The 55,066-nt window shown below is 66.4% G+C and carries 58 protein-coding genes (1 of these 58 cut by a window edge); 25 read left to right on the top strand and 33 right to left on the bottom strand.

Features of this window, described 5'->3' with window-relative positions:
• From C479_RS05095 to C479_RS05070, 6 genes are all read right to left on the bottom strand, one after another.
• Positions 1-860, bottom strand: the start of a protein-coding gene (locus C479_RS05095; protein WP_007698869.1) for a DNA polymerase domain-containing protein. The gene continues 1,543 nt to the left of window position 1, outside the view; 860 of the gene's 2,403 nt are visible here — the first part of the coding sequence; it begins with the start codon at positions 858-860; the stop codon falls past the left edge of the window.
• Positions 857-1,213 (bottom strand): hypothetical protein, encoded by a 357-nt coding sequence (locus C479_RS05090; protein WP_007698866.1) that lies wholly within the window; start codon positions 1,211-1,213, stop codon positions 857-859. Before C479_RS05090 ends, C479_RS05095 begins: the two co-directional genes overlap by 4 nt.
• Complete coding sequence (locus C479_RS05085) at positions 1,213-1,947, bottom strand: hypothetical protein (protein WP_007698863.1); 735 nt, start codon at positions 1,945-1,947, stop codon at positions 1,213-1,215. The genes C479_RS05090 and C479_RS05085 overlap by 1 nt, the downstream gene beginning before the upstream one ends.
• A 78-nt stretch (positions 1,948-2,025) precedes the next feature.
• On the bottom strand, positions 2,026-2,454 hold the full coding sequence (locus tag C479_RS05080) for a DUF7344 domain-containing protein (RefSeq protein ID WP_007698861.1): 429 nt from the start codon (positions 2,452-2,454) through the stop codon (positions 2,026-2,028).
• Positions 2,455-2,650: 196 nt separating this feature from the next.
• A complete protein-coding gene (locus C479_RS05075; RefSeq protein ID WP_049907104.1) occupies positions 2,651-3,673 on the bottom strand; it encodes a Cdc6/Cdc18 family protein in 1,023 nt (340 codons plus the stop codon).
• Positions 3,674-3,996: 323 nt separating this feature from the next.
• The gene (locus C479_RS05070) at positions 3,997-5,232 is read right to left on the bottom strand and encodes a cation:proton antiporter (RefSeq protein ID WP_007698858.1); all 1,236 of its coding nucleotides are present in this window, start codon (positions 5,230-5,232) and stop codon (positions 3,997-3,999) included.
• A 427-nt stretch (positions 5,233-5,659) separates the two neighbouring features.
• Between C479_RS05070 and C479_RS05060 the strand changes: the two genes are divergently transcribed.
• Together C479_RS05060 and C479_RS05055 are read left to right on the top strand one after the other, a co-directional pair.
• Positions 5,660-6,835, top strand: a complete 1,176-nt coding sequence (locus C479_RS05060; protein ID WP_007698852.1) for an MFS transporter — start codon at positions 5,660-5,662, stop codon at positions 6,833-6,835.
• Between the two features lie 71 nt (positions 6,836-6,906).
• Complete coding sequence (locus tag C479_RS05055; RefSeq protein ID WP_007698849.1) at positions 6,907-7,317, top strand: zinc ribbon domain-containing protein; 411 nt, start codon at positions 6,907-6,909, stop codon at positions 7,315-7,317.
• 86 nt (positions 7,318-7,403) lie between these two features.
• On the opposite strand, the gene C479_RS05050 is transcribed toward C479_RS05055, so the two are convergent.
• The gene (locus C479_RS05050; protein WP_049907103.1) at positions 7,404-8,006 is read right to left on the bottom strand and encodes a TetR/AcrR family transcriptional regulator; all 603 of its coding nucleotides are present in this window, start codon (positions 8,004-8,006) and stop codon (positions 7,404-7,406) included.
• A gap of 209 nt (positions 8,007-8,215) precedes the next feature.
• Between C479_RS05050 and C479_RS05045 the strand changes: the two genes are divergently transcribed.
• From C479_RS05045 to C479_RS05035, 3 genes are read left to right on the top strand one after another with little or no spacing between them, the layout of a single operon-like run.
• On the top strand, positions 8,216-8,812 hold the full coding sequence (locus C479_RS05045; protein WP_007698844.1) for a TetR/AcrR family transcriptional regulator: 597 nt from the start codon (positions 8,216-8,218) through the stop codon (positions 8,810-8,812).
• Positions 8,812-10,314, top strand: a complete 1,503-nt coding sequence (locus tag C479_RS05040) for an MATE family efflux transporter (protein ID WP_007698841.1) — start codon at positions 8,812-8,814, stop codon at positions 10,312-10,314. Before C479_RS05045 ends, C479_RS05040 begins: the two co-directional genes overlap by 1 nt.
• A gap of 2 nt (positions 10,315-10,316) precedes the next feature.
• Entirely contained in the window at positions 10,317-11,192 is an 876-nt protein-coding gene (locus C479_RS05035; RefSeq protein WP_007698839.1) for a hypothetical protein, read from the top strand.
• Positions 11,193-11,262: 70 nt separating this feature from the next.
• Here the strand turns inward: C479_RS05035 and C479_RS05030 are convergent, their stop codons facing one another.
• From C479_RS05030 to C479_RS05020, 3 genes are all read right to left on the bottom strand, one after another.
• Positions 11,263-13,293, bottom strand: a complete 2,031-nt coding sequence (locus C479_RS05030; RefSeq protein ID WP_007698838.1) for a hypothetical protein — start codon at positions 13,291-13,293, stop codon at positions 11,263-11,265.
• 179 nt (positions 13,294-13,472) lie between these two features.
• A complete protein-coding gene (locus tag C479_RS05025; RefSeq protein WP_007698837.1) occupies positions 13,473-15,794 on the bottom strand; it encodes a GAF domain-containing sensor histidine kinase in 2,322 nt (773 codons plus the stop codon).
• 105 nt (positions 15,795-15,899) lie between these two features.
• Entirely contained in the window at positions 15,900-16,085 is a 186-nt protein-coding gene (locus tag C479_RS05020; RefSeq protein ID WP_007698836.1) for a DUF1328 family protein, read from the bottom strand.
• A 211-nt stretch (positions 16,086-16,296) separates the two neighbouring features.
• Between C479_RS05020 and C479_RS15775 the strand changes: the two genes are divergently transcribed.
• Positions 16,297-16,491: an HVO_0649 family zinc finger protein gene (locus C479_RS15775; RefSeq protein WP_083893811.1), complete on the top strand. Its 195-nt coding sequence runs from the start codon at positions 16,297-16,299 to the stop codon at positions 16,489-16,491.
• 132 nt (positions 16,492-16,623) lie between these two features.
• The gene (locus C479_RS05015) at positions 16,624-17,742 is read left to right on the top strand and encodes an archaeosine biosynthesis radical SAM protein RaSEA (RefSeq protein ID WP_007698834.1); all 1,119 of its coding nucleotides are present in this window, start codon (positions 16,624-16,626) and stop codon (positions 17,740-17,742) included.
• Positions 17,743-17,794: 52 nt separating this feature from the next.
• Here C479_RS05015 and C479_RS16480 read toward each other — a convergent pair whose 3' ends face one another.
• A complete protein-coding gene (locus C479_RS16480; RefSeq protein WP_007698831.1) occupies positions 17,795-17,959 on the bottom strand; it encodes a hypothetical protein in 165 nt (54 codons plus the stop codon).
• Positions 17,960-18,142: 183 nt separating this feature from the next.
• Here C479_RS16480 and C479_RS05010 point away from each other — a divergent pair, with 183 nt between their 5' ends.
• The 3 genes from C479_RS05010 to C479_RS05000 all read left to right on the top strand — a co-directional run bounded on the left by C479_RS05010 (position 18,143) and on the right by C479_RS05000 (position 20,846).
• On the top strand, positions 18,143-19,042 hold the full coding sequence (locus C479_RS05010; RefSeq protein WP_007698828.1) for a hypothetical protein: 900 nt from the start codon (positions 18,143-18,145) through the stop codon (positions 19,040-19,042).
• An 86-nt stretch (positions 19,043-19,128) separates the two neighbouring features.
• A complete protein-coding gene (locus tag C479_RS05005) occupies positions 19,129-19,917 on the top strand; it encodes a class I fructose-bisphosphate aldolase (RefSeq protein ID WP_007698825.1) in 789 nt (262 codons plus the stop codon).
• On the top strand, positions 19,914-20,846 hold the full coding sequence (locus C479_RS05000) for a class 1 fructose-bisphosphatase (RefSeq protein WP_007698823.1): 933 nt from the start codon (positions 19,914-19,916) through the stop codon (positions 20,844-20,846). The genes C479_RS05005 and C479_RS05000 overlap by 4 nt, the downstream gene beginning before the upstream one ends.
• A gap of 128 nt (positions 20,847-20,974) precedes the next feature.
• Here C479_RS05000 and C479_RS04995 read toward each other — a convergent pair whose 3' ends face one another.
• From C479_RS04995 to C479_RS04985, 3 genes are read right to left on the bottom strand one after another with little or no spacing between them, the layout of a single operon-like run.
• On the bottom strand, positions 20,975-21,418 hold the full coding sequence (locus C479_RS04995; protein ID WP_007698820.1) for a universal stress protein: 444 nt from the start codon (positions 21,416-21,418) through the stop codon (positions 20,975-20,977).
• A gap of 58 nt (positions 21,419-21,476) precedes the next feature.
• Entirely contained in the window at positions 21,477-21,695 is a 219-nt protein-coding gene (locus C479_RS04990) for a hypothetical protein (RefSeq protein WP_007698818.1), read from the bottom strand.
• 4 nt (positions 21,696-21,699) lie between these two features.
• On the bottom strand, positions 21,700-22,968 hold the full coding sequence (locus C479_RS04985) for a hypothetical protein (RefSeq protein WP_007698815.1): 1,269 nt from the start codon (positions 22,966-22,968) through the stop codon (positions 21,700-21,702).
• Positions 22,969-23,134: 166 nt separating this feature from the next.
• On the opposite strand from C479_RS04985, the gene C479_RS04980 reads away from it, so the two are divergent.
• Together C479_RS04980 and C479_RS04975 are read left to right on the top strand one after the other, a co-directional pair.
• Positions 23,135-24,889 carry an acyl-CoA carboxylase subunit beta gene (locus tag C479_RS04980; RefSeq protein ID WP_007698812.1) on the top strand — a complete coding sequence of 585 codons (1,755 nt, stop codon included), beginning with the start codon at positions 23,135-23,137 and terminating at the stop codon, positions 24,887-24,889.
• Positions 24,890-25,222: 333 nt separating this feature from the next.
• Positions 25,223-25,570 carry a DUF5658 family protein gene (locus tag C479_RS04975; protein WP_007698810.1) on the top strand — a complete coding sequence of 116 codons (348 nt, stop codon included), beginning with the start codon at positions 25,223-25,225 and terminating at the stop codon, positions 25,568-25,570.
• Between the two features lie 117 nt (positions 25,571-25,687).
• On the opposite strand, the gene C479_RS04970 is transcribed toward C479_RS04975, so the two are convergent.
• The gene (locus tag C479_RS04970) at positions 25,688-26,413 is read right to left on the bottom strand and encodes a nucleoside phosphorylase (RefSeq protein ID WP_049907101.1); all 726 of its coding nucleotides are present in this window, start codon (positions 26,411-26,413) and stop codon (positions 25,688-25,690) included.
• 152 nt (positions 26,414-26,565) lie between these two features.
• Here C479_RS04970 and C479_RS04965 point away from each other — a divergent pair, with 152 nt between their 5' ends.
• The gene (locus C479_RS04965) at positions 26,566-26,844 is read left to right on the top strand and encodes a ubiquitin-like small modifier protein 1 (RefSeq protein ID WP_007698805.1); all 279 of its coding nucleotides are present in this window, start codon (positions 26,566-26,568) and stop codon (positions 26,842-26,844) included.
• A 299-nt stretch (positions 26,845-27,143) separates the two neighbouring features.
• Here the strand turns inward: C479_RS04965 and C479_RS04960 are convergent, their stop codons facing one another.
• The 3 genes from C479_RS04960 to C479_RS04950 all read right to left on the bottom strand — a co-directional run bounded on the left by C479_RS04960 (position 27,144) and on the right by C479_RS04950 (position 29,725).
• Positions 27,144-28,064: a GNAT family N-acetyltransferase gene (locus C479_RS04960; protein WP_007698803.1), complete on the bottom strand. Its 921-nt coding sequence runs from the start codon at positions 28,062-28,064 to the stop codon at positions 27,144-27,146.
• A 91-nt stretch (positions 28,065-28,155) separates the two neighbouring features.
• Complete coding sequence (gene gatD, locus C479_RS04955; RefSeq protein WP_007698800.1) at positions 28,156-29,460, bottom strand: Glu-tRNA(Gln) amidotransferase subunit GatD; 1,305 nt, start codon at positions 29,458-29,460, stop codon at positions 28,156-28,158.
• A gap of 58 nt (positions 29,461-29,518) precedes the next feature.
• Positions 29,519-29,725: a hypothetical protein gene (locus C479_RS04950; protein ID WP_007698799.1), complete on the bottom strand. Its 207-nt coding sequence runs from the start codon at positions 29,723-29,725 to the stop codon at positions 29,519-29,521.
• A gap of 152 nt (positions 29,726-29,877) precedes the next feature.
• On the opposite strand from C479_RS04950, the gene C479_RS04945 reads away from it, so the two are divergent.
• Complete coding sequence (locus tag C479_RS04945; protein ID WP_007698798.1) at positions 29,878-30,510, top strand: hypothetical protein; 633 nt, start codon at positions 29,878-29,880, stop codon at positions 30,508-30,510.
• A gap of 123 nt (positions 30,511-30,633) precedes the next feature.
• Here C479_RS04945 and C479_RS04940 read toward each other — a convergent pair whose 3' ends face one another.
• Positions 30,634-31,302 (bottom strand): metalloregulator ArsR/SmtB family transcription factor, encoded by a 669-nt coding sequence (locus tag C479_RS04940; RefSeq protein WP_007698797.1) that lies wholly within the window; start codon positions 31,300-31,302, stop codon positions 30,634-30,636.
• 271 nt (positions 31,303-31,573) lie between these two features.
• Entirely contained in the window at positions 31,574-32,134 is a 561-nt protein-coding gene (locus C479_RS04935) for an FxLYD domain-containing protein (protein WP_007698796.1), read from the bottom strand.
• A 156-nt stretch (positions 32,135-32,290) separates the two neighbouring features.
• Here C479_RS04935 and C479_RS04930 point away from each other — a divergent pair, with 156 nt between their 5' ends.
• The 3 genes from C479_RS04930 to C479_RS04920 all read left to right on the top strand — a co-directional run bounded on the left by C479_RS04930 (position 32,291) and on the right by C479_RS04920 (position 35,072).
• Positions 32,291-33,379 carry a hypothetical protein gene (locus C479_RS04930; RefSeq protein ID WP_007698793.1) on the top strand — a complete coding sequence of 363 codons (1,089 nt, stop codon included), beginning with the start codon at positions 32,291-32,293 and terminating at the stop codon, positions 33,377-33,379.
• Positions 33,380-33,433: 54 nt separating this feature from the next.
• On the top strand, positions 33,434-33,958 hold the full coding sequence (locus tag C479_RS04925; protein ID WP_007698791.1) for an HPP family protein: 525 nt from the start codon (positions 33,434-33,436) through the stop codon (positions 33,956-33,958).
• A 115-nt stretch (positions 33,959-34,073) separates the two neighbouring features.
• Positions 34,074-35,072 (top strand): hypothetical protein, encoded by a 999-nt coding sequence (locus tag C479_RS04920; protein ID WP_007698788.1) that lies wholly within the window; start codon positions 34,074-34,076, stop codon positions 35,070-35,072.
• Between the two features lie 15 nt (positions 35,073-35,087).
• Here C479_RS04920 and C479_RS04915 read toward each other — a convergent pair whose 3' ends face one another.
• From C479_RS04915 to C479_RS04895, 5 genes are all read right to left on the bottom strand, one after another.
• Positions 35,088-35,330 carry a hypothetical protein gene (locus tag C479_RS04915; protein WP_007698785.1) on the bottom strand — a complete coding sequence of 81 codons (243 nt, stop codon included), beginning with the start codon at positions 35,328-35,330 and terminating at the stop codon, positions 35,088-35,090.
• A gap of 135 nt (positions 35,331-35,465) precedes the next feature.
• Positions 35,466-36,506, bottom strand: a complete 1,041-nt coding sequence (locus C479_RS04910; protein ID WP_007698782.1) for a dipeptide epimerase — start codon at positions 36,504-36,506, stop codon at positions 35,466-35,468.
• A complete protein-coding gene (locus C479_RS04905) occupies positions 36,503-37,519 on the bottom strand; it encodes a DUF1611 domain-containing protein (RefSeq protein WP_007698779.1) in 1,017 nt (338 codons plus the stop codon). The genes C479_RS04910 and C479_RS04905 overlap by 4 nt, the downstream gene beginning before the upstream one ends.
• A 95-nt stretch (positions 37,520-37,614) precedes the next feature.
• A complete protein-coding gene (locus C479_RS04900; protein ID WP_007698776.1) occupies positions 37,615-38,535 on the bottom strand; it encodes a Vms1/Ankzf1 family peptidyl-tRNA hydrolase in 921 nt (306 codons plus the stop codon).
• Between the two features lie 81 nt (positions 38,536-38,616).
• The gene (locus tag C479_RS04895) at positions 38,617-39,012 is read right to left on the bottom strand and encodes a DUF5802 family protein (protein WP_007698772.1); all 396 of its coding nucleotides are present in this window, start codon (positions 39,010-39,012) and stop codon (positions 38,617-38,619) included.
• A 266-nt stretch (positions 39,013-39,278) separates the two neighbouring features.
• Between C479_RS04895 and C479_RS04890 the strand changes: the two genes are divergently transcribed.
• Positions 39,279-40,148, top strand: a complete 870-nt coding sequence (locus tag C479_RS04890) for a hypothetical protein (RefSeq protein WP_007698769.1) — start codon at positions 39,279-39,281, stop codon at positions 40,146-40,148.
• A 169-nt stretch (positions 40,149-40,317) separates the two neighbouring features.
• Here the strand turns inward: C479_RS04890 and C479_RS04885 are convergent, their stop codons facing one another.
• Positions 40,318-41,511: a threonine synthase gene (locus C479_RS04885; protein WP_007698761.1), complete on the bottom strand. Its 1,194-nt coding sequence runs from the start codon at positions 41,509-41,511 to the stop codon at positions 40,318-40,320.
• Positions 41,512-41,685: 174 nt separating this feature from the next.
• Here C479_RS04885 and C479_RS04880 point away from each other — a divergent pair, with 174 nt between their 5' ends.
• The 3 genes from C479_RS04880 (at position 41,686) to C479_RS04870 (ending at position 44,709) form a co-directional block, all read left to right on the top strand.
• Complete coding sequence (locus tag C479_RS04880) at positions 41,686-42,885, top strand: thiolase family protein (RefSeq protein ID WP_007698759.1); 1,200 nt, start codon at positions 41,686-41,688, stop codon at positions 42,883-42,885.
• Positions 42,882-43,292: a Zn-ribbon domain-containing OB-fold protein gene (locus C479_RS04875; protein WP_007698758.1), complete on the top strand. Its 411-nt coding sequence runs from the start codon at positions 42,882-42,884 to the stop codon at positions 43,290-43,292. Before C479_RS04880 ends, C479_RS04875 begins: the two co-directional genes overlap by 4 nt.
• 97 nt (positions 43,293-43,389) lie before the next feature.
• Positions 43,390-44,709: an NAD(P)/FAD-dependent oxidoreductase gene (locus C479_RS04870; RefSeq protein ID WP_007698757.1), complete on the top strand. Its 1,320-nt coding sequence runs from the start codon at positions 43,390-43,392 to the stop codon at positions 44,707-44,709.
• A gap of 19 nt (positions 44,710-44,728) precedes the next feature.
• Here C479_RS04870 and C479_RS04865 read toward each other — a convergent pair whose 3' ends face one another.
• The gene (locus C479_RS04865) at positions 44,729-45,469 is read right to left on the bottom strand and encodes a metallophosphoesterase (RefSeq protein ID WP_007698745.1); all 741 of its coding nucleotides are present in this window, start codon (positions 45,467-45,469) and stop codon (positions 44,729-44,731) included.
• 9 nt (positions 45,470-45,478) lie between these two features.
• Positions 45,479-46,483, bottom strand: a complete 1,005-nt coding sequence (gene artA, locus C479_RS04860) for an archaeosortase A (RefSeq protein WP_049907090.1) — start codon at positions 46,481-46,483, stop codon at positions 45,479-45,481.
• 133 nt (positions 46,484-46,616) lie between these two features.
• Here artA and C479_RS04855 point away from each other — a divergent pair, with 133 nt between their 5' ends.
• Both C479_RS04855 and C479_RS04850 read left to right on the top strand, forming a co-directional pair.
• Positions 46,617-47,225 (top strand): GNAT family N-acetyltransferase, encoded by a 609-nt coding sequence (locus tag C479_RS04855; protein ID WP_152415811.1) that lies wholly within the window; start codon positions 46,617-46,619, stop codon positions 47,223-47,225.
• A gap of 63 nt (positions 47,226-47,288) precedes the next feature.
• Positions 47,289-47,915 (top strand): GNAT family N-acetyltransferase, encoded by a 627-nt coding sequence (locus C479_RS04850; RefSeq protein ID WP_007698728.1) that lies wholly within the window; start codon positions 47,289-47,291, stop codon positions 47,913-47,915.
• Positions 47,916-47,933: 18 nt separating this feature from the next.
• Here C479_RS04850 and C479_RS04845 read toward each other — a convergent pair whose 3' ends face one another.
• The 4 genes from C479_RS04845 to C479_RS04835 form a co-directional block, all read right to left on the bottom strand.
• A complete protein-coding gene (locus C479_RS04845) occupies positions 47,934-48,941 on the bottom strand; it encodes a TIGR04024 family LLM class F420-dependent oxidoreductase (protein WP_007698725.1) in 1,008 nt (335 codons plus the stop codon).
• Positions 48,942-49,028: 87 nt separating this feature from the next.
• Positions 49,029-49,154 (bottom strand): hypothetical protein, encoded by a 126-nt coding sequence (locus C479_RS16885; protein WP_275039658.1) that lies wholly within the window; start codon positions 49,152-49,154, stop codon positions 49,029-49,031.
• A 141-nt stretch (positions 49,155-49,295) separates the two neighbouring features.
• On the bottom strand, positions 49,296-49,901 hold the full coding sequence (locus C479_RS04840; RefSeq protein WP_007698722.1) for a DUF7524 family protein: 606 nt from the start codon (positions 49,899-49,901) through the stop codon (positions 49,296-49,298).
• Between the two features lie 12 nt (positions 49,902-49,913).
• Entirely contained in the window at positions 49,914-50,105 is a 192-nt protein-coding gene (locus tag C479_RS04835; RefSeq protein WP_007698719.1) for a methytransferase partner Trm112, read from the bottom strand.
• 183 nt (positions 50,106-50,288) lie between these two features.
• Here C479_RS04835 and C479_RS04830 point away from each other — a divergent pair, with 183 nt between their 5' ends.
• Both C479_RS04830 and C479_RS04825 read left to right on the top strand, forming a co-directional pair.
• Positions 50,289-52,085 (top strand): sensor histidine kinase, encoded by a 1,797-nt coding sequence (locus C479_RS04830; protein ID WP_007698716.1) that lies wholly within the window; start codon positions 50,289-50,291, stop codon positions 52,083-52,085.
• Positions 52,082-54,157 carry a hypothetical protein gene (locus C479_RS04825; protein WP_007698714.1) on the top strand — a complete coding sequence of 692 codons (2,076 nt, stop codon included), beginning with the start codon at positions 52,082-52,084 and terminating at the stop codon, positions 54,155-54,157. Before C479_RS04830 ends, C479_RS04825 begins: the two co-directional genes overlap by 4 nt.
• A gap of 147 nt (positions 54,158-54,304) precedes the next feature.
• Here the strand turns inward: C479_RS04825 and C479_RS04820 are convergent.
• On the bottom strand, positions 54,305-55,066 hold a 762-nt coding region (locus C479_RS04820; RefSeq protein ID WP_007698711.1), incomplete at its 5' end, for an adenylosuccinate synthetase.

Raw genomic sequence — 55,066 nt, 5'->3', positions numbered from 1 at the left:
TGTCCGATCTGCCCGTAACTGGCGTACGCGTTCTCGCCTGCGATACGCGTCCAGCCCGGCAGCCGGCCCAGTTGGAAGTCGGCGACCCCTTCGTCGGCTGCCGTCTCGCAGAGCAGCGGGACCAGTTCGGCGTGGCTCAGCACCAGTACGTCGGGATCCACCCGATCCAGCCGGTCCGACAGTGCCCGCAGGACCGCAGCTGGCTGCCCGTCGAGGCGCTCGTACTCGATCGACCCGTCGGCGGCTGTCCCACTCCCGACTCGCAGGGACGAGACATCGCCGTCCACGAGCGCTCGTTCGTCGACGGCGATGTGGAATCGTCGAAGCGGCCGGCCGGGTGCCGACGACGCCGGCGATTCGCCCCGATCCAGACAGTACCGAAACCCCGGCGCGAGATCCACGTCGAACAGGCGTAACGTCCCGGGAGCGAACTGTAGCTCACGATCGTGCTGCCCTCGATCCTGGGGGGCGGTCGATCGATCGCCACTCTCGGCCAATCGAGCCGATACTGACTTCTCGTACTGGCCGACTGGACCCTCGTACCGGTAGATGAGTTCCCGTGCGAGCGTCCGAACCTCCTCCATCCGGTCGAGCGAGACCGAAAGCATGGGTTCGGTCGCCAACTCCCGTTTCGTATCGCGTAATGTAGTATATTTCTCGACGAGCCGGGTATCCGCCACCTTCGGATCCGTCGCGAGATCGTCCCGAACCGCCGCTAACGCGTCAGGCGGCCCGTGGAGATACGTGGTCGGTGTGTACGACTCGTCGACGACTGCCTCCGCGCCGGTTTCGGTCAGGTACCAGGCGCGGACCTCGTCGTCCTCGAACTCGACGGTGAACGGCTCGGTCTCGCTCGTCACTCCGCACCCACCCCTGTATCGGTGTCGTGAGTGCTGTCCCGGGTCGCTCCGGCGTCCGCTTCCATCGACGTCTCCGCCTCGGAGGCGCCGGATTGGCGCGACCGTTCGAGTTCGTCGAGCCGGTCGTGGAGGCAACGAATCTCGGCTTCGTGGGCGAGCAAGAGCGAGAGGACGAGTGCGCGCTCGGGATCCGGCTGGTTGGCGTAGCCCGCTGCATCGGCGTACCCGCGCGCCCGATCGAACAGCCGGTCGAAGTCGTGCTGGTACTCGCGGCGGAGCGCGCGTCGCATCGGTTTCCACTCTGCTTCGAGTTGTGCGAGGGCGTCGCGATAGGTCGGGTTGGTCCGCCCCATCAGGCCTCACCACCGTCGATGGTTGGCGTCGAGCGCGTCAGTGGACCGCTCTCTCGATCCGTCGTCGGTGGTTCCCACTTCCGGGTGAGGTCGGGTGCCAGCAGGCCCCGGTCGTGGACTGCGGTCGCGGGATCGAGCGCGTCGGTGGTCCCGTAGCGGTCCGCCCAGTAGGGGATCGTCGTCTGCCAGCCGTGGTGGTCCCAGTAGCCGACCGATTCGACGCCGTCACCGTTCAGGCGCGTGCCCACGCGCGTGGTGACGGATTCAAGCGTGTGATCGGCGTACTCGTCGACCCGCGGCGAAACAGTGTCACCAGTGGTCGTCGCGAGCACCGGGACGTCGAGCGAGTGGCCGAGTTCCCGGAGCGTCGAAAGCGACGCCGCGAGTAACCGCTCTCGCTCCCACTCGTCGAGATCGTCGTCGTGGTACAGCGAGTCGACGTTCGGCGCCACGAGCATCGACGAGCGCGCAGAGGCCTGGCGTGCCAGCGCCTGGATCAGCGAGTGGTGCTGATATGCGGTGAACGCTCTGGCGATGCGGAGCGGGGCCAGCGTCGTCGCGCTCGGCGCCCGGTCGTACAGGACGTGCGTACTCGCAGTGTTTCTCGCGTCGACCCAGTGGATCGGACCCGATTCGTCGACCAGTCTGGTACAGACGAGATCGGGGACGACCGTCGACCGCGGCGACGTCACCCGGAGCACCGTCAGGCCGGTGTCGAACTCGACGTGATGCATACCGGCACGTCACTGGCCCGGGAGTTAAGGGTCGGAATACCGTTTCCGGAATTTCCGATACCGGCGTTCCTCATCGTGTTATCGGCGCGTATCGGACTCCGTGGGTGTCCACCCGGTCGTGGTGGTGTCGGTGTACCAGGCGACGTCGGTGGCCGCTGCCTCGCGGACGCACGCGAGGTACGGTTCGAGCCGGTCGCCGCGATCGGCGAGCGTCACCGCGTCCGTTTCGCGGTCGTACGTGACGAGTCCAGTATCGGCAAGTGTCGGAAGGATGGCGTGGCGGAGTCGCTTTTGGGCGTGTCTGTTGGTGGGTGCGCCGGCGTCGCCCTGTTCTCCCGCGGTGAGCTCGTCGGCGAGTTCGTCGACCGGGACGGTTCCCCCACGATCGTACAGCGTCGTCAGCAGTCGTCGCCCACCGTCGCTCGCGAGCAGTGCGAAGACGTGCGCCGGTGAGTGACCGCTCTCGCCCCGCACCACTGGCTCGTCGCCCTCGCCAGATGCGCCCATACCCGTCAGTCACTCCCTGTCACGAAAACCCTCCGGCGTGCACGTCCCACCACCTTTAGTCAGTCGTCCGGCCGGCGTCGCTCCACGTGTCCATTCGATCGTTCGATAGTACTCGTTCGCTCGCGCGATATCGCTCAGTTGTGCCGAAAATCGGATGGCTCGTCCGATAGGGCTGCGGTGTACCGACGCGACTCCGCTAACGGGTGTCCACGATGGTCGACTCGACGATTCGGTACGTCCGCCCGCGGTTCTCTCCGGTGGCCTCGACGAGGTCGTAGTGGGCCATCTTCGTGAGGTAGTTGCGGACGGTCCGGCGCGTCTTCGGCTCGTCGGCGCGGTCCTCGTAGGCTTCGTAGAGGTCGCTGGGTTCGATCTCGCCGTGTTCGTCGATCACGTCGTAGAGCGTCCGCTGGTGGGTGGGGAGGTTCTCGATGGTCTTCTGGCGGATCGCGTTCCGGGCATCCGGAATGGCGTCTTCGAGCAGTGAGTCGGTGAGGCGATCGTCGCCGCGTCCCTGGGCACGCGTCGCGGCCGATCGAAGGATCCCGATCGCGACCCGGGCGTCACCCGCCGCCGCGTCGGCGATCTGGCGAAGCTGCTCGTCGGTCACACTCTCGGGTTCGAGTCCCTGTCGGACCCGTTCTGCGAGGATGGCGACGAGTTCGTCCACGCCGTAGCGGTCCAGCGTGACGCGCGTGCCCGCTCGAAACCGCGACCGAACCCGGTCGTCGAAGCGGGCGAACAGCTCTTCCTCGCGGTTGGCGACGAGGACGACCGAGACGTGCGGCAACCGGTGGACGTCGTAGAGCACCTCGCTCTCCTCTAGCTGGTCGACCTCGTCGAGGATGACCACGATCGGTGCCTCGTCGGCCGATCGGAGCCGACCGTACAACTCGTCCTGGGCGGTCGAGCGGTGGACGTCGTACGCCTGATCGACTGCTTCGAGGAGGCTGTAGAGGACGCGAAACCGGGTGTACTCCTGCCAGCAGTTGACGTACGCGACGCGAATCGAGGGCCGCCGCTCGGCCAGTTGATCCAGGGTGTACCGGGCGATACACGTCTTCCCGACGCCCGTGGGCCCGAAGAGGAACGCGGGATCGGCTCGTCCGCCAGAGAGCAGCGGCTCGACGGCTTCGGAGAGGCGTGAGATCTCCTCGTGCCGGTGAACCACTTCGCTCGGAACGAACGCTTCGGTCAGCACCCGATCGTCGACGATCACGGTCGTCTGTTCACGTTGGAGAATCTTAAGCGACGGTGACCGTCTTCCGATTTTCCGATTTCGACGTCGAACGGGAGCGATCACGCCGGGAGCCGTCACACCCGCCATCCATTTATATAGTAAATTATATAGTGCGATACGAAATTCTGCCGACGGAGTGCCTCCGGTCGATAGCGACATCTGTCGAAATAGCTGTATAGAGGGCCTGAATAGGATATTTGCTCCAATATTAGATATGGTGTATCTATTCAGGAGAGAAAAATTCGCTGGGAGATATCGGAGTGCGACGGTGGGCGGGCCGATGTGCCTGTCGAATGCGGAGATCAGTGACCGCTCCCAGCTCGTTCCACGTACACCAGTTCGTCGGCCCGTTCTAGCATCCGGACGCCCCAGGTGACCGTCACGGGGACGAGCGCGGTCGTGAAGATGGCGATGAAGACCAGAATCGAGAACAGCTCGGTGTCGATGACGCCGGCCGACAGCGCGACCGAGGCGATGATGATCTCGACGGTGCCGCGGCCGTTCATGCCGAAACCGATGACGAGGCCCTCACGCGACGTCAGCGAGGTTGGCAGGGCGAACAGCCACGAGCCGAGGATCTTGCCGAGGAAGGCGATCGCGACGAGGACGACCAGAATGCCGAACGAGTCGGCGAAGACGTCGAACGTGATGTCGAACCCGACGGTGACGAAGAAGACGGGAGCGAACACGCCCATCGCGAGGGTGTATATCACCGTGTGGATGTGTTCGTGCAGGCCCGGTTCGACGTCCGACTGGCGGAGGAACATCCCGGCGACGAAGCCGCCGATAATCATGTGCAAGTCGGCGAGCGTCGCGAGCTGAGCGAACAGGAGCGAGACCAGCAGGGCGAACGTCAACCCGGTCGTCTGGTCGACGAAGCCGTATCGCTCGCGTAACGTCTCGATGAGCGCCCACGCCCGCGGCAGGAAGAGGTAGCCGAGCAGGAGTGTGACGACGAAGAAGCCGAGTGCCTTCCCGAGGATCGCCACGACCTCGACGGGGTCGAGCGTCCCGGCCGTGACGTAGCTGTCGACGCCGGCGAAGACGACCAGTACGCCGACGTCGGAGGCGAGCGCGCCGCCGAGGAGGACGTTCGCGATTCGAGTGTCGAGCAGGTCGAGATCGGCGAGGATACGCGACTTCGTCGCCAGCGAGGTCGCCGCCATCGCGAGCCCGAGAAAGAGCGCCGCGCCGGTCGACACGCCCAGCCAGACGCCGGCCCCGTACCCGAGTCCGAAGGGGACGACGAACGCGCCGAAGGCGATCAACAGCGACGGCGGGCCGAGTTTGAACAGCTCCCGGAGGTCGACCTCCATACCGACGTAGACCATCAGGAGGAAGACGCCGAACTCCGCGAACACGGAGAGCAGGGTCGACGGTTCGAGCAGGCCCAGCAGCGGCGGGCCGAAGGCGATGCCGGCGAACAGCTCGCCCATCATCGTCGGGTAACCGAACCGCTCGGCGACCGCCCCGAAGACCCACGCGACGGTGAGGACCAGCAGGAGACTGAGAATGTCGATGCTGACGGTTTCGACCATTGTCGAGGGCCTCGATCGTTCGGCCGGGGACTGTCCACCCGTACGCGCTGACCAGAACCGTCCGAACCCGGTGACCGTCCGAACCCGTGCCGTCTCGCCGTCGATTCACTCGTAGCGCGTCGGTACCCGAGCGGGTACGTTCCGGCGGCTGGTCTTCCTGTACCCGTCGTATGCAGGTGCCGACGGTGGGCCCTCGTACACGGTATCGAAGCGAAAGACGGAGGACTGACTAATTGGATAGTTAGTTTATGCAGGATCGCGTCGATCACGCTCGGTCGAGCTGGGTCGCGACGGCGGGACACTCGACGGTGCGACTCGAAACGGCACGGCTCGCTACGAGCGAACGTCCGGGTCGGTGTGTGGTCCGCGGCGCCGACCGCGATCGAACCACGTACATGCGTTCGGCCCCCAGCTGGGGCCGAGACCGATGACCGATCGATCGCGCCTCGCGCTCGTCGTCTGGAGCGTCCTCGTCTCGCAAGTGTTCCTCTATCCGGGGCTCTCGGAGACGGTCGTCGCGCTCGGCGGCGGCGACGACATCCTCGCCGGCACGTGGTTCCTCGTCGCGGAGTTCGGTGCGTTCGTCGGCTGTGCCGTGCTGTGGGGGGTGGCGAGCGACGCGCTCGGCCGGCGGACGCCGCTGGTCGTGCTCGGCGCCGTCGGCGGCGCGGCGAGCTATCTCGCGGTCGCGCTGTCACCGACGCTGGGCCTGGGATTCGGTGTCGTGCTGGCGCTTCGTGTTGTCGGCGGGGCGTTCACGATCGGCGCCTTCTCGCTGGCGATCACCATGCTGATGGACCTCTCGGGCGGCCACGGCCGTAACATGGGTGCGGCGGGGACGGCGATCGGCCTCGGAGCAGCGCTCGGCTCGGTCGTCGGCGGGCAGTTCGCCACGGTCGATCCCCTGGCCCCGCTGTACGCCGGCGCCGCGCTGCTCGCCGGTGCTGCGGCCCTCGCGGCGACCGTCCCCGACCGCGGACCCGGGGACGGCCTCCCCGTCGGGACGCTCGTCGCGCGCGTTCGCGACCGACCGACGCTCCTCGTCCCCTACGCGTTCGGCTACGTCGACCGGTTGACGGCCGGGTTCTTCGCGCTGACCGGCGTCGCGTACTTCCGGGACGCGTTCGGTATCGACGCGGGGCAGGCGGGACTGACGCTGGCGCTCTTCTTCGTCCCGTTCGCCGTCCTGCAGTACCCGGTCGGCTCGATCTCGGATCGCGTGGGCCGATTCCTCCCGGTCGTCGTCGGCTCGATGCTCTACGGCGTGGCGATCGTCGCGGTCGGCCTCGCCCCGACCTACCTCCTCGCTGCTGGGCTGATGGTCGTCGTCGGGATCTGCGGCGCACTCGTCTCGCCGACGACGATGGCGCTGGTCACCGACATCGTCCCGTCGTCGGGCCGCGGTGCGGCGATGGGTGGGTTCAACGTCTTCGGCAGTCTCGGGATGTTCTCCGGCTTCCTCGTCGGTGGACTCGTCACGGACGCGTACGGCTACCTGGCAGCGTTCCTCGTCGCGGGCGGGCTCGAAATCGCGATCGCCACCGTCGCGTCGGGAGCCGTCAGACGAATCACGTGGGAGTCGACGACGGTGACGGGAAGCTAGCGGGCTCGTGACCGTCCGCGCCACGTGACCGGTGTGAAAGGCTTATTGCTTACTATCCGGTAAGTTCTCGTATGGGCCACTCGATTTCGCGAAAACGGCCGTGGCTCGCCGCGGTGCTCGCGACGCTCGTGACCGGGCTCGGCCACCTGTATCTCAGGCGATGGCGACGTGCACTCGGCTGGCTGTTCGTCGTCTTCGTGACCGGTGCGCTGTTCGTCCCGCCGGAAGCGATGGAGGCACTCGTCAACGAGGGCGCGATCGACCCCGTCGCCCTCGCCCCGTCGCTGCTCGTCGGAGCGTTTAGCGTCGTCGACGCCTACCTCGTCGCACGCGCGCTCAACATGCGCAACCAGGCGGCTGCGGCGGTAGTGAACGAAGACGAGTCGACGGTCAGCACCTGCCCGAACTGTGGGAAGGAGCTCGATCCGGACCTCGACTTCTGTCAGTGGTGTACGACGTCGATCGACGACGCCGAACGGTGACACGCACGTCAATCGGTGGCACGCACGTCGGTGTGTTCGCGCGCGAAAATTATCCTCTCTATCGTCCCAGTTCCATCGCCAGACGATCACGCCGGTCGGTGATCGAGCGTCGCCGCGAGGTACTCGGCGGCTGCCCGCCTCGCGGTCGCTAACGCCGTCTCCTCTTCGAGCACGACCGCCCGGGTGTGCGCCCCGTCGACGATGGTCATGAGCGCCCGGGCGACGTGTTCGGCGTCCGCGTCGGCGAAGACGTCCGCGTCGATCCCCTGGTCGATCACGGTCTCGAGCAGGTACCGGACGTAGGCATCGTTCTGTCGAAATCGCTCGGCGAACGGCTCGTTGTACGGTGCCTGACTTCGCATCTCGAGCATCGCGATCAGGAGATCGCTGTGGTCGCCCGCGCTCACCAGCAACTGATCGAGCAGTAACTCCAGGCGCTCCTCCGGGTCGGTCGTCTCGACCTCGTGGACGGCGTCCTTGAATCGCCCGAGGACGTAGTCGAGAAACGCCGCGAGCAGGTCGTCTTTCGTGTCGTAATGGTAGTGGATCGCCGCCGTTGACTTGCCGTACTCCGCGGCGATCCGTTTCATCGTGAGATCCGCGTACCCGTGCGTAGAAAGCGCGCGATAGGTCGCACGCATAATCGCCTCGTCAGGGTCCGCGCTCGATCGATCCGGATCGTCGGCCATCGAATACAGCATACACCGTCGGGGGGATAACGGTTTTGTACGCCAGCTATCGCCGTTCTCTCGATCGTGAGGGACCTGTCGAGTTTCGGGCCCGGCTGGGATTCGCCGTCGAAATCGGTCGCGGATCCGGCTGGCCGCCCGGCTCGGCGACACACACGGCCGCGTTCCCAAGACTTTTGACTAACTGGTTAGTAAGTACCTTATCCGCAATGGACGAACCGGAACGAACGATTCTCGATGCGACCTATCGCGCTCTCTGCGAACACGGCTACGCGGACCTGACGATGCAGCGGATCGCGGACGAGTCGACGCTGAGCAAGGCGGCGATCCACTACCATTACGACAGTAAAGAGCACCTCTTCGAGCAGTTTCTCGAGTACCTCTACGACCGGTACACCGATCGGCTCGACGGGGCAACTGGCGCGAGCGCGCGCGACCGACTCGACGCGTTGCTCACCGTCCAGCTCGCGGACGAGGCGGCCGACCCTGGCATCGACTTTCAGACCGCGATGCTCGAAGTCCGGGCGCAGGCGCCGTACGACGAGGCCATTCAGGAGACGCTCTCCGCGTTCGACGAGGCGCTGGTCGCTCGCCTCCGCGAGACGATCGCTGACGGCGTCGACGCCGGCGAGTTCGACGAGCGCGTCGATCCCGACCTTGCCGCCGACCTCCTGACGACGGCGATCAAGGGCGCACACACCCGGCAGGTCGCCGTCCGCCACCCGCTCGACCGCTCCTACGAGGCCGCACGCACGTACGTCGACGCGTATCTCGTCGGAGAGGACGCCGCGGAGGTGAGCGCCTGATGGGGCTGCGGGAGTCCGTCGACTCGCTGCTCAGAGGGCCCGAGGGAATGGACCTCACGTCGGGCGGCATCGGCTGGCCGCTCTTTTACCTCTCGTTGCCGATCATCGTCCAGAATCTCTTTCAGGTGCTGTACAACCTGGCCGACACCTTCTGGCTCGGCCGCCACAGCACCGAGGCGCTGTCGGCGATCACGTTCGCGTTTCCGATCGTCTTCCTGATGATCTCGCTCGCGCTTGGCGTCTCGGTCGCGGGGAGCGTCCTCGTCGCCCAGCACATTGGGGCCGGCAACGAGGGCCGCGCCGCATACGCCGCCTCGCAGACGATGGCCTACGCGGCCGTCATCTCCATCGTGCTGGGGGTCCTGGGCTACGTCTTCGTCGACGACGTCACCGCGCTCATGGGCGTGAACGCTTCCGTCGAGCCCCTCGTCGTTGAGTACATGCAGGTCTACGCGATCGGCCTGTTCGCGGTCTTCGGCTTCGCGGTCTTCATGGCGCTCATGCGCGGCTACGGCGACACCGTGACGCCGATGTACGTCATGGCCGGTTCCGTGGTACTCAACATCGTCCTCGACCCGATCCTCATCTTCGGCTTCGAGGCGAACCCGCTGTTCGGGGCGTTCGGACTCGACGGCCTCGAAGCCGCGGCGCTCGCCGCGACGGGCTTTACTGGCTGGGGAATCGGCGGCGCCGCCATCGCGACGGTCGGCTCCCGGGCGCTCGCACTCGTCGTCGGGCTCGTGATCATGTTCCGCGGGAATCACGGCGTACAGATCCGCCTCTCGGAGATGCTGCCCGACCGCTCGTTCGGGCGGACCATCGTCGAGATCGGCTTGCCGGCCTCCGTGGAGGGGGCGGCTCGGTCGCTCTCGATCACGCTCTTGCTGGCCGTCGTGGCGACCTTCCCGAACGCCGTCAGCGGGGCGTACGGCATCGGCACGCGGGTGTTCTCGGTGATATTCCTGCCGGCGCTCGCCGTCTCGCAGGGGATCGAGACGATGACCGGCCAGAACATCGGCGCCGAATCGGTGGAACGCGCCGCCGAGACGAATCACTTCGGCGCACGCGCCATGCTCGTGCTGCTCACGGTGGGCGGCGGTCTCATCATGCTCGCTGCGGGACCGATCGCCAGCATCTTCTCACCCGATCCTGCGGTGGTCGACCACGCAACGACCTTCCTCCGCGTGACCGGGCTCACCTTCGGATTCATCGGCGTCATGCGCGCCTACACCGGTGGGTTCCGCGGTGCCGGGCACACGATGGTCGCGGCCGTCATCTCGCTCGTGACGCTCGGCTTCGTCCGCCTTCCGGTCGCCTGGATCGCGTCGGGCCCGCTCGACGTGATGGGCCTGTGGATCGCGTTCCCCATCTCGAATATCGTCGGCGGCGTCGTCGCGTACCTCTGGTTCAAACGCGGGACCTGGCGCGACGGTAACCTGACGGAGAGCGACCCGACGTCCGACGTGCCGGCACCCGACGCCCAACCGACAGACGACGACTGACGATGATGCACCTCACCGACCACACGGACCGACGCGCAGCCATCGACCAGTCCATCGAACACGCACTCCCGTCCGACCCGACCGGCTGTCTGGCGCCTGCCGACGCGCAGATGGACGCGTTCGAGGACCGGTGGTACGGCCGGCTCGTTTTCGTATCAGCCGCGGCGGGACAGGCCGGTGACGTGTCAGCAGGCGATGTACCCGACTCGACGACCAGGGCGGCGTTCGGTGACGAAACAGCGTCCACGGTTGGCGCCGCGGCTGCCATCGAGTTACTCCGTGGCTACTGTTCGCTCCGGTACGCGTTGCTTCTGCGCGATGGCGACGACCGCTCACTCGAGTCGGTGACGCCGGAACTCCTCTCGAGTGACTATCTCTTCGCCGCGGCGTTCGAGCGTCTGGGGGATTCCGTGGCGAGCGACGACGATACCGCCCGACTCGAGTCGTGCTTCGAGACCCTCGCCGGGACCGCCGAGCGGAGTATCGAGGCGATGGCCACCGACGAACGCCAGCCGCCATCTCCTGACGCCTACGCGGATGTGATCGAGGAGACGGCGGGTGCGCTCGGCTGGTGGGCGGCACGAACCGGGGCGGTGCTGGCCGGTGTCCCCCCTGTCCACCGCCAGACGATCGCGTCGATCGGCCGTGCAGCGAGTGTTCACCGGCAACTTCGCCACGTCCTCGATCCGTCGGCCGTTCCCGGGCCCGTGACGCCGTTTCTCGGCGTCGAGTGCGACGGTTCGGCGCCCGGAGACGACGATCTCCGTCGCCGGGCGGAAAAGCGGCGTGACGAGGTGCTAACGGCGATCGAATCCTTGCCGGCGCCCATCGACGCGACTGCACTGCGCTCACTCGTCCGGGCCGGCTCTCGGAGATAGCCGCTGATTTGGAATCGATCCGGGTGAGCCGCCGATCGGGTCCAGCCGTTCGGTACTCGATCGCGTCGACTCAGAGATATGGGTAGAACAGCGGCTCGGTGTCGTCCCAGTGGGCGATCCCGTCGACGATGGGGACGATGTTCTGGGTTTCGACGAGCGTTTCGAGTTCCGGCCCGGTCGCCGAAAAGCGGACCGACCGGTTGCAAAACTCCGCTGGAACGTCGTGCAGCTCCGGTCGCCAGATGAACCCGGCGAGCGGGATATAGACGTGGGCGTCGACCGCGAACCGGTCGGTCCTGACGGGGTCGATCGTCGCGGGGGTGGCGTAGAGCTTCATCGACTGGGTCAACTGGAGGAACGCATCGCCGACCGCCATGAAGGAAGCAGCCGCCCCCGGCGCAGTCGCGTAGCGAACGGCCTGGTCGAGCGTGAAGCCGCGGGTGAGGAGTCCGACGAGTCGCTCGCGCGTTTCCGCATCGAGCGGGCGGTCGTGGCCGTCTCGAACGATGCCGGCGGCGCTGCCGCGGCGAACGCACTCGAGGCCGGTGTCACGACCGCTGGGACCGTCGAGTAGACACAGTCTGACGTTCGACCGATCGAGTTCGGCGGGCGCGAGCGTTCCGTCCGTACACGCGAACCCGTTCGCGACGTTGCCGACGAAGTGAACGAAGTCGGCACCGGTTTCGAATATCGCCGCGAGTTCGTCCCGGGTGACCGCCTCGTGAACCTCGACCGAGACCGTCGCGGCCGTGTGGGTGTCGTACTGCGAGCGCAGCGCCGCCAGGATCGCCGCGTCGGTCTCCGCGCCACCCACGACGACCACAGATTCGTCCGCATCCGTCCTGTCGATGAATCGAGACGCGTGCTCGTACACGTCCGGATCCGGACGGAACATCGTCTCGGCGGGCGGCGGATCGTCACACAGCCAGGCGATCGAACTCCCGTGCCGGCCACCCTCGACGACGCGCCCGGGTATCGTCTTCGGAACCCGTCGATAGGGGGCGTGATCGGCAGCTCGGTCGCGACCGGGTCGCGCCGCATCCGGGAGGTAGATCGCTGACACGTTGCGGATCAGGTAGGGGAGCGCTCGAACGTTTTCGAACGTCGGCTCGACGAAACTCGCGAAGTGCCACTCCGGCAACCCGTTGCTGATTCGATCGAAATCGAGTGCGAGGAGCGCTTCTAGGCGCTCCGGATCCGTGCGTTCTCGAATCACGTCGGTGTCGGCGTCCAGCGCCGACAGCAGGTCGAGGTCGGCCGGATTCGCGCTCGAGTACTGGTCGTACCGAACCAGCATGTCCAGGAGAAACACGCGGCGCAGGAGTCCAGCGACGGCGTACTGGTAGCCAGGCTGTGTGCCGAACTCGGTCAGTACCGAGCCCGTTCGTGTCGCGAGGGCGGGTTCGGCTTCGTCGTCGAGTTCGATTCGCGCACCCAGATAGTATGCGAGGGGCGCCGCCGGAAACAGGTATTCGAGCTGGGAGGGCAGCCTGAGAACGAGTCCCGTCTCGGGGACGTGATCACCGACGGCGTGGGGGACGTCGAGTTCGTCGCCGAAGGCGAGTCGCGGCGGGTGGCGCAGGTTCATGTTGGCCGTCCGGCGGGCATCTCGTTCCTGGACGGCCGCGGCGAAGTGCGAGAGGCCGGTCGCGACCCCCTCGGGCGTTCGTGGGACGGTGATCGTGTGACGGGGGTAGGAAACGCGGCTCACGAATCCGATCGTCACTGCCTTCGGCTGCTCGAACGACAGACGCACCACGTCGTTCTCGGTGAAGGTAACGGTGGCCGCCCCGTCGAATCGAAAATGCGTGATGAGCGGCCCCTCCGCGTGAACCATGTGGGAGCCGTCGTCGAGGACGACCGACGTGCCGGCGTCGATCTGGCGGGAGGCGGTTCGTTCACCCGCTTCGATTTCGGACACTTCGGGAAAGGCGGCGTCCGTCGAGAGGGCCGCCGCACGCCCGCTCACCGCCGCATCGAGCTGCATCGGGATCGGCAGCGACGGAGCTGGTTCGTCCCAGCCGACCGTCTGGATCGTACTTACGTTGGCCACCCGGTCGGTCGCCCGGATGGTCGTATCGATCAGCTCGACCGAAACCATACCTCCACATGTGAATACCGGGGCATACGTGTACCGGCCCGTGGTCGGGGCCCCGTCACGGTACAGAATGTCGCACTGTACAGGATGTCGATCGGCTGTACAGTTGCGAAGTCGATCGGGATGGCGTTCCTCCCGTGTGGTCGACCGGCACACGACGGATCACTCGCAAGGTGTGGCCGCTACCGCACCGCACCGGTCGGTGCGCCGGCTTGACTGTCCTCGTCGGGCTGCAGCCGAAGTTCGAATCGGGCGCCACCGGACGTGCTATCCTCGACGGTGACCGTCCAGCCGTGGGCGGACGCGATCTGTGTGACGATCGCGAGGCCGAAGCCGGTACCCCCGTCTCCCTTCGCGGTCGAGACGCCCGCGTCGAGGATCTCGTCTTTCAGATCGTCGGGGACGCCGGGACCGTCGTCGGCGACGTAGATCCCCTCGTCGAAGGTATCGACGTCGACCGCGACGTCGTCTCCGCCGTGGAGGGCGGCGTTGCGAAACAGGTTCTCGAAGAGTTGCCGCAGCCGGTCCGGGTCGCCCTCGACGGTCGGGAGGCTGCCGATGGTGAGGCTCCCGTCGGCGGTGTCGACGCCACCCCAGGCCGCTTCGACGACCGTCGCCAGTTCGACCGGCTCCAACGCACCGATTGCCTCACCGTCTCGTGCGAGCGTGAGGAGGTCCTCGATCATGCGACGCATTCGATCGAGTTCCTCGTCGACGATCGTCAGGTTGTCGACGTCACCGGACTCGATGGCCGTCTGGAGATAGCCTTCGGCGATCGAGAGGGGATTCCTGAGGTCGTGACTGACGATCGAGGCGAACGCGTCGAGGCGCTCGTTCTGGCGCTCGAGTTCTTGCTCGCGCTGGACGAGCGTGGAGATGTCGGTGTAGATGAAGTAGCCGTGCTGGTCGTCCCCGTCGGCTGGGATGGGCACACTTCGGAGCAAGAACGGGGCAACGCCGTCGTCGGTGAGCCGGTCGACCTCCGCGTCCACACGGTTGCCTTCGAGCACCTCGTCGTAGAGGCGTCGTGCGTCGTCCCGTTCGTCCGCGGGAACCACCGTCTCGACCACCGACGACCCCACCGCTACGTCGGGTTCGAAGCCGAACAGCCGGACGAACGCGGAGTTGACGGACTCGATGGTCGGCTCGCCGTCGACGACCTCGTACTGGATCGCGGCGTCCGGGATGTTCTGAAAGAGCGCGGCGAAGCGATCCCGTTCGCGAGTGAGGGCGCGCTCGAACCGAACCCGAGCGACCGCGTGGGTGGCGTAAGCCACGAGCAGCTCACAGAGGACTCGATCGACGGGTGCGAAGGCATCCACCTCGGTCGAGAACAGTTGGAAGACGCCGTCCGGCCCCATCGGAATCGACAGCACGGATCGATAGGGCGTGGTGCCGGCGTCGAATTCGTCCGCTCTCCTGAGATCGAGTTCGTCACCGTCCTCGCTATCGAGCTCGTCCCCGTTTTCGGGACCGAACTCGTCGGTGACGTCGGCGACGGCGATCGTCTCCTGGCGCTCGATGGTTCGACCCGCCAGTCCATCGCCGGCTTCGAGGCGCCCGTCGAACTGGTACGGGCGTTCGGCGGTTGCGGCGACGGAGGCGAGCACCCCCTCGTCCAGTTCGGCGATGCCGCAGGCGTCGGCGGCGAAGAGTTCGACCGCCCGTTCGACGACGAACTCGCAGACCGCGTCGACCTCGGATCGATCGTCGAGCGCGGCGACGGTCTCGTGGAGCCGGTCGACCCTCGCACGCGTCGTCTCGTCGTCCGCGCCGAACGCTTCGGCGGTGGCTGCAGGCGCGTACGTCGCCAGTCCGAACCCCGCCTCGGCCGGGCCGATCGGCTCCGTCTCGACCGTGAACAGTTGGCCGTCGAGTTGTACCGTTCGCGATCGGGTCTCGCCGTCACAGGCGGCGTGGTAGTTCGCTCGAAGCTGGGTGGAAACGGCCGGATCGAGTCCGACGGCGTCGAGGGTGGTGCCGTCGAATCGGCCGGGGTCGAGCCCAGCTTCGTCGTCGGTGCCCCCGGCGACGATGTGGTGACGTCGATTCTCGTCGAAGAGACAGATCAGTCCGTCTCGCTCGGCGGCGAGTCGATCGATCACGGCCCGGGAGAGGCTCTCTGGAACTGTCGAGTGGGCGGCGTCGAGCCGTCGAGTGAGGAGCGGATACCACTCGTCCGTCGGGCCAGCCGCGCAGACGGCGTCAACTGCACCGGCGTCGAGGACAGCCGTCGCCGTCACGTCGGTCTCTGGGTCGACGAGCGCGACGACTGGTGTCGTGGGTGCGACACGCGTGACGGTCTCGATCCCCGCGATTACGTCGCCGTCGTCGGGTGTCCCGCAGCAGACGAGGTCGACGGCTCGTTCGTCGAGTGCAGTCGCGGCCGCATCCAGCGTCGCGACGTGAGATGATTCCCATCCCGACTCGGTGAGTTGCGTCGCGAGGTCGGTGCCGTGGCCGGAGCCGTCGAGAACGAGGACTGCAGCCTGGTGACGGCGCATTTCGACCGTACTCGGTCCAGAATCCCCAAAACCGTTCCGGCCCGACCGAAACCTCGGCTGGCTGTCGGCACAACCGTTCGTTCGATGAGTCCAGACTGCCTCTCCTCAGAGCAAGAGTGCGACGATGGCGAGGACGATGAACAGCAGCACGAAGATCCGAGCGATCTCCATCGAGATACCGGCGACACCGCGAGCGCCGACCGCGGCGGCGACGAGCGCCAGTACGAAGAAGATGACCGCCCAGTACAGGAACCCGCCGTTGCCGAACTGGAGTGAGACGGTGTCGACCATGGACTGGGCTGCAACGAAACCGACCTTAAGTGCTGAACACTGTTCGCTTCACAAATCCGTCAACTGACACGAGTAATGAGTGCGTACTTGCCGCATTCGACGATCTGGCCGATATTCCTCCCGTTTTTTATCTGTACGCGGTGTGTCATCACGACAGTATTCGAGGCGTGCCGGCGGTAGCGTTATCTCTTTGCATGTGGTATGGTAGCTTATGACTGTGTTTGCCGCCGTCAGCCCGTTCGATCGGTTGCGTCGAACGTACGAGGCCGACACTCGATGTACGTCCTGCGGGAGTGAGGACGCGAGCGGGTGGACCGTCCGTGCCAGCGGTCGCTCGGTCCGGTACGAGCGCGAGTGTCTCAGTTGTGGGGCTCGTGAGCGTCGGGAAATTCGCCTTCCGGCGTAGCAAAGCGGGCGGTGGTGAGCGGGTAGGGGTAGGAGGACGGGGTGCGATTAAATAGCAATGTCGCCCGGCGTGCGACGAGGGCTCTCCCGGTGAGACGAAGCGGCTATACGCGTCGGGGCGCTTTGCCCGGCAATGAGTACTCCCACGCCCGAGGTCTACGAGCAGGGCAAGGGTATGGACGCCCACAACCAGGTGATGCGGGAGATCCGCTCGCGCAAGGAGGCGAGCTACGACCCCCACGAGCCGACGCGCGTCTGGCTGGACGAGGACAACACGCCCGACGGCGTCAAACGGAGTCTGACGATCATCCTCAACACGGGCGGCTGTCGCTGGGCCCGCGCCGGCGGCTGTACGATGTGTGGGTACGTCGCCGAGAGCGTCGACGGCGGCTCCGTCTCCCACGACGCGCTGATGGACCAGATCGACGTCTGTCTGGCACACGAGGCAGATAACGCAGACGAGCCGGCCACACTCATCAAGATCTACACTTCCGGCTCCTTCTTGGACGAGCGCGAGGTCGGCGCCGAGACTCGCCGGGCCATCGCCGAGACGTTCGCCGACCGCGAGCGCATCGTCGTCGAATCGCTCCCCGATTTCGTCGACCGAGAGAAGATCGCCGACTTCACCCAGTACGGCATCGACACGGACGTCGCCATCGGCCTGGAGACGGCCACGGACCGCGTCCGTCACGACTGCGTGAACAAGTACTTCGACTTCGCCGACTTCGAGGATGCCTGCGCAGAGGCCGCCGCGGCGGACGCGGAAGCAGATGCCGAACCGGACGTCGACCGCGGGGCCTCGGCCGGGATCAAGGCCTACCTCCTGATGAAACCGCCGTTCCTCGCGGAATCGGAGGCCGTCGAGGACATGATCTCTTCGATCGAACGCTGTGCCGACGTCGAGGGCTGTCACACCGTCTCGATGAACCCGTGTAACGTCCAGCGCTACACGATGGTCGACGACCTCTACTTCAACGACGGCTACCGCCCGCCATGGCTCTGGTCGGTCGCCCACGTCCTCGAGGAGACTGCCGAGGTCGACGCCATCGTCGTCTCCGACCCGGTCGGCCACGGCTCCGACCGCGGCCCGCACAACTGCAAGGAGTGTGACGATCTCGTCCAGAAGGCGATCAAGGACTTCGACCTTCGGCAAGACCCCTCCGTCTTCGAGCAGGTCTCCTGTGAGTGCGAGACGACCTGGGAGACGGTGATGGAACTGGAGACGAGTTACAACATGCCGCTGGTTCGATAATTGGGCGACTGACGGAGTCGCTATGGCGGACGTAGCGACGAACTGGCACGAGTCAGGACGGATGCTGGTGCTTGAGGCGCTCGCCGATCTTTCCCGGGACTGGCGTCTGACAGTCTTTGCACTTCCAGGTGGGATAGACACCGCTCTCGTCTTTCTCCAGGTCCTGCCGAAAGCGGAGTTCGGCACCACAGACACAGCGGTAGGTCGTCGATGCCATGGTCTGATTTCGACGTGCGAGGGGATAACCGCCACGGCGAGCCGAACACGATGAGACGACCGTATTGGACGAATGGTCGCAACGAAACACCAGCTGCGACGGTCCACCGGTTGCGTGGACACCTGCGCGCGATCTGTTGTCGAACGGAGAAAGTACTTATGTGTGACACGAAACCGTCGAGTGATGCCCTCCCGACGTCGTGTTCTCGGAACCGTGGCAGCCGGTCTCTGCGCCACGCTCGCGGGCTGTATCGACGCTGCCGGTGTCCTGCAGATGGACGAGGCCACGACGGACGAGATTCTCGATCCGACGACGGTCGAGGTCGGTCGGACCGGCGAGGAGCGCAACATCGTCGTCGACGTTCTCGACACCGGTTCGGCGATCGTCTCCGGTGAGCGACCGCCGCTCGGGGTCGATCAGCCGGTTACCTACGACGGAACCGTCTACGAGCTGGCTCGTACCGAGACGGGCGACCAAACTCGCACCGACTACCGGGTCGTTCTCGAGGCCGATCCCGGGGCGGCCGACACTGCCGAACGTCGGTTCGACGCGCTCCCGAGCGTGGACGCCGAGAAACTCGACTCACTCCTCGCCTCGCGTGCGTCGGGCGACGATGCCGTCGGCGCCGACCTGTCCTACACCGAATCGGAGCGGGCGGAATCCGCCATCGTCCCCGAACCAGCGTTCGACGTCCTCGTGGTCGACGGCGAGCGGATGGGCGTCGAGATCGAGCCGATCGAGACGACGGTGACGACCTACGAGTACACGCTGGTCGACGAACTGGGGAGTGAGGGGCGCTACGCCGACGAGCTGGCGGCCGACCATCGATTTTCCCTCGCGGGCCTCTCCGACGCTGAACGCGATGTCGTCGAGGAGGCCATCGACGAGGGTGGCTACTACGCCGACTCGACCGACGACGAAGCGTTCGAAGGCGTCGCGCGAACGTTCTTCGACCACGGCCCCTTCGCGAGCGACGACGATCGGGCCTACTGGATCGCGACCTACGAGGAGACGACGTACGTCGCGATGGTGGACCCGATCCGGTGGCCTGCCCTCCGGCACGACGTGCCGACAGCCGACTGATGGTGCCGGCCTGACCTGGCTCGAACGACCCGCCTCCGGCCCGGACCATCAGAGATAAATACGCGTCTGTAGCACCACTCAAACAGATGATTCCGATCGACGACTCCCCGATCGTCCGCGACGGAAAGGTACTGATTCTCGCGATGGACCACGGCCTGGAGCACGGCCCCGTCGACTTCGAGAACGTCCCGGCAAAGCTCGATCCGTCGACGGTCTTCGAGACGGCGACGCACGACGCCGTTACCGCGATGGCCGTCCAGAAGGGTATCGCCGAGGGCTACTACCCCAGCTACGAGGACGACGTCAACCTCCTGTTGAAGATCAACGGGACCTCCAACCTCTGGATGGGCGAACCCGACTCGGCGGTCAACTGCTCGGTCGACTACGCCGCGGAGATCGGTGCCGACGCGCTCGGTTTCACCGTCTACGGCGGCTCGAACAACGAGATCGAGATGGTCGAGGAGTTCCGCGACGTGCAGGAGGCCGGACGCGAACACGATCTCCCGACCGTCATGTGGTCGTACCCGCGCGGGCAGGGACTCAAGAACGATACCAAGCCGTCGACGATCTCCTACGCGACCCGTCTGGCACTCGAACTCGGCGCCGACGTCGCGAAGGTCAAGTATCCCGGCAGCAAGGAGGCGATGGCCCATGCCGTCGACTGCGCTGGTGACATGAAGGTCGTCATGTCCGGCGGCTCGAAGACCTCCGACTACGAGTTCCTCTCGACCGTCGAGGCCGTCATGGACGCCGGCGCGAAAGGCCTGGCCGTCGGCCGCAACGTCTGGCAGCGTGAGGATCCGACGCACCTGCTCGACGCCCTCGAGAAGGTCATCTACGAGGGCGAGACCGCCGACGCCGCGCTCGACGAATGAGCGAGCGCGACGGCGGCGGAACGGACGCCGACGGAACCGGTGGCGAGCGTGCTGACACCGGTCGCGCCGCGACGATCGATGCGATCGTCGACGTCGTCGCGGACTCGGCCGAGGACATCCGGAGCGGCCTCGTCGGTCGGCGCGGCAAGTCCGATCGGGAGAATCCGAGCGGCGACGTGCAGGCCGAGGCGGACGTCTACGCCGACGACCTGCTCGAGGCGCGTCTGTCGGCGATCGACGGCGTCGCCGAGTATGCGAGCGAGGAGCGCGCCGACGTCGTCGACTGCGGCGAGGAGGCGACCGCAGCCGATACGGTCGCCGTCGCCGTCGATCCGCTCGACGGTTCCTCGAACCTCGAACCGAACAACACGATGGGGACGGTCTTCGCCGTCTACGACGAGCCGCTTCCCGCACCCGGAACGTCGATCGTGGCCTCGGGCTGGGTGCTGTACGGTCCGATCACGACGATGGCCGTCGCTCGCGGCGGCACCGTCACGAAGTTCGAACTCTCGGGCGAGGAACCGACCGTCGTCGAGGAGGATGTCACTATCCCCGACGATCCGCTCGTCTACGGCTTCGGCGGTCGCGTCCCTGACTGGCCCGACGACTTCGCGGAGTTCGCCCGGGCGGTCGAATCCGATCCCTCGCACAAACTCCGCTACGGCGGCGCGATGATCGGCGACGTTAACCAGGTCCTCACCTACGGCGGCATCTTCGCCTACCCGGCGCTCGCGGACAATCCCCGCGGTAAACTCCGCCTCCAGTTCGAGGGCAACCCCATCGGGCACCTGATCGAGACGGCCGGCGGTCGCTCGTCCGACGGCTCCCGGTCACTGCTCTCTGTCGAGCCGAACGAACTGCACGACCGGGTCCCCCTCCACGTGGGTACCGCCGTGTTGATCGACCGCCTCGAAGCCACCCTCGAATAGTGGACCAAAACCGCGTCTCGTTTTCCGAGTGCAGGATTGCTCGGCTGTGGCCGCTCCAATCGCTCCGCTGTGATCGGCCCGATCGTTCCGCTGTACCCGCCAGTTCGATCCGCTGTGATCGACAGGCGTCAGCGGACGACGGTTACCGGAACCGTCGCCCGTTCGACGACCGCCTTCGCGACGCTGCCGAGCATGGCCTCGGCGCGACGTGACCGTCCCTGGTGGCCGACGAAGATGGCGTCGAACCCCTGTTCGTCGGCGAAGTCGGTGATCGCCACGTCGGGATCGCCGTAGAGGAGTTCCCCCTCGGCGTCGACCGAGTCGACGGTTTCGAGCGCGGAGTCGAGGATGGCCTGCCCTCTGGTCTCCGTGTCCGCGATGTTCTCGACGATCAGTCGCTGGTCGGCGTCGGAGCGCGACGAGATCGGTTCGCTGCCGCCGAGGTCGTAGACGGCCGGGTCGACCGTGTGGACGACGGTGAGCGAGGCGTCCATCGCTGCGGTAATCTCGGCGGCGTACGACAGGGCGCGGTCGGCGGGATCGGAGTCGTCGATTGCCACGAGGTGCCTCATAGCGCACGATACACTGCCTGTGCCGATAAAGCGCTACCTGCCTCGAAATCCGGGTTGGTCAGCTGTCGGCGGGTCCGGCAACACTTCCCGTCGCCGCCCCGAGAATCGCGAAGGTGATGGTCCCGCCGATCACCGCGACGTAGAACGCCCAGCGGGGCCAGCCGGTCGAGACGAAAAGCAGCGTGAGCCCGACCACCCAGCCGGTCACCGTCAGTGCGAGCCACGCGAGTCGCCACAGCGCGGCGCCGACTTGCTGGAGTGACAGGGTGTCGTACATTGTCTCAGAAGTGATAGCCGTGGGCGCTGGTGAGTGCGTGGGCTGCGATCCCCCAGCAGTGATTCTGTCCCGGCCACCAGGTTCGGGCGCTGTTGACCGAGGCGACGAGCGCGCCGTCGACGCCTGCCGGATCCGGATCGACGGTGACGGAGCCGCTGTCGCCGTTTCCGAGGGTCGATTCGTTCCCCCAGGTCACCTGTCCCAGTCGGCAGCCGTCGGCCGTCACGCAGGTGGCGGCGTCGATGCCGTGAATCGGGCCGCTCGTGTAACCGGTCGAACCGCCGACTTTTGCGAGGGTGACGCCACGGGCGACGCGATCTGCCAGCCCCCAGCGCGTGAGTTGCCCGCGGATCGTCAGTTGGCCTCGATTTCCCAGCACGCTTCCCGGCGTGTGGCCGTTCGTGGGTGTCCCGATCGCGACGTCACTGTCTGTGAGTGCCGTCGACGCGAGGCCGACGGTCTCCGGCTCAGAACGCCCGTCGATCGGCACCGTGATCGCCGTCCCGTGAAATTGCTCCGTGTCTCGAAAGGCGTGGAGTGCTGTCCCGAAGGTCGGGTTTCCGTCCACATCGTACAGCGCCGGCGTGAGTGTCGCCGCGTGGCCCCCGGTCTGGCAGCGGACGCCGCCGGGGACCGGATCTATCGACCAGCCGAGCGCGAGGTGGTCCTCGCGTTCGACGTCGGCGTCTCGAATGTCGTCGATCACCTCCGTCCGCGTGACTCGCACCCCGATTCCCTCGAAGATCCCGTGCCACTCGATGTCAAGCGTCGACACCAGCTCACCGATCGTCCGGGGGATCGCGCCGAGTTCGTCTGGGCTGGCGTGGATCGAGATTCGAGCGGTTCCGTCCTCGTAGGAACCGGGGACGACGGCACTGTTCAGGTAGCCGGGAAGGCGCGTCGCGAGCAGCCGTTCGTGGAGGTCGAAGGCGGCCTCGACTCGCGCTCGCCAGTCGGCGGGCACCGTCCGGGTCCGGGACTGGATCGTCGACGGGTCGATCCCGCCGTCGCCGGGGCCCGGGTGGACGAGAGCGGTCTCGACCGAGACGGTTCCCTCCGGCGGATCGAGGACTCGGTCCACGCCGAGGACGCGCGTCAGGCCGAGCGCACCGGCGACGCTCCCCACGGACGCGAGGACCGAGCGCCGGGAGGCGAACCGACCTGCGGCGCGTGCCGTCGACTCACTCGACGGATCGCCGTCGTGATCGGTCACGGTGGTCGGTTCGTCGGGTGACTGATGGTCCCGTTCGTCGGGTGGTTCTCGGTCGGTCATCGATCCCAGCCCGGGTTATCGGGTCGGCGGAGAGAGGATGGCCGACTCGGTGGCAGTTGTGCTTGCGAGGTGCGTGTCGCCGACCTAACGGGCCGGTGACGAATCCCTCCGCCCGTGACCAACACGAATGGAAAACGGTTTGGCGTCGACCGCCGCAGATGGCGACATGAAAGTACGCATCGGGGCGGACGCGTCGGCCGACGAGGCCGAAGCAATCGCATCGGCGATGGCCGAACACGTCGGTGGTGAGGTTTCGGTCTACGTCGGTGACGACGCCGAGCCGGCCGCAGTCGAGGACGTCGCTGGTGACACCAACTCACCACCTGGGACAGGCGGGACGACCGGTACGGTCACGCCGGCGGCGGACGATCTGGGACCGACCGACCGCGAAGCGACGCTTCGTGCGGAGATCGCCGAGATCCTAGACGGCGGCCCGGAGAAGTACAAGGAGCAACTCCCCGAGGAGGACAAACTCTTCGTCCGCGATCGGATCGATCTCTGGTTTTCCGGGGACGGGAACGACTTTCTCTTCGAGGACGGCCGGTTCGCGGAGTTCGACGCCGACGACCAGCTCCCTGCCGACGGCCTCATCACCGGCGCCGCGACGTTCGAGGACCGGGACGTCCACTTCATGGCCAACGACTACACGGTCAAGCGCGGGTCGATGGCCGCCAAGGGTGTCGAGAAGTTCCTCCGAATGCAACAGCGCGCGCTGAAGACCGGCCAACCCGTCCTCTATCTGATGGACTCCTCCGGCGGCCGAATCGACCAGCAGACGGGCTTTTTCGCCAATCGGGAGGGCATCGGCAAGTACTATTACAACCACTCGATGCTCTCCGGGCGTGTCCCGCAGATCTGTGTGCTCTACGGTCCCTGTATCGCCGGCGCCGCGTACACGCCGGTCTTCGCCGACTTCACGATCATGGTCGAGGGGATGTCCGCGATGGCGATCGCCTCGCCGCGGATGGTCCAGATGGTCACCGGCGAGGAGATCAGCATGCAGGAACTGGGCGGCGCGTCGATGCACGCCCGCCAGTCGGGCAGCGCCGACCTCGTGGCCCGCGACGAGGAACACGCCCGCGAACTCGTCTCCCAGCTGATCACGTATCTGCCGAACAACGCCGACGAACAGCCGCCCAAGACGCCCGGTCGGCAGCCGGTCGCGTCGCCGGCGGGGATCGACTCGATCGTCCCGCAGGAGCCGAATCGCGGTTACGATATGGTCGACCTGATCGACCGCGTCGTCGACCAGGGATCGTACTTCGAGCTCAGCCCGGACTACGGCAAGGAGATCATCACGGCCTACGCCCGGATCGATGGCCGGCCGGTCGGTATCGTGGCCAACCAGCCGAACCACCGCGCGGGCGCGATCTTCCCCGACGCCGCCGAGAAGGCCGCCGAGTTCATCTGGAAGTCGGACGCGTTCAACGTCCCGATCCTCTATCTCTGTGATACGCCCGGCTTCATGGCTGGCTCGCAAGTCGAGAAGGACGCGATCCTGGAGAAGGGCAAGAAGTTCATCTACGCCACCTCCTCGGCGACGGTGCCCCAGCAGACGGTTGTCGTGCGCAAGGCCTACGGCGCCGGGATCTACGCGATGGGCGGGCCCGCCTACGAACCCGAGAGCGTCATCGGACTCCCCTCCGGCGAGATCGCGATCATGGGTCCCGAAGCCGCCATCAACGCCGTCTACGCCCGCAAGCTGTCCGAGATCGACGACGAGGACGAACGCGCCGAGATGGAGGCCGAACTTCGTGAGGAGTACCGCGAGGACATCGACATCCACCGGATGGCCAGCGAGGTCGTCATCGACGAGATCGTCCCGCCGAGCGAGCTTCGAACCGAACTCGCCAACCGCTTCGCCTTCTACGAAGGTGTCGAGAAGGAGCTTCCGAGCAAGAAACACGGGACGGTCCTGTAGCCGGCAGCCCACTCCGTCCGACTCGCTCACTGTCCCGTCCCAATCTCATCGCGAGGGGTCGATCACGTCTTTCTGCGGCGATTCCGTAGCGGGTGACTCCTTTCCCGGTTGTACGACGGGTAACTCCCTCCTACCGAGCCTCGAAGCACGGCACTCTCCCCGTAAGCACCGACTAGCGCCCCCGCTGTGTCCGTATCCCTGGGATAACTATTCGTCGAGCGGTGGCCCGCTCGGACGAGTCACTTCGGGGTAGCGGTGGACCCGGTTCGGGTTTCGTGGCATGTGTGGTCTCGTGGACCCGGCGATCGGTTCGAGTCCGGCGAAGTGGCCTCCATGAGCAGCCGTACGCAGCACGCCCTCGACTGGTCGCCGGTGCCGACCCCGTCCGACACCGAACGTGTCCTGTGGGGCCTGGTCACTATCGTGTTGATCGGCGACGTCGTGACGACGATCGTCGGCCTCCACCTCGGTCTCTCCGAGTCGAATCCCATCGCCAGATCGGCCATCGACGGCTGGGGCGTCGTCGGCATGCTGGCGCTGAAAGCCGGGGCGGTCGCCATCGCCGTCGCCTGTCGGGGGCTCGTTGCGCCGACGTATCGATCGATCGTGCCCGCCGCGCTCGCGATTCCGTGGGGCGCGGCGGCCATCGTCAATCTCTACATGCTGTCGCTGGTCGTCTAGGCTCTCTCGCGTCTACCGGCGGATCCTGTCCCGAAGCTCAATTCGTTCACTAAAATCGTGTGAGAAGATCTGAACGCGAACGACTGAGAAGCCGACTCGATAGATCGAACGCGACCGTTAGAGTCGCGTCGCCGCGTCAAGACTGATATCGATCGCGCGGGCGACGTTGTTCTTCGCCTTCTCCGGGAGCTCTTCGTCGTCGGTGTCCGTGCCCTTCTGGGTTCCCTCGACGAGGTTACCGTCGACGGTGCAGATGGCGCCGGCGCGCAGGCCCTTCCGGCGTGCGAGCGTGAAGATGGCCGCCGCTTCCATCTCGACGGCGAGCATGCCCGCCTCTTCCCAGGCGGTGACGTACGCGTCCGTCTCGGCGTAGAACGCGTCGTCGGTCGCGACGGGACCGACGTGGACGTCCGTGGATTCGGCCTCGGCGGCGTCGACGAGCGCCGAGAGTACCTCGTAGTCGGGAACGGCCGGGATCGTCTTCGCTTCGTAGCGCTTGGTCGTTCCCTCGTCCTTCGCCGCGCCGTTCGCGACGATCATGTCGCCGATCTCGAGGTCCGTCTGGAGGGCGCCCGTCGTCCCCACGCGAACGACCGTCTCGACGCCGACGGCGGCGAGTTCTTCGATGGCGATCGCGGCCGACGGCGAGCCGATCCCCGTCGAACAGATGGTGAGCTCTCGACCCTCGTATGTCGCATTGACCACGCGATACTCTCGATTCTCCGCGACCGTCTCGGCCTCGTCACAGTGGCTCGCGATACGGTCGACCCGTCCCGGATCGCCGGGAACGAGCGCGAGATCGTGGACGTCTCCCTCCTCGACCAGCAGGTGCGGCTGTGTCATATCGGCGATTTCGTCGCCGCTGACAAAAAGGCGCTCGTCTCGCGTCGCCACCTCGTCGTGGTCGAAATGGGACTCCGGTCGGTGACCGGTTGAGAGAGAAATCGCCACCCGAGAGCGGTAAGTACTTTTCTTCCCGGCCGGAACGGCGCGGTATGGAGTGGAAGCTGTTCGCCGACCTGGCCGAACGCGCCGGCGACAGACACCTGACCGTCGACGTCGAACCCGGGGAGAGGGTCGAGGACGCGTTACACGCGCTTCTCGACGATCACGACGACCTCCGCGAGCGCGTCCTCGACGAGGATGGCCAGCTCAGCGACGGCATCAACGTCCTCCGCAACGGCAGCGAGATCCACACCCAACAGGAGGGGCTGGAGACGACGCTCGAAGCCGGCGACGAACTCGCGATGTTTCCGCCGGTCAGCGGCGGGTAGTTCGGTCGGCGGACGGGTTCTGAATCGATTGAGCCGTGATCCGCTGGATGCTTAGTCTCGAATGGCCGCGAGCCCGCGATGCATCTAGTTTCTGTGCGCGGTAGATCATTTGTTCCGCGAGCGAACGCAGTGAGCGAGCGGGCCGACGACTGATGTGGAGTGCGCGGCGCGAAGCGCCGCGTTTATGCGAACGGCGTAGCCGTGAGCAGGCCGCGAAGCGGCCCGAAACGGAAGGAGGAGTGCTTTTCATCGAAGTTTTTCCGAGGGCCGGCTCCGCCGGCCCGCAGGGAAAAAGTTCGTTAGTAGTTCGTCAGATCGATCCCGAGGACGAAGTCGGGTTCGTCGGAGAGGTCGGCGCCGGCGTAGGAGGCGTCGCTGACGGCGGTGACGGTTTCGGGGATCAGGACGCGCGTCTCGTCGGCCCCGAGCTCGGCGGCGTCACGGGCGATGGCGGCGAAGAGGGATTTCGCGGCGGGCACGTCGGCCCAGGCGCCGACGCCGTACTCGGCCCAGTGGACCGTTTCGCCGTCGTCGTTTTCACGCTCGTAGTCGCGGCTTCGGTAGGCCATTCCCGAGACGCCGGTGTCGCCGTCGACGGCGAAGACGGCGGTGTCGTCGGCGAGGGTGGCGAGGTCGTCGCGGGTGAGGTCGCGCATGGCCCAGGACTCGTCGGCGTCGAGTGTGAGTCCGCGGAGGTGGGTACGGGCGTTACTCGTCGTCCAGAAGCGCCAGGCCGCGTCGGGGTCGGTCGAGACGGTGTGGGGGCCGTCGGCGTCGTGATCCGGGTCGGGCTGGGCGAAGCGGAACTCGGTTTCGGGAGCGAAGCCGCCGGCGCGGGCGGCGCCGAGGGCGGCGACGTTCCAGGAGAACGTCATCAGGCGTCCGACGGTCGCGCCCTGTTCGATCGCCCACTCAAAGCCGGCTTCGTTGAGCCGCCGGCTGACGCCCTGTCGGCGGTACGCGGGGTTGACACGCATACCCTGGAACCAGGCTTCGTCGGGCGAGAGCATGACCGCCTGGACGATCCCCGCCACGTCGTCGCCGACGGTCGCGAGGAACGTTCGTTTGTGGTCGTCGTCCTCGTCTTCCAGCCAGTCGTGGTAGACGTGGTGGAGGTAGTCGCCGCCGTGGTCGTCCCAGAGGTCGCGGGTGAAAGCGGCGACGCCCTCGTAGTCGTCGTGCGTTGCGCGTCGGATCTCGATGTCGGTCGCGTGTGTCATTGGGTCAGTTGTAATCGGGTGTGGGTGGGCTCGCGTGTCCCAGCTGGTGACTAGTCCGTTCGGCACCCGTAGTGCGCGAATTGTCGCCGGTTCAGGTCCACGGTACGGACCGTTCCTGCAGTTCGCCGGCGATCGAGCGACTCATAATCTCGTCGACGGTCTCACCGTCGGCGTTTTCGAGCGCCCACATGAGTTTCACGAGGGCGGTTTCCGGGAGGGTGTCGCCGGCTTCGACCACGCCGGCGTCCAACAGGTCGCGGCCGGTGTCGTAGACGCGATCGCAGACGCGCCCTTCGAGACACTGACTGGTCATGACGACGGTGGTTCCGTCCTCGATGAGTGCTTCGATGCGTGGAATGAAGTCGGTGTGGACGTGCCCGAGGCCGGTCCCCTCGACGACGAGTCCCTCTTTCCCCTCGACCACGTCGAGGAACGCTGGGTCCATCCCGGGCGTGAATTTGACGAGTTCGACGTCTGCTTCGAGGTCGTCGGCGAGGGTGAGCTCGGCCCCACCGCGCTCGCGATAGTCGCCGTGGAACGTGACGGCGTCCGTCTCGGTGGACTCGATCGCCTGGCCGTCCCCGTCCCGCCGGAGTTCGGCGGCCCGGTAGTCGACGGTGCCGAGCGGCTCGGCGCCGACGGTCTCGAAAGCGTCCCGTCGCGAGGTGTGGTTCTTCCGGACGCGGGTGCCCCGGTGGAGCGCACAGGTGTCGTCCGACTCGTTCCCGTGCATACAGACGAGGACCTCGGCGCAGTCGGCCTTGGCCGCTTCGACCGCGCAGACGGCGTTCATGACGTTGTCCGAGGAGGGTCGGTCGGCCGAGCGCTGCGAGCCGGTGAAGACGATCGGAACCGGCGTCTCGAGCATGAACGAGAGCGCGGCGGCGGTGAACTGCATGGTGTCGGTGCCGTGCATGACGACGACGCCGTCGGCGCCGGCGTCGATCTCCTCGTGGACGGCCCGAGCGAGATCCTGCCAGATCGCCGGTTCCATATTCTCTGAGAGGATGTTCGAGACGACGCGCCCGCGGTAGTTCGCCCGCCCGGCGAGTTCGGGGACGGCGCGAAGCACGTCTTCGGCGTCGAACTGGGCGGTCACGGCACCCGTCCGGTAGTCGACGGTCGAGGCGATGGTGCCACCGGTCGAGAGCAGTGCGATCGTCGGGAGCGAGTCGTCGAACGCGATCTCGGACGTCGCGTCGTCGGCTCCGTCACCGGCACCGACGTCGTGAACGCCCGGCTCGAGGACTTCGACGCTGGCGTCGTCGCGTTCGATGCCGACGTTGTAGCCGCCATCGAGCTTGACGACGAGGTGGTCCGGCGTACTCGAGGGAAGACAGACCCCTTCGACGGTTCGATCCGCCCGTTCGACGCGGATCCGGTCGCCTGGATTCATACCTGGCGATTGTCCGCGCGGCGACTTGAACCCACCTTTTCGACAGTGAGTGGGCGCTTCACACGAGGGCGAGCAACCCGTGACCGACGAGGAGCGTGGCGAAGACCAGCGCGAGCCCGGCGATGACGAGACCGACCACTCGGACGGCGCCGAACAGCGGCCCCACGGTTTCGGGCTGGCGTTCCATGGTCAGTGCGAGCCCGCCGGCGATCCCGGCGGCCGCGTAGCCGCCGATTCCCATCACGATCGCCAGCAGCCACTCCATGGCCTCGATTCGGACGCGCAGTCTCCTATACGCTGGGGCCATCAGTATGCCCGAGCCCGACGGCGACGGGAGCCGTCACCCACCCCGACGGGGCGACACTGGCTCTTCGCGTGGTGGGAAAAACCCATCCCGGTCGACGCCGAAGGAGCGGTATGGCCGGCGAGTCAGAGGAAACCGTCTCGGAGGCACGTTCGACGGAAGAGATTCTGGCAGAGACCGAGCAGCTGCTCTCGGAGACGGGCGGCGACTCCGGTGACGGCTCACTCGACTCGTCAGGAGCGGATCGTGCAACACCAGCCAGCTCCGAAACGAACGGAGCCGCCGACACTGGGCTGGGTGGGGCGTTCCCTCCCGAGACTGAGGCCGATCGGTCGGACGAGCGCACTGACGCGGGCCGCTCGTGGCGTGCTCGGCTCACGCCGTCGCTGCCGTCGCCCAGCCTGTCGTCGCTCTTCTCGGTTCGGGCGTTTCTCGGACTCGTCGCCGCGCTCGGGATCGGGTACGTCGGCGGTGGCATGACGATCCCCATCGCTGGCTCGCTGATCGGGCTGTTCGTCGTCGCGTTCCTGATCGGCGCGATGACGTCGAAACGACGCTACACGGAGATGGTCGCTGCTGGAAGCGCCGTCGGCGGCGTGACGGCGCTGTTCGATTACTTCGTCGTGATCGTCGGCGGGTTCAGCAGCCGGCTCGTACTGGTCGGGCTCGCGACTGGTCTGCTCGCCTGTCTTTTCGGCTATTACTTCGGCCGAGACCTTCGTGCTGGGCTGACGCGGGAACCGTAACACGACGACAATTGCGGGCTCCAATCTGTCGGTTGCAGCGAGGAGTTGCAACACGGCAACTGTGAAAAGTACGACCCGATCGCCAGATCGGGCTGTCTGTCTCCCGTCCGTTCGACGATCGCGTTACGCCACCGTCGATTGCTGGGTGAGTTCCCAGCCGCGCTCAGTCCGGCGGACGATCCCCCGATCGGCCATCGCCTCCAGCAGTTCTGCGACGACCTCGCGCGGGGCGTCTAGGTCTGCGCTGATGGCGCTGACGCTCTTTGGTTCGCGGCGGATACTCGCGAGGAGGTCCGCGTAGACCCGACTGTCACCGTTCGAGCCGACCGACTCTGAGATTTCGTCGAGTACCTCACAGAGCTGGCCCTGTACCCACCGCTGGGCCAGCGAGAGCTCGTTCTCGAGGCGTTCGAGGCGTTCGAGTTGGCCGAGGAGCCCCGAGAGCGCGTCGTCGTCTTCGCGGCCGACGTCTAAGCTGAGGTGGCGACAGCTCGTGATGTCGACGTTCGTCCCTTCGGGGTAGGCGCTCTTACTGGCGAAGCCGTACGGCGAGAGGTTCACCTCGAGGCGGACGTTACGGGCGATGTGGAAGTACTTTCGTCGCTGGTCGTCGGTTCGACTCTCGACGAGGCCGGCTTCTTCTAGCTTCCGGAGGTGTTCGATGACGGCCTTAGGGCTCACGCCCAGGTACTCGGAAATCTCGGTCACGTAGCAGGGCTTCCGCGAGAGCAGCCGGAGAATCCGCCGGCGATTCTCGTTCCCGAGCAGGTTGAGCAGAGCCGCGGAATCCATCTGCCCTCGGGTAAGCGATGGACGCTGAAAAGCGTGTCTGCTCGACGGCCGCGGCGTGTCGTCGTTCGCCGAGTCGCCGGAGCCGTCCGATTAATTCATCTCGTCGATACGTTCTCGAACAGTACTAGACCGACTGCGGCAATTGATTGCGTAACGGCACGGCAGCAGCAACTGATCGAAATCGGCTACCGCCCAACTGCCCTCGCCTGTGAGCCCCGACGTGCTGTTCGCTATCCTGGCGACGCTTACTCCTGCGTTCCCTCGGGCTCGCTCACCCGGGAACCCCGAGGACGGTGATCTCGTAGCGGTCGAGCACTGCTGGATTCTCGAGGATGATAACGGTGAACGCCCAGCTGTCGCCACCGGCGAGGTCACCGGTTCTGGCCATGTATTGCCCGAGCTGGGCTCCAGATTCGTCGTACACTCTGGTGCGGACCTCGACGAGTTGCGCCTGGCTGGCTCCAGTGTTCTTGACGGTCCCCTGAACCGTCGATCCCTGATAGCCGCCCTCGTAGACGAACGAGTGCTCGACGAGCGAGAGCGACTCCACCGGTGAGACGCCGCTTGCGGTACTCGTGGTTGCGCTTGCAGTTGCCGCGACCTGTTGCTGGGCGGTTCGATTACTCCCGTTGACTGCCGGGATCGATCCGGATTCGTACGATGGTCCACCACCCCCGAGGCAGCCGACGAATGTGGCTCCGACGATGCTGGCGCCGACGACGGACAGCCAGCGACGCCGCCCGGGTCGTGGTGATTCCCCCGCGGACATCGACGGCTCCCCGTCGGGTATCGACGACTCCGCCACGGATATCGACGACTCCCCGTTGGGCATACCTCATCGACACCGCGATTCCATTTCAGTCTACAGCCTGCCCCCGCCGGATTACCCGACGTACGGGCTGATCCCGATCGGCCGGGAGATGGTACGCAGTGCATACGAGCGTCGCAACGCCGAGCCTTTTGCGGCCGTCCAGTGAACCTTCCGCCGATGGCCGGAGACGCCGACGACCGCGGGACGCCCGGTCGGACCGGCGCGAACTCGACGATCGACGACACGTCCCCGTTCGGTCGGGCGCTGGAGTGGCTCCTGCTCGAGGGCGACCGCCTCGTGGTCGCGACGCTGCTCGTCCTCGTCGTCTTGCTGGCGACGCTCGTTCTCGAGGCGGTCGGGGCGATATCGTTCACCAACCCGAACTCGATGACGCGGGTGGCGAGCGGCTTGATCGCCGGCACGTTCTCCCTGGTGACGGTCGTCGTCTCGATCAACCAGTTGATCCTCTCGAGTGAGTTCGTCGCCGCGGGGACGGCCGAAGATCGCCTCGAGGGCGTCGAGTCCGTCCGCGACGATATCGCCGACCTCGCCGGCGTCCCCGCGGCCCCGGCGGCACCAGCGGCATTGCTCGAGCTGCTGGCCGAGACGGTCAACCGGCGAGCGGGGGCGCTCGAATCGGCCGTCGAGCCGACGGACGCTCGCGAATCGATCTCCGACTCGGCGGGCGCGTCGAACGGGCTGTCCGTGCAGCGCTACGCCGCCGAGTTGCGCCGCGACACGGATCGAATCGACGACGCGCTGGATTCGACCTCGTTCGACGCGTTCGACACGCTGTCGCTCACCGCCCGGTTCGACGACGGCTGGTACCGGTACGCCGGTGAGCATCTGCGGGCCGCACGTGAGGACTCCCTCAATCCCGAGGCGACGGACGCCTTCGACGACATCAGCTCCGGGTTGCGGTTGTTCGCCGTCGCCAGGGAACACTTCAAGACGACCTATCTCCAGCGAGAACTGACGCGATTCTCCCAGTTGACGATCGGCTTCGGCGTCCCGTCGATCCTCGCCGCCGTGTTACTCGGCGTCACCTACGCCGACGCGGCGGGGCCGACACTCTCCTACACCGCGCTGCCCGCGGTCGTGAGCGTCATCGTAACGATCGCCATCGCGCCAGTGGCCCTGCTTGCCGCCTACATCCTGCGGACGGCGACGATCACGCGTCGAACCGCTTCGACCGGGCCAATGTTGCCAGCGAAGGCGGCGGACGAGGGCCCGTTCGACGTGACTGAAGCGGACGATGGGACCTGAACGCGGTGCGTACCGACTCCCTACTTATCCAGTCGCGAGTCGTCGAACCGCCGGATGAGTGTCAGAGACGACGTCAGCGCGGGGATAAACGTCGCCCTGCACTTTTCGTTACTCGGCGGACTCGCCTGGGCGACCGGCCAGCCGATCCTCTTTCCGAGCCTGGGCCCCTCGGCGTACCTGCTCGCGACAGGCGAGAACCCGCGTGCGGAGGGGGCCTACCACGTCATCGGCGGCCACGCCATCGCAGCCGTCGCCGGATTCGCCACCTACGTCGTCTTCGCGGACGGCCTCGTCGCCGTCGAGACGTTCAGGGTGGAAGCGCCGTTCTCGCCGGCCGTGGGACGGCTGGTCCTCTCGGGGCTCGTCGCGATGGTCCTGACGACGGTCGGTATGCTCTGGTCGAACACGAACCACCCGGCCGCCTGCGCGACGACGCTCATCGTCGCCCTGGGGCTCATGTCGACGCCACTCCAGGTCGCCATTATCGTCGTCTCTGTCGCACTCCTCGTCGCCTTCCACGGGATCGTCGTCGAACGAGTACAGGACTTCTACGGCGTCGAACCGACGGATCCACGATAGGTGTGTCTCACGAAGCGCGGTGAGTACGGTGCCCAGTTCGTCGGGCGAGGTATTTTGCCGACGGCGGTCGTATCTGGGGACAGACCGGCCGGCGCGCCGGGCATTCGAACTGACAATGGTCTCGACTGCCGACGACCGGAACGGCGGCCGCCTGCGCGCGCTCAGAGAGTACCTGTTGCTTCGGATGGATCGCTGGCTCCTCTCCGCCGGTATTCTGCTCGTCGTCTACGCGGCGCTCGTCCTGACGAGCCGCCTCGGCCTCACGCCGCTCCGGCAGATAAACGAGGCCCAGGGTGGGATGGGCTACTTCTTCACCGCGTTCATCGGGGCGATCATCACCGGCACGTCGATCGTCGTCACGATCAATCAACTGGTCCTCTCGCAGGAACTCGGTGCGGTCGGCGACCAGCGCGACCGGATGGATTCGGCGATGACGTTTCAGCGGGATGTCGAGGAGGCGATCGATATCGACATCACCGAGCCGGAGCCGTCGATCTTCGTCAGGGAACTGCTCGTCGGGATCCGCGACCAGGCCGGGACGATTCGGGAGGTGGGGTCTAACACGGACGCTGACGCTCGCGACGATATCGACGCCTACGCCACAGAGCTAGGTGACGTAGCCGACCAGGTACACGAGATGCTCGCGTCCGCACAGTTCGGCACCTTCGACGTCATCTGGGCGATGATGCACTTCGAGTACTCGCGGCTGATCCACCAGGGGCGGTCGCTCCGTGATGAACACGACCTGCCCGACGACGTTGACGCCGAGATCGATACCGCCGTCGACCTGTTGACGTTCTTCGGGCCGACTCGCGAGCACTTCAAGACGCTTTACTTCCAGTGGGAGTTGATCAACCTCTCGCGCGCGCTGTTGTACGCCTCGATCCCGGCACTCACGGTGATGGCGATGTTCATCATGTACGTCGACGCGGGCACGTTCGTCGGGTCGACGCTGGGCGTTTCCCACCTGGTCTGGGTCGTCAGCGCCGGGGTTGTCGTCGGGCTCTCGCCGTTCGTCATCTTCATCACGTTCATCGTTCGCATCGTCACGGTGGCCAAGCGAACCCTCGCGATGGGGCCGTTCATCCTCCGCGAGACGGAACAGACCAACTGATCGGCGGACGACGCCCTACCGGTCCCGGAACGAGACGACCGTCGACACGCCGTCCTGGCCGTCGACGGCCTCCGTGGCGACGTCGACGCCGAATCGGGGTTCCTCGTCGAGCGTCTCCGTGACGATCGACCGAACCGCCTCGGCGCCCGCGTCCTCGGCGAGGACGATCCTGACGAGGTCGCGGTTCGTCGTTACGTCGCTGACGTCGTAGCCGGCGGCTTCGTATGCAGATTGCAGGTCGGCTGTGAGATCACTCATCAGCGACCAGGTTCCGCCCGTGTCGGCATAAAATGCGGTGTCGCGCTACGGTGTCGGTCAGCGTTGTCGTACTGTGATGTCTTTCTGTGGTGTCGCACTGGAGGGTCGCATTGGAATGTCGGCTCCGAAACTGGCCTACTGCGTCCCGACGCCGGTTCCCGGTCGATCCATCGCTTCGAGATCGATCCGGCCACCGGGTAGCGGGACGCCGTCGTATGGATCGTCGTCGAGCAGGAGCGAGCCGTCCAGGTCGGCGTAGTCGAGCAGCGGTGCGAGGTGACAGGCCGCGGCGATCGAGGCGTTGGACTCCGACATGCAGCCGCACATCACCTGGAGCCCGTGGGCGCGGGCGGCGTGGACGATCCGTTTCGCCTCCCGGAGGCCGCCGCACTTCATCAGCTTCAGGTTCGCGACGTCGCAACGATCGGCGACCCGGGGGACGTCGTCGACCGTGATGAGCGACTCGTCGGCCGCGATCGGGAGCGGGCTGTGTTCGGAGACGTATCGAAGCCCCTCCGGGTTCTCGGCGGGAACGGGTTGTTCGACGAACTCCAGGTCGTAGGCGGCGAGCCGTTCGATCGTACGGACGGCCTCCTTCGGCGTCCAGGCCTCGTTCGCGTCGACGTAGAGACGGACGTCGGGCGCGATGTCTCGGATGGTCTCGACGATCTCGACGTCTCTGTCGGTCCCGAGTTTGACCTTCAGCGTGTCGTGGCCACGATCGAGCGCGATCTCAGTCTTCTCGCGCATCCGCTCGGTATCGTCGATGCCGATGGTGTATGATGAGGTGACGGTCTCGGTCGGATCGAGTCCCCAGTAGCGATACAGCGGGACGTCGAGGTGCTTGCAGACGAGGTCGTGCAGGGCGATGCTCACCGCACAGCGTGCGGCCGGGTTGTCCGCGATTTCCGCGCGCATCCGGCGTTCGATCCGGCCGAGCTGGTGGGGGTCGCCGACGGTTTCGACGACTTCGAGCAGCGAGGGAAGCACCGCCTCGACGGTCGCCGCCGTCTCGCCGTAGTGTGGCGACGGTGCGGCGCCGCCGATCCCGACGCGCCCCTCGTCGTCCTCGACCCGGACGATCACGTTCTCGGCCGCCGTCTGCGTCCCTCGCGCGATGGTAAAGGGGAACTCGAGGGGCAGCGAAACGCGCTCGAAATCCGTCTCGAGGCTCATCGGATCGCCTCCAGGACCTCGGCCGCGTCGAAGCGGATGGGGTCGGTCGCGGGCCCACCCAGTTCGTCGGCGAAGGCGTCGACCGCCTCCCGTGCCGCGTCGTCGCCGTCGACGTTCCGCGTGTTCAACATCCCCGCGACCACCTCGGACTCGTTCACCGGCGCGGCGAGCGACTCGTAGAGGTCGACGTACGTCGGGATCGGCTGGAGGGCGAAGGATTCGTAGCCGTGGATCCGCTCGCGGCCGGCCTCGTGACAGAGGACGAGCCGGTCGGCCATCGCGCCGTGGAGGATGCCGCAGGTGACCGCGGAGTACGCCGGGTGGACGATGCTGCCCTGTCCCTCGACCACGAGCAGGTCGTGCTCGTCGCCCTTCTCGACGATCATCTGCTCGACGGCGCCCGCGGTGAAGTCGCTGATCACGCGATCGACGGGGTTACCCCAGCCTTCGACCACGATACCGGTCTGACCCGTCGGGATGACGGCCGCGTCGTGGCCCGCCTCGCGGGCGGCCTCGACGAGTTCCATGGTGGCCGTCATCTTCCCGACCGAGCAGTCGGTGCCGACCGTGCAGACGACCTCGGCGTCGACGTCGGCGGCGACGCCCTCGCTGACCGTGAGGTCTTCGGGCGGCTTCCTGACGTCCCAGATGTCGCCGCCGTGCTCGTCGGCGAGGGCGGCGAACGCCTCGTCCTCGGCGAGGAAGTAGTGGAGTCCGGAGACGACGTCGCAGCCGCGTTCGAGGGCGGTTCGGACGTCTGGCCGCCAAGACTCCTCGAAGCCGCCGCCGATCGGGGCGATGCCGATCACCAGGGCGTCGATCGACTCGTCCACGTCGTCCATCCCCGCGACGATCGGGGCGTCCTGGACGTCCGGGACGTGCTCGGCGACGCGGTCGCCGGTCGTCTCGCGATCGAGGACGGCGACCACGTCGTAGTCTGCGTACCTGAGGATGCCCTGGGCGGTCTTGGCCCGGTCGGGAAACTGCTCGTGGGCGAGGAGTGCAACGCGCATATCGCCACATTGTCGACCCGGTACTTAGACGTTTGAGATGCGGTGACCTGTGTCATCCGTCGAGAACCACGACGGATCTCCGATCCGCTATCGGTCTAAATAACGAGCAACTCCGTCGACCAGAACGAGCGGTGGGCGTCGTCGAGGGCGCGTTCCGTCTCACCGGTCGCGTCGACCGCCGCGAGGGCGGTGGGGCCCGGATCCAGCTGGTCTGCGAGTTCGTCGAGCACGTTGCGCTGGCCGGCCAGGTAGAGGGGCAGGTCGGCCGCCTCGTCGCGAACGTCTTCGATCGCCGCCCTCGCCTGGGCGACGTGGTCGTCGATCTGTTCCTCTCGAATCCGCTCGAATCGAGCCTGCGAGAAGCCACCCTTCGAGTGGGCGCCCTTGACGTCGCTCTCGAATCCAGCGTACTCGACCCGCTCGGTGCCGTCGTAGCGCCCGATCGCGAACCGGTCTGACCGAACGAGCGCCAGGAAGTGCGGCCCCGCCGGCCGGAAGCGGGACGGGTCGAATTCGATGCGATCGCTCCAGGTCGGTTCCACGTCGACGGGAAGCGGGCCATCGAGGGCGACCGAGACGAGTCCGGCATCGTCGACCACGACGAGGCAGGGCGCGGCGTCGGTCGCGAGGCGGGCTCGATCGCCCAGCGCGGACGCCACCGACTCCGGAACGGCGTCCGGTTCGATCGACGCCGTCAGGACGGATTCCGGCTCCGTGCGGAGCGAATCGAGCCGGGAGAGGATGTCCACGAGTCGGTCGCCCCGGAGCGTCTCGCGGCGGCGATAGGTCAGGTCGTCGCCATCGTCGTCGTGCCGATCGAGCTCTCCCTCGAGCTGTGCGATGCGGTCTTCGAGCCGATTGACCCGCTCTTCGGCGGTTTGACGCTCCCGAACCGCCTCGCGACGCCGGTCGGATTCGGCCTCGTAGCGCTCACGAAGGCGTTCGCACTCGCGCTCTAGCTCGTCGATGCGGTCCCTGAGCGACGCCCGGCCCAACCACTCGTCGAGCTTCGACATCGATCGAATCCGGGCGGCGCTGGTACTTCTAGGTTCCGACGGGCGGCGTGGCGCCGCGCGTCGCGTCAACCTGTGGTGGCCTTACATCCCCGCCGGCGGGGTCCCGTCCGGCTCGTCCCCGCGCACTGGGGTGTCGGGATCCCAGCCAGCGAACTGGAGGAGCTGACGTGCCCGGTCGCGACTGGCGAGAAAGACCGACGAGAGCGCTGGCGGGTTGTCGATCTCCGTCTGTTCGAGGACGGCTGTCGGGACGGCGAGCGTGTTCGCCGGGAGTGATTCGGTTCCGTGGACCGGGAAGTGCTGTGTCTCGAGTTTCATCACCAGCGGCGTATCGAGTCGTTCGACGCCGTCGCCGCTCGCGTACAATTGTTCGTTGACGCGCTCGTGCTGGGTTCGTTCCATGGTGACCCGGTCGGTCTCGGTCGGCGTCACGTAGAGACGACCCAGGTAGTAGTGTTGCGAAAACCGCTCGAACATGCCATGTGGTAACAGGAACCGATCACGGATAACCGTTGTGCGGGAACCTTTACGTCGAAGGGCTTTCAGGCACTTCTTTCGCGTCCGTGAAACGGGTGAACTGCTCGACCGTCGTTCCGAACGGGTGCCATAGATCCCACTCCAAATCACCGAAACCAACAGGCAGCGGGGAACGGAACCGGCGCCAGTAAACGGTGGTTCGAACGGTCTGAACGCTTCGAACGAAGATTTATCCTTTTATGGACGACCAGTAGAATGGACACCTAATGACGACACATCGGATCGCGTTCGTCGCCGCACTCGTCGTTGGCGCGCTTGCGCTCACGTCAGTGGGGGTCGTTGCGGTGGGGAGCGACGCGCCCGCATCGCCGGACGACAACGAGTCGACGATGGGTGACCGTATCGGCGCGTTCATGCAGGCTAGCTCGGCGTCCGCCGACGGGAGTATCGACCGTGGGATGTTCGACCAATCGCTCAACGAATCGGCCGACAAGGAGGCGCTCGTCCGTGAGCGTATCGAAGCGCTCGAGGCCGAATACGAGGAAGCCAGAAACCTGTCGGCGTCGATCGATACGAACTCGTCGGTACCGGCCCCGGCCCGCCGGGCGACGCTAGTTCGCCTGACGATGCAACTCGACTCGCTCAACGCGTCGATCGAGGAAACTGGTGACCACGCTCGGGCCGTCGGGGTGGACACCGAGCGCCTGGAGACATTGCGGGCGAACGCCTCCGAACTGACTGGCCCGGAAGTAGCCGAGATCGCGACCGGGATGGCTGGTGTCAACCCGCCGGGCTTGCAAGACGCCCATCCGGGAAACGGTAATCAGGGGGCTGGAAACGGGAACTCGGAAGCCGGTGGCCCCGGGAATAGTAGCGACCCACCGGGAGAGGGTGGTTCGGGAAACGGTAACTCGGGGGCTGGTGCTCCCGGAAACGGTACCGAGTCCCCGGGAGACGGTGGCCAGGGAAACGGTAACGGGGGAGCTGGCGCTCCCGGGAACGGCAACGACTCGCCAGGAAACGCCGATCCGGGATCAGCCGATTCGACAGCAGCGAGCACGGCTGGCGTGAACTGGGTGGCTGACGCGGGTAGTATTCGTTCGCTCGTCGTGCCGGTTGCCTCCTCCTTCTGGTAACGAGTGCGGTGAGCGCTATCAGGACAGCGTCACGCCGACGTGAAGCAGGGTTTTCGATAGCGTCGAAACCTGCCTCCGATTTCTCTCCTGCGGTCTCGGTTCCACTCGGAGCTACCGTGTCGATTTTTCGTCGAGATGGATGTCGTGGGTCCTGACCGGTACCTCGTCCCTAGACTCCCTGGCCCATCAGGTGACTGCGGAGGACGTCGGCGTTCTTGTTCCCGGCCCCGGTGTTGACGATCGCGACCGTGTCGTCGGGGGCGAACTCACCCCGTTCGGCGAGGGCCCACGCCCCGCTCGCCGCGGCAGCACAGGTTGGCGCCATCTCGAGGCCCTCGTTCTGAGCGACGGCAACCGCGGCGTCTAAGATCTCGTTGTCGTCGGTGGCGACGGCACCGCCTCCGCTCTCGCGAAGGGCGTCTAGAATCCACCGGCTCGCACCCGGATCCGGAATTTCGATACCGCCGCAGATGGTATCCGGATTCTCGATCGGTTCGTGTTCGTCTCGGCCGGCGTCGAACGCCTTGACGATCGGCGCACAGCCCGACGCCTGCGCGGCGTAGAACGCGGGTAGCTCGTCGATCAGGCCGAGTTCGCGCCATTCGCGGGCCGCCTTGTACATACCGACGAGGCCCACGCCGCCACCGGTCGGATAGACGATCGCGTCCGGCACCTGCCAGTCGCGCTGTTCGACCAGCTCGTAGAGCATGGTCTTCTTTCCCTCGTGGCGATAGGGTGTGACGAACGACGACAGCGAATACCAGTCGTCGTGCTCGGCCATCGCGTCCGTCGCTGCGGCGCCGGCGTCACCGATGCGACCGCCACTGACCGTCAGATCTCCGCCGTGGACGTTCACCATCGCCTTCGTCGTGAAACTCGAGCGCGACGGGAGGAAGACGTGTGCGTCCAGGCCCGCGCGAGCGGCGTACGCCGAGGCGGCTTGCCCCGCGTTCCCGGCCGACGGGAGGGCGACGTCGGTCGCCCCGTGGGCCACCGCCGCCGTCACGGCCATCGAGGCGCCCCGATCCTTGAACGTGCCAGTCGGGTTTCGCCCCTCGTCCTTTATCAGTACCTCCCCGACGCCGAGTTCGTCCGCGAGCGTCTCGCACTCGATCGCCGGCGTCGCACCCTCGTCCATCGACACGGCCACGTCACGCTCGAACGGCAGGAGCTCGGCGTAGCGCCACAGTGAGTCGAACGGGCGATCAGCCAACGACTCTCGCGTGACGTCGATCGCGTCGTAGTCGTAGGTCGGATCCAGGATCCCGCCGCAGTCTGCACAGCGGTGCGTTCCCGCCTCCGGAGCGTACAACCGATCACAGTCATGGCACTCGAGTCCGGTGAACGCCTCGGTGGTCTCCATACAGCGGTGTTCGTGTCCGCGGCCAAATTCCTATCCATTGCTGTCGTCGTGAGCGTCCGGCATCGAACACCGCCCGATCGACGGTTCACCCACCTGCGCTTTATTTCATTGGCCGGTGAATCGCTCTCCCGAGAAACGATGGAATACGATCGCAGGAATCGCGGTCGGTGAGCGATGACGTTCGAAGACGTGGCGATCGTCGGCATCGGCGAGACGGCAAAGCGCCGGCCGGACGATCCCGCCGAACTGCGGAGTCTCGAACGGCTGTACGCGGACGCGACCGCGAGCACGCTCGACTCCGCCGGACTCCAGCACGCGGCGATCGACGGCGTCGGCGTCATTCGGTCGGGGGTCCAAACCCCGGCCAATTTCGTCGGCCACCTCGTCGAGACGCTCGGGTTCGAGAACGTGCGGTGGGCGACTACGGCGGATACCGGCGGGTCGAACGCGGTCTCCCTGTTGCTGCAAGGGGCGCTGGCGATCGACGCCGGCATCGTCGAGACGTTCCTGTGTCTCGGCGCCGACGCGCCCGTCGATCCGACGGCCCCTCCGGCGGGACTGTTCGAGCGCGATCCTCGGGGGTACGTGCGAAACTACATGGACCCGTTCGGCACCCAGGGGCCGAACTCCCGACTCGCCCACGTCCAGACCGTCCACGCGAGCGAGTACGGCACGACGCGCGAACAGCTGGGCCACATCGCCGTCGTCCAGCGACGCCACGCGGCGCTGAATCCCCGCGCGTGGTTCGACGACCCGATCGACCTGGCGGCGTACCTGGACGCGACGCCGATCGCCGATCCGATCGGCCTTTTCGACTGCGTGATCCCGGTCAACGGCGGCTTCGGCGTGCTCCTCGCGTCGGCCGAGCGCGCGTCTGAACTCGACGTCGACCCCGTCGAAATCGCCGGCTTCGGCGAGTGCTCGAACTACGGCGACTCGCGATCGCCGGACGTTACGACGACGGGCGTTACCGTCGCCGGTCGAGCGGCCTACGACCGTGCTGGCGTCGGCCCGGACGCGATCGACTGCTGGCAGGTGTACGACGATTACCCGATCGTCGTCGCGATGCAACTGGAGGACCTCGGACTCTGTGACAAAGGCGATGGCGGGCCGTACGTCGCTGGCACCGACCTCGGGTTCGACGGCGACGTCCCCCTGAACACGTCCGGCGGGCAACTCTCGGCCGGCCAGCCGGGGATGGCGGCCGGCTTCGTCCAGCTCGTCGAGGGGATCCGACAGCTCCGCCGCGACGCCGACGACCGACAGGTTCGGGGGGCGACCCGTGGCGTCGTCACCGGGGCTGGCGGCGTGGCGTACGGGAAAAACCTCCGGCACTGCTCCGTGCTCGTGCTCGAGCGAGGTGATCGGTCGTGACCGACTCGCGACCGCTTCCGTCGCTCGCGGAGGCGTCGTACGCGCGCGAATTTTGGGACGCCGCCAACGAGGGGCGACTGGTCGTTCAGCGGTGTGAGGCGTGTACCACGACGCAGTACTTTCCGCGACCGCGGTGTGGGGCGTGCGGGGGATCGGTCGATTGGGTCGAGGCGTCCGGGCTGGGAACGGTGTACAGCCACGCGGTGATCCGTCGACCGGTTTCGAATCCCGCGTTCCGCGACGAGGTTCCCTACGTCACCGCGTACGTCGAACTCGAGGAGGGACCGCGGCTGTTCACGCGGATCGTCGAGTGCGAGCCCGAAACGGTCGAACGGGGGTTACCGGTGTCGGTCACGTTCGAACGGGTGTCCGAGTCAGTGGTGCTGCCGACGTTCGAACCACGATAGCCCGGCGGTCGACGGATTCGCGTCGTCGGACGGATCGATTCTCACCGGATCGGCCGCGTCGGGGAGCCTATGTGACCCGATCACAAATAGCTCCAGTATGACCGATCGCCCGTCGGTGATCGTCGTCGGTGGCGGACTTGCCGGGCTGGTGGCCGCTCGCCACCTCGCCGCGGGCGGCGCTGACGTGCGGCTCCTGGAGCGGACGAGACGCGTCGGCGGGCGCGTCGCAACCCGCGAACGGGACGGCTACCGGTTCGACCGTGGATTCCAGGTGCTGTTCACCGCTTATCCGGCCGTCCGCCGCGAGCTCGACCTGGACGGGCTCGATCTCCGGCGGTTCACGCCGGGAGCCTGCCTCGCGCGCCCGGGCGGCCGCTCGACCCTCGCCGATCCGCTCCGGGAGCCGAGGGCGCTTCCGGCGACGCTGCGCAACATGGACGTCACCTTCGGTGACAAACTCCGCGTTCTGCGACTCCGGTGGGCGCTCGGGCGGAGGGATTTCCAGGACGTCTTCCAGGGACCCGACGCCGATATCGAAACCTACCTCGCCGACCGCGGCTTTTCGGCCCGCTTCAGGAATCGGTTCGCGGCACCATTCCTCGGCGGGATCACGCTCGACCGCTCGCTCTCGACCTCTGCACGGGTGTTTCGGTACGTCTTCAAGGCCCTGGCCGAGGGTCACACGGCTGTCCCCGCAGCTGGGATGGGTGCGATCCCCGCGCAGCTGGCCGAACGGGCGCGGCGCGCGGGCGCAGCGATCGAGACCGGAACCGCTGTCGACCGCTTAGAGACCGCCGCGGATGCGGTCGACTCCGAAGGCGGCGTCGAACTCTCGATCGGTGGCGAGACCCGCTTCGCGGACGCGGCGGTGGTCGCGACCGAGCCGCCCACCGCTCGCGAGCTGACGGCCGTCGACGCCATCCCGACCGACGGACGAGGCTGTGTCACCCAGTACTACGCGCTCCCGGGCGGCGAATTGGACGTCAGCCGTCGGCTGGTGCTGAACGCCGACCTACCCTCGGAGCGTGGGGAGAGCGAAGCGTGGCCCAACCACGTCGTCCCGCACAGCGCCGTGGCGCCCTCGTACGCGCCGGACGGCGCAGCGCTGGTCAGCGCGACGTACCTGGGCGTCCCCGACGCGACCGACGCGGCCCTCGCCGAGCGGAGCCGCCGCGCGCTCGAATCGTGGTTCCCAGCGCGCCGATTCGACGGCCTCGAACGCCTGCACACGGATCGGATCCCGTTCGCCCAGTTCGACCAGCCGCCGGGGATCCACGACCGGTTGCCCGACGTTCGCGCCCCAGACGGCCCCGTCTACCTCGCCGGTGAGTACACGCGCTGGTCGTCGATCCAGGGGGCGATGGCAAGCGGACAGGACGCGGCGGCCGCGCTGCTGGCGGATCTCGGCTCGGAGTGATAGTCGGCGCCCGCGGCGGTCAGAGGGCGTGTCGGCACTCGTCGAGTGGCGGGAACCAGAGCGTCTCCTCACCGTCGACGTCCCTGACGGCCGGTGAGGCCCCACCGACGCCGGTCACCAGTGGCGACTGGAAGTCCCGGGCGCGGCGCGTGTTGATCGTCGTTCCGCGTGCGAGTTGCGAGAACGCCGGGAGAACGAGTAGGTCGCCGCTTACCGTGGTTTCTGCCGATGGAACGGACAGAAAGCAGGGATACTTTCGCCCGTCGATCGAGAGCGCGGGGTGGTCGTGGCCGATCACGTACAGCGACGGTGGCGAGCCGTCGTCGGATACCCACTCGGTGGGCGGTCGTTCGTGACCGTGACAGACGACGGTTTCCTCGTCGTCGAGCTGGTACGCGGCTGCGGTCTCGCCGTCGAACGCTTCGTCGAGGACGCTATCGTGATTGCCCGGCGTACAGACGAGCGACGCCTCGGCGTCGGTGACGACTCGCTCGATCTCGGCGACCGTCTCGCGAACGCCGTCCGGGATCCACGAGAACGAGTGGAGCAGATCGCCGGCGATCACGACCGTCTGCGGGTCGAACCGATCGAGGAGGGACTCCAGACGTCCGACGGGGTCGTCGGCGGCGTCGATCGGCGCGTCGACGGCGGACGTCGCCCCGCGCCCGAGGTGAACGTCTGCGAGGACGAGCGTCTCGGCGGGCTGGACGTAGACGGCGCGTTCGGCGAACGACAGGGGGTGTCCCCCTGCTGGGGTCATCACCAGCCGTCAGTCACCCGCGACCTTGCCCGTTTCGGAGTCGGGGCCGAGCACCTCGCCGAGGTCGTACTCGGTCCCGGTCAGGACGAACAGCACCTCTTCTAACGGCTCGACGACCTCGGGGACGATCCTGACGACGATGTAGGCGATCCCGACGAGGGCGATCACCGCGCCCGGCTGGAAGATGACGTTATGTGAGATCAGGAACGAGGTGCGTTCGGGAACGGCGCCCATCCACTCGGTTGCGAGGTAGACGAAGAAGTCCTGTTGGAACCAGCCGTACGGCGTGGCGAGCGAGATGAAGACGTTGCGGACGAGGTTCAGGAACCAGATGATCCCGACGGCGACGACGAAGCCCGCCGCTTTGCGACGCAGCGGCGCGCGAACGGCGGCGATGAGGCCGCCGAAGATGGCCATGCTCCCGATGCCGGTACACGCGAGCACGATGTAGGTCGTCCGTCCGGTGGGGACGGTGTCGGTGTCGAAGGCGAACCGGCTGTGGTAGCCGTTGCCGCCGGTTTCGAGGCCCGGACTCTCCGCGACGATGTCCATCGCGAGGTGGGTCTGGTACGCGGTCGTCTCGATGAGCCACTGGCGGGCGAGCGGGATCGTCTCGACTGGCAGGTAGATGATCCCCATGACGGCGACGGCCCGGACGAGGATGAGCATCGACTCCCGGCCCTGGAACAGGAGGTACGCGGCGTACAGACACAGCGGGAACGCTGCGAGGGCGAGCATCGTCTCGAGCGGGCTCTGCATCTCCGTCCAGTAGTAGGGGACCATCGCCAGCCAGAAGCTCCCGAAGAGGACGCTGGCGACGGCACCAACGTAGCGGGCGGCGTCGATCTCGTCACGCCACTCCAGGATGATCGCGACGAGGAACGCGCCGATCGAGATCCACGCGAGGTAGTCGACGGGCCCCATCGTCGCGTCCGCAGCCGAAAGCGGGAGTTGCGGGATTGACTCGACCATGCCGGCGACTGCGGTCACGCTGTGTCCGCCGGCCGCGAGCATCGAGTCCGGGTTAGTCACGGGTACTGATGAATCTCTGGGACGGTCGCACTATCAACTTGACGCACTGGACCGGACGGAGCCGGGTTCGTGGCTGGCCGCCTACATTTTTGTGGGTTCGGGCGAACAGTCGCCCGTGACGGTACTGTTCCCGGACCGACTCGAGACCGACCGTCTCCGGCTCGACGTCGTGGACCCGGCGTCGACGGACGCGTCCGAGCACTACGAGGCGTTCGCGGACGATCCAGACCCGGAGACGGTCTACGAGTACGTGCTGGTCTCGGAGCCGACCACACCCGACGAATCCCGCGTCTTCGTCGAAAACGCCGGCTCGAACCGGGACGACGCCGACGCGGTCACCTACGCGATCTACCTGACGGGTGACGAACCGATGGCAGGCACCCTCGCCGGAACGGCGACTCTGTTCGTCGAGTGGGACCGTGAGGCGGCGTCCTCCGCGATCGTCCTGCGAAAACCGTTCTGGGGACGGGGCTACTCCGGCGAGCGGGCAGGTGCACTGCTCGGGCTGGCGTTCGATCGACTCGACCTGGCTCACTTCGGGGTGTCCTGCGTCGCCGGGAACGACCGGTCGAAACGCGCGATCGAGAAATACGTCGGCGCACACGGCGGGCGGTACGACGGCCGATTGCGTCACGCCCACGCGATCGATGGGGAGCCGGTCGATCTCCACTGGTTCTCGATCTCCCGGAGCGAGTACCTGGCTGCAACCGCCGACGTCGACTGACCGACGGTCGACACCAACGTTTATTCTGTCTGTCGAGAAACGACGTTCGCACGTGTTCGACCGATGACCGACCTCTTCCCCGATACGATTCACACCGATCGGCTCCGGCTGAACGTCGTCACGCCGGAGACGGTCGACCTCTTCGAGTTCTACGACCACGCCGGCACCGATCCCGATATCGAGGAAATCACGCGGTATCTTACCTGGGAGCCCCACGAGACGCCGAAGGCGACGCTCGAGTTCGTCGAGCACGTCGGCGAGCAGTATGGGTCCGGTGAGGGAGCGACGTACACGATCCGCCCCCTCGAAAGCGAGGGCGGCGCCGACGAGTTCGCTGGCGTCGCCGGGTTCACCGTCGACTGGGACCGCAAGACGATGACCCTCGGCACCTGGCTCCGGAAGCCGTTCTGGGGCCGGGGCTACTCCGGCGAGCGCGCCGCGGCGATGATGCAACTGGCGTTCGACCGCCTTGATCTCGACATGGTCGCGGTCACCGCCCACGTCGACAACGAGAAATCGAATCGGGCGATCGAGAGATACGTGACGGCCCACGGCGGGCGGAAAGAGGGAACGCTTCGCAACTGGGACACCTTTGGCGACGATCACGTCGACGTCGTTCGATACACCGTTTCGAGCGACGAGTGGGCGGCCAACTGCGACGACGCAGTCGCCGACTTCGACGGCTTCTGAGGCGACCGGTCAGACTCGTTACTCTGCGAGTTCTCCAAGCGCCGAGAGCGTCCGCTCTCTGTCCGCCTCGTCCATTTCGTCGACAAACGTGACCTGGACCGCGTCCACGCCGTCGATGGCCGCGTAATCGGCCACCCACTCGCGAACCTCGTCCGGCGTCCCCGTCGCGGCGAGTTCGTCGAGCAGGTCGTCCGGCAACGCGTTCGCCATCGCGTCGGTGTCCCGCTCTGTCCAGGCGTCTCTGATCGCCTCGACGACGTCCGGATAACCCTGTTCGGCGACGGACTTGCCGTAGAATGGGCCGTACGCGCCGAGCATGAACGCGACGGCGGATCGGGCGAGCGATCGGGCCCGGTCGGGATCGTCGTCGACGACGCACCTGACGATCGGCGCGACGCGGACGTCGTCGATCGTTCGATCACCCAGGTTTGCACCCCGGCGAAGATCCTCGAGGCGGGTCTCCAGGCCGTCGCGGGTGAACAGCTGGGGCAGCCACCCGTCGCCGAATCGTCCCGCGAGCTCCGTCGCCGTTGGTCCCAGCGTGGCCAGGTCGATGGCCGGTGGGCGTTCTGGGAGACCCCGCTCGTAGGAGAGACCGTCGATGTCGATCACGTCACCGTGATAGGCCGAGGTTCCCTCGGTCGAAATCGTCCGGACGAGCTCGACAGTCTCGCGGAGTCGACGCAGCGGGCGGTCGAACGAGCGGCCGTGCCAGCGCTCGGTGATCGCGGGCGAACTTGGCCCGAGGCCGAGTCGGAATCGTCCGTCCGACGTGTCGGCGAGCGTCAGCGCGGTCTGGGCCAGCAGCGCCGGTGACCGTCCGTACGGCGACAGCACCGCCGTCCCGATGTCGATCTCGTCGGTTCGGTCGGCGATCAGCGAGAGCCCCGGGACGACGTTCCAGCCGGTCGTCTCGCCCACCGTGACCGTCCGGTAGCCGAGTTCCTCCGCGCTGGCGGCGCGCTCGGCGACCGCCTGTGGCCGATCGTACTGGGAGACGTCGAGAAACCAGTCCAGCTCGGGCATCGACCGTGAACGGAACGGCGAGGATAATAACGATGGCTGTTCGAACCCCGCGGGCGGCTGGTTGCTACCGACGAGGACTCCGGTCGATCAGAACGGGAGGCTCACGACGAGCAAGAGTCCCGCCAGGACGACGAGGCCGAGCCAGCCGAAGAAGATCGCAACCGCCTGTTTTCCAGTCAGCGCTTCTCCGTCCAGTACTTCCGCGAGTGACATTACGGAATCGGAGGGGCCGACGAAGCGTACTGGTTTCGCTGATTCCCACAGTACGAGAATCGGTGAACCACTTGCAGGGTCCCTTCACGAAGCGATGTCACTGTTCTAGGCTGACGAACGGGTGGGCGGGTAGACTGGACGTTACGAATGTGGATCGTCAGGAGGACTGGCACCGCGGACGAGCAGTGCGACCCCGACCGCGATGCCGGACAGAACCATGCCGATTCCGAGGATGGCGAGCGGCCCCTCGACGACGGCTGCTGTGGCGAGTCCAACGAGTAGCGCGAGGGCGGCGAGCCCACCCAGCGCGATCGTTTCGGGTCCGATCGCGTCACCAACGCGATCGAGCGGGCCGTCGGTCGATCGGTCGTCTGTCGCGGGCGTCGCGAGCTGCTCGTCGACATCGACGCGGTTGTCGTCACCGACGCCACCGGTCAGCGTGACGTCGATCGCCGTCGAGTTGGCGCCGAATCGCGTTTCGACCGAGAGCGACCCGGACAGCGGTCCGTCGTGTCCGTGGACCGAAATCGGCACGGTGACGGTCTCGTCGGCCTCGACGTACGTATTCGGGCGCTGTACAGTGAGTGTGTCGGCGAGTGTCGACCCTGGGCTGACGTAGAGGTGAACCGGGTCGCCGTGGTTTTCGACGGTCAGCTCGAACGCACGGTCGGTCGAGAGTGTCGACTGGCCGACGTCGATCGTCCCGTGTCCGGACCGGTTGAGGTAAACGCTGATCGACTCGGGCACGTGTGTGACACCTCAGGCGGGTGTCTCTTCTCGCATGTCCGGTGGCAGGAGGTTCGGAATCCCGTCCTCGATCGGATACCGTTCGCCGCACTCGGTGCAGACGAGCGTCCCGGATTCGACGTCGTCGTCACCGACTGCGTCCTCGAGTTCGAGGTCGTGTTTGTCGAGCGGACAGCAGAGAACGTCGAGCAGTGACTCCTTCATGGCTGATATCCGGTTGGGGGAGGCCAAAAGGTTTCGGGAACGCCACGTGTCTCCGTTCAGCAATCGAGGCCCAATCACTGGTCGACTCACGAACCGTCGGGATTCAATTCGGTTCTGATGACAGTCCGTTCGTCAACGGACGCGGGTGATATTTATTACACATCCCCGATAATACAGCTTCAGATGGCGGACGGAACTGCGACGGAAGCGATCGAGGGCGTCTCTCACTCCGGGTTGGCCGATCGAGTGACACGACTGCGTACGCTCGCGGACTCGATCGATGCCTGTGAGTCCGCAGACGAACTCTACGAACGGTGTGTCACCCCTGATGGGCACGTCCTCGACTTCGACGCGGCGATCGTCGCAACCGTGGAGGCGGACGTCTTCGTTCCGCGGGCCGCCTACACGACACAGCTCCGGCCAACGGAGCCGCTGGCCGACGATGGGGGTATCGCCGGCGCCACGCTCGCGTCCGGGACGACGACTGTCGTCGACGACGTTCGAACCGAGGCCGCTGCCAACCCGACCGGCCCGTACCGGTCGGCCCTCTCGATCCCGTTCGGCGAGGATGTCCTGCAATTTCACCACCACGAACCCGGCGCGTTCTCCCAGGTCGATCGGGAATTCGGTGAACTCTTCGTCTCGATCGCGACCAGCGCCCTCGATCGGATCAGGTACGAACGAGCGCGCGATCGAGAACGCGACCAGTTCGCGGCACTCTTCGAGAACGTTCCCGACGCGGCGCTGTCCTACCGCGTCGAAGACGGCGTCAAGACGATCCAGGCCGTCAACTCCGCGTTCGTCAGCGTCTTTGGCGTTACCGGTGAAGACGTCGTCGACGAACCCGTCTCGTCGGTCGTTCGCCCGTCGGCGACCGACTCGGTTTCGGAACCGCACTCGACTGGCGAAATCGGTCGTCGGGCCGACGTCGAAGTGACCAGACAGACCGTCGATGGACCGCGTCCGTTTCTGCTCCGTAACGTCCCGATGCGATCGGACGACGAAGTGACCCGCGGCTACCTGATCTACACCGATCTCGAGGCGCTCAAAGCCCGCGAACGAGAACTCGAACGAAAGAACGAGCGCCTCGATCAGTTCGCTAGCATGGTGAGCCACGACCTGCGAAACCCACTCAACGTCGCCGCCGGCTACCTCGACCTCGCACGGGAGGAACACGACTGTGCTGAGCTTCGCTCGATCGAACAGGCACACCGCCGAATGGAGCGACTCATCGAGGACCTGCTGTCGCTCGCGCGGGCCGGTGATACCGTCGACGAGGTCCAGCCCGTCCACCTCGGAACCGTCGCCAGAGAGGCCTGGGACAACGTCTCGACGACCGACGCCCAAATCGAGATCGACGGCGACGCCATCGTCGAGGCCGACCCCGGGCAACTGTTGGGACTTCTCGAGAACCTCTTTCGAAACAGTGTCGAGCACGGCTCGACAAGCAGTCAGGGCGGTTCCCGCCCTGACGACAGTGTGGAACATGGTTCCACGAGCAGTCGGCCAAAGGTCGACGACAGTGTCGAGCACGGCTCGACGTGCCAGTCGACGACCATCGAATCCCCAGCGACGGGCAATCACCCTGCGACGGACGACCACCCGTCGACGGACGATGGGGCGGATACCGCCGTCTCGGTCCGGCTCGGCTCCACACCGGACGGCTTCTTCGTCGCGGACGACGGGCCGGGTATTCCACCCGAAGACCGCGAGCGGATCTTCGAATCCGGCTACACGACGGCCGAGGAGAACACCGGACTCGGCCTTGCGATCGTCGACCAGATACGGGAGGCACACGACTGGGACGCGACCGTCGGCGTCGGGGTCGACGGCGGGGCTCGATTCGACTTCGTCACCGGTGAGCCGTCGTTCGACCTGACCGACACCGAAACGGGCGAATCATCGTCCGATTCGATCGATACCGAAACCGACGAGTCGTCGTTCGATTCGACCGACACTGGAGTCGGTGAGTCGCCATGACCGAGATGGCGGCCAGCGATCGACTGATCGACGAGTCCGACAGCCCCGTCGATATCGAACTGCAGGGAACGAGCCTTCGAGCGACGGATACTGCCGGAAACGTCTTTACCTGTGACCTCACCGGATTCAGTGAACTCTCGTGGGCCCACTCGTTCGAGGAACCGATCGACGCGACGCTCTCCGGGCGCGTCTCCGAGTTGCGATGTGATCTCAGGAACGCGATCGCGCTCGAACGTCGTGACGCCCCGCTCCGCTTCGTGAATCGGGACGAACCGATCGAGGGCGAACACTTCGACATCGGATTCGAAGACGACGTCACCGTCCGATTGCCGGCCGGTGAGTACTACTGCCGGTACGACTGTGAAATATTCACACGGATCCGATTCGACGGTGAGGCGCGGATCCGAAATCGGTCCCACGGCGAACTCTCGATCACCTTCCCGCACCCGACCCCACTGACTATCGGATTCAAGTCGACCGTCGAGGTTCCGCGAAACCGTCTCACGATCGAACCGACGACGGCCGGTCTCGCGACGGCGATCACGAATCTGTCCGCTGCACTCAGGACCACGGGTCCCTCACGTGTCCACCGGAGTCATCGGGCCTACCCACCGCTGGTACGCGTCGGCGACGAGACGGTCGTTCCCGAGTCGGTGCGTGAAAGTCGACCGGAGACGGGACTCGACCTGCTCGTTCCCGACACGATCGACGCGATCTACACCGCCGCCCCGGTCGCGTACTTCCTGGGGGCACGAGTCGTCCCAACGTCGGACCGGTCCCCGCGGCTCGTCGCCGAGGCGGCCGACTTCTCGTTCCAGATCCCGACCGACCCCTCGCTCGCTACCGGGATCACCACGGTACTCAGACGGACGTTCTTCCTCGACCTGTTGGTCGATTGGATTCAACCCGACGCCCCGACGCTCGCCGAACACACCCAACTAGCGGAGGCGGGTATCGACCTTGAACCCTGTCGGGATCGCTCGCTCGCCGGACGCGTCGCCACCTATCTCGACCTCCCAGCGGATCCCGTCGACGATATCCTTCCCGGCTGGCCGTACCGGATGACGATGGCCGCCGACCCGTCGTACGCTCCCGCACTACCGCACCTGTGTTACGATCTGGCGGCGATCGACACGCCCCAGACGAGTCAGGGTCACGGGACCTCAGCCCCCGTCGAGTCGAAGCCACCTCACCAGGCGCTGCTCGACACGCAGCCACTGCACGGAACTGTCGGCAGCGTCGATCGGGAGGCCGACTTCGAGGCCAGGCTTGCGGCCTACGAGAACCGGATCCGCTCGCTCGAACGCGGAACCGAACGAACGTCGGTCGTGGTCGCGACCGGCCCGTCGGTCGACCCTGCGCTCGGTGCGGAACTCGCGGCGGCCTACACCGATCGCGAGGAGACCGTCCCGACGACAGTCGAGACGCTCGCCCAGCCGACGCGGGACACACTTCGCCGAGCGCTCACCGACGGCGCCGAGTTTTTCCACTACGTCGGCACGTGTACGGACGGTCTCGGCTGTCTGGACGGCCCCCTCGATCCGAACTCGCTCTCCGGGATCGATCCCACGGTCGTTCAACTGGACGGTTCCGGGGCACGATCGGTGGCAGACGCGTTCGTGACTGCCGGCGCCGTCGCCGTCGCCAGCCGTGACCGGGTGCACGAGGGACGGGCGGGATCGCGGCTCGGAACGCTCCTCCTGTACGGTCAGAGCGTCGCGACGGCCGCTCAGTGTAGCCAACTCGTCGACTTCGATCCGACGCTCTCCGTCGTCGGTGACGGGGCCCACCGCTACGTGGCGAAGTGGAAACCGACCGGCATTCAGACGATCTCGGCGCACGCTGGGGACTCCCTCGAAGTGACCGTCGTCCCGTTCTCCGTCGATCCCGTGGGCGCCCACTGGCGACCCGACTACGACTCCCGCATCCACCTCATGCCGGCGGCCTACTCGTACGACGTCGAGGCGAGCGCGTACAGCCAGCACTTCCTCCACAACAATCAGCCGGTCCTGCTCGACGACGGGTTGTATTTGCCGGACGAACAACGCCGGTTGCTGTATCCGATCGTGTGAGTTCGGCCCGTCAGTTGGTATCCCGACGTCTCGGGAGGCCACTCGATGGCGAGCGTTTCGTGGTGAATTTCGGTCGATCGGATCGATATCTCTCGGCCACGGAGGACTCAGACTGATCGGATCGACCCGGAAAAACGAGGGCGTGGCTCAGGCGAACGGATCGGACCGAACGACGGTCTGGTCCCGGCCGGGGCCGACGCCGACGGCATAGATCGGGACATCGAGTTCGTCCTCGATGTAGGTGAGGTACGTCCGCGCAGCCCCCGGCAGGCCCTCCCAGCCTTCGGCTGCGACGGCGTCCCAGTCGACGTCCGGCCAGCCCTCGAACGTCCTGAGGGTGGCCTCACACCGGCCCCACTGCTCCGTCGTGGGCGGCATCACGTCGCGTTCGACGGTGTCGCCGTCGCGGGTCGTCATCGTGTACGTGTGACCGACCGCGACCTCGTCGAGGCCGGCGAGCGTGTCGACGTGGTTGACGACGATCCCGGTGAACCCGCTCGTCCGGGCTGCGTGGCGCAACATCGGCATATCGAGCCAGCCGACGCGGCGGGGTCGGCCAGTTACGGTGCCGTACTCGCCGCCCTCGTCGCGGATCCAGGTCGCCAGTTCTTCCTCGTCGTCTGGCGCGGAGCCGGGTTCGTACGCCGGCGTCTGTCCCTCGACGCCGCCCAGTTCGGTCGGGAGTGGACCGGTTCCAACTCGTGAGAGGTAGGCTTTCACGATCCCGACGACCTCGCCGTCGCCGACGACCGAGGGGGCGACGCCGGCGCCGACGGCGACCCCGCCGGCGGTCGGGTTCGAGGACGTGACGTACGGGTAGACGCCGTAATCGATGTCGAGCGCCGTCCCCTGTGCGCCTTCGAACATGATCTCCTCGTCGTTGTCGAGGCTGTCTCTTATACACATCTC

It is taken from the genome of Halovivax asiaticus JCM 14624 (genome assembly GCF_000337515.1).
Taxonomy (GTDB): Archaea; Halobacteriota; Halobacteria; order Halobacteriales; family Natrialbaceae; genus Halovivax; species Halovivax asiaticus.
Note: the sequence above shows the minus strand (reverse complement) of the source record. Positions and strands in the feature narration are given on the sequence as shown.

Excerpts from the sequence above, each read along its gene's own strand:
- C479_RS04870 (WP_007698757.1), top strand. The coding sequence starts at position 43,390 with ATGACCGATCGCCCGTCGGTGATCGTCGTCGGTGGCGGACTTGCCGGG.
- C479_RS04990 (WP_007698818.1), bottom strand. The coding sequence starts at position 21,695 with ATGTACGACACCCTGTCACTCCAGCAAGTCGGCGCCGCGCTGTGGCGA.
- C479_RS04845 (WP_007698725.1), bottom strand. The coding sequence starts at position 48,941 with ATGCCCGAGCTGGACTGGTTTCTCGACGTCTCCCAGTACGATCGGCCA.
- C479_RS05000 (WP_007698823.1), top strand. The coding sequence starts at position 19,914 with ATGAGCGAGCGCGACGGCGGCGGAACGGACGCCGACGGAACCGGTGGC.
- C479_RS04985 (WP_007698815.1), bottom strand. The coding sequence starts at position 22,968 with ATGACCGACCGAGAACCACCCGACGAACGGGACCATCAGTCACCCGAC.
- C479_RS04940 (WP_007698797.1), bottom strand. The coding sequence starts at position 31,302 with ATGGATTCCGCGGCTCTGCTCAACCTGCTCGGGAACGAGAATCGCCGG.
- C479_RS05010 (WP_007698828.1), top strand. The coding sequence starts at position 18,143 with ATGCCCTCCCGACGTCGTGTTCTCGGAACCGTGGCAGCCGGTCTCTGC.
- C479_RS16480 (WP_007698831.1), bottom strand. The coding sequence starts at position 17,959 with ATGGCATCGACGACCTACCGCTGTGTCTGTGGTGCCGAACTCCGCTTT.
- C479_RS05015 (WP_007698834.1), top strand. The coding sequence starts at position 16,624 with ATGAGTACTCCCACGCCCGAGGTCTACGAGCAGGGCAAGGGTATGGAC.
- C479_RS05005 (WP_007698825.1), top strand. The coding sequence starts at position 19,129 with ATGATTCCGATCGACGACTCCCCGATCGTCCGCGACGGAAAGGTACTG.
- C479_RS04865 (WP_007698745.1), bottom strand. The coding sequence starts at position 45,469 with ATGACCCCAGCAGGGGGACACCCCCTGTCGTTCGCCGAACGCGCCGTC.
- C479_RS04970 (WP_049907101.1), bottom strand. The coding sequence starts at position 26,413 with ATGACACAGCCGCACCTGCTGGTCGAGGAGGGAGACGTCCACGATCTC.
- C479_RS04925 (WP_007698791.1), top strand. The coding sequence starts at position 33,434 with ATGAGTGTCAGAGACGACGTCAGCGCGGGGATAAACGTCGCCCTGCAC.
- C479_RS05090 (WP_007698866.1), bottom strand. The coding sequence starts at position 1,213 with ATGGGGCGGACCAACCCGACCTATCGCGACGCCCTCGCACAACTCGAA.
- C479_RS05080 (WP_007698861.1), bottom strand. The coding sequence starts at position 2,454 with ATGGGCGCATCTGGCGAGGGCGACGAGCCAGTGGTGCGGGGCGAGAGC.
- C479_RS04935 (WP_007698796.1), bottom strand. The coding sequence starts at position 32,134 with ATGCCCAACGGGGAGTCGTCGATATCCGTGGCGGAGTCGTCGATACCC.
- C479_RS05050 (WP_049907103.1), bottom strand. The coding sequence starts at position 8,006 with ATGGCCGACGATCCGGATCGATCGAGCGCGGACCCTGACGAGGCGATT.
- C479_RS04890 (WP_007698769.1), top strand. The coding sequence starts at position 39,279 with ATGACGACACATCGGATCGCGTTCGTCGCCGCACTCGTCGTTGGCGCG.
- C479_RS04885 (WP_007698761.1), bottom strand. The coding sequence starts at position 41,511 with ATGGAGACCACCGAGGCGTTCACCGGACTCGAGTGCCATGACTGTGAT.
- C479_RS04980 (WP_007698812.1), top strand. The coding sequence starts at position 23,135 with ATGAAAGTACGCATCGGGGCGGACGCGTCGGCCGACGAGGCCGAAGCA.
- C479_RS04965 (WP_007698805.1), top strand. The coding sequence starts at position 26,566 with ATGGAGTGGAAGCTGTTCGCCGACCTGGCCGAACGCGCCGGCGACAGA.
- C479_RS04830 (WP_007698716.1), top strand. The coding sequence starts at position 50,289 with ATGGCGGACGGAACTGCGACGGAAGCGATCGAGGGCGTCTCTCACTCC.
- C479_RS04995 (WP_007698820.1), bottom strand. The coding sequence starts at position 21,418 with ATGAGGCACCTCGTGGCAATCGACGACTCCGATCCCGCCGACCGCGCC.
- C479_RS04900 (WP_007698776.1), bottom strand. The coding sequence starts at position 38,535 with ATGTCGAAGCTCGACGAGTGGTTGGGCCGGGCGTCGCTCAGGGACCGC.
- C479_RS05020 (WP_007698836.1), bottom strand. The coding sequence starts at position 16,085 with ATGGTCGACACCGTCTCACTCCAGTTCGGCAACGGCGGGTTCCTGTAC.
- C479_RS04850 (WP_007698728.1), top strand. The coding sequence starts at position 47,289 with ATGACCGACCTCTTCCCCGATACGATTCACACCGATCGGCTCCGGCTG.
- C479_RS04825 (WP_007698714.1), top strand. The coding sequence starts at position 52,082 with ATGACCGAGATGGCGGCCAGCGATCGACTGATCGACGAGTCCGACAGC.
- C479_RS04915 (WP_007698785.1), bottom strand. The coding sequence starts at position 35,330 with ATGAGTGATCTCACAGCCGACCTGCAATCTGCATACGAAGCCGCCGGC.
- C479_RS05030 (WP_007698838.1), bottom strand. The coding sequence starts at position 13,293 with ATGGTTTCGGTCGAGCTGATCGATACGACCATCCGGGCGACCGACCGG.
- gatD (WP_007698800.1), bottom strand. The coding sequence starts at position 29,460 with ATGAATCCAGGCGACCGGATCCGCGTCGAACGGGCGGATCGAACCGTC.
- C479_RS04945 (WP_007698798.1), top strand. The coding sequence starts at position 29,878 with ATGGCCGGCGAGTCAGAGGAAACCGTCTCGGAGGCACGTTCGACGGAA.
- C479_RS16885 (WP_275039658.1), bottom strand. The coding sequence starts at position 49,154 with ATGTCACTCGCGGAAGTACTGGACGGAGAAGCGCTGACTGGAAAACAG.
- C479_RS15775 (WP_083893811.1), top strand. The coding sequence starts at position 16,297 with ATGACTGTGTTTGCCGCCGTCAGCCCGTTCGATCGGTTGCGTCGAACG.
- C479_RS05070 (WP_007698858.1), bottom strand. The coding sequence starts at position 5,232 with ATGGTCGAAACCGTCAGCATCGACATTCTCAGTCTCCTGCTGGTCCTC.
- C479_RS04835 (WP_007698719.1), bottom strand. The coding sequence starts at position 50,105 with ATGAAGGAGTCACTGCTCGACGTTCTCTGCTGTCCGCTCGACAAACAC.
- C479_RS04910 (WP_007698782.1), bottom strand. The coding sequence starts at position 36,506 with ATGAGCCTCGAGACGGATTTCGAGCGCGTTTCGCTGCCCCTCGAGTTC.
- C479_RS04930 (WP_007698793.1), top strand. The coding sequence starts at position 32,291 with ATGGCCGGAGACGCCGACGACCGCGGGACGCCCGGTCGGACCGGCGCG.
- C479_RS04975 (WP_007698810.1), top strand. The coding sequence starts at position 25,223 with ATGAGCAGCCGTACGCAGCACGCCCTCGACTGGTCGCCGGTGCCGACC.
- artA (WP_049907090.1), bottom strand. The coding sequence starts at position 46,483 with ATGCTCGCGGCCGGCGGACACAGCGTGACCGCAGTCGCCGGCATGGTC.
- C479_RS05025 (WP_007698837.1), bottom strand. The coding sequence starts at position 15,794 with ATGCGCCGTCACCAGGCTGCAGTCCTCGTTCTCGACGGCTCCGGCCAC.
- C479_RS04905 (WP_007698779.1), bottom strand. The coding sequence starts at position 37,519 with ATGCGCGTTGCACTCCTCGCCCACGAGCAGTTTCCCGACCGGGCCAAG.
- C479_RS04950 (WP_007698799.1), bottom strand. The coding sequence starts at position 29,725 with ATGGAGTGGCTGCTGGCGATCGTGATGGGAATCGGCGGCTACGCGGCC.
- C479_RS05035 (WP_007698839.1), top strand. The coding sequence starts at position 10,317 with ATGATGCACCTCACCGACCACACGGACCGACGCGCAGCCATCGACCAG.
- C479_RS05055 (WP_007698849.1), top strand. The coding sequence starts at position 6,907 with ATGGGCCACTCGATTTCGCGAAAACGGCCGTGGCTCGCCGCGGTGCTC.
- C479_RS05060 (WP_007698852.1), top strand. The coding sequence starts at position 5,660 with ATGACCGATCGATCGCGCCTCGCGCTCGTCGTCTGGAGCGTCCTCGTC.
- C479_RS04880 (WP_007698759.1), top strand. The coding sequence starts at position 41,686 with ATGACGTTCGAAGACGTGGCGATCGTCGGCATCGGCGAGACGGCAAAG.
- C479_RS05045 (WP_007698844.1), top strand. The coding sequence starts at position 8,216 with ATGGACGAACCGGAACGAACGATTCTCGATGCGACCTATCGCGCTCTC.
- C479_RS04895 (WP_007698772.1), bottom strand. The coding sequence starts at position 39,012 with ATGTTCGAGCGGTTTTCGCAACACTACTACCTGGGTCGTCTCTACGTG.
- C479_RS05040 (WP_007698841.1), top strand. The coding sequence starts at position 8,812 with ATGGGGCTGCGGGAGTCCGTCGACTCGCTGCTCAGAGGGCCCGAGGGA.
- C479_RS04920 (WP_007698788.1), top strand. The coding sequence starts at position 34,074 with ATGGTCTCGACTGCCGACGACCGGAACGGCGGCCGCCTGCGCGCGCTC.
- C479_RS04960 (WP_007698803.1), bottom strand. The coding sequence starts at position 28,064 with ATGACACACGCGACCGACATCGAGATCCGACGCGCAACGCACGACGAC.
- C479_RS05085 (WP_007698863.1), bottom strand. The coding sequence starts at position 1,947 with ATGCATCACGTCGAGTTCGACACCGGCCTGACGGTGCTCCGGGTGACG.